A 48,906-nucleotide genomic window follows, 5' to 3' on the forward strand; every position below is an offset into this window, starting at 1 on the left:
GTGCGGCACCCGGGCCGCGGAGTGGGACGAGGAGCAGGGCGGTGACCGGTACGCGTACGTGACCACCACGGTGCGGTGCGTGGGCTGTGAGCTGATCGCCACGGAGCAGGACCAGGTGCCGGACGGCCCCGACGGCTACGGGGTGCGCATCGGTCTGGTGCCACGCGAACAGCACCACCACCAGAAGTAGCAGTACCCCTTGGCGGCGTTGGGGCGCCGCCAAGGGTGAAGGGCAGGGCGCGGGGAGTTAGGGCACCGCCCGGTGTCGAACTACACGCTCAGCGTGCAGATGCGCGCTGATGCGGCGCATCTGCTCTCGCAGGTGCGCCAGGCGTCCCGCGCGATGCGGGACCTGCGGCGCGACACCGACGCCCTGCGCAGCGGCCTGAACCGCATCGACGGCGGCAGCCGGGCCGCTGCCGCCGGCCTGCGGTCGGTGGGCCGCTCCTCCCACGAGGCCGGGGCCGGGCTGCGGCGGGTCGGCGCGGACGGGCACGCGTCGATGAGCCGCCTGCGGCACGGCGTGCTCTCCGCCCGGCAGGAGCTGCACCACCTGCGCGGCCTCGTCGTCGGCGGCGGCATCGTCGCCGGGCTGGCGGAGATCGCCAAGGAGGGCAACGAGTACCAGCGGTCCATCAACAAGTGGGGCGCAGTCACCGGCGCCTCCGGGACTGAGATGGTCCAGGCCGCGGCCAAGGCCCGCGAACTCGGTGCGGACCTGACGCTGCCGGGCACGTCGGCGTTCAAAGCCGCGGAGGCGATGCTGGAGCTGGCCAAGGCCGGTCAGACCTCCACCTCATCGATGGCCAACGCGCGCGCCGCGATGCAGCTCGCCGCGGCAGACAATCTGTCCGCGGCCGACGCCGCCCGCTACCTGGGTGACGTGATGGACCAGTTCGGTCTGTCATCGAACAACGCCGGACGGGCCGCCGACGTTCTCGCCGCGTCGGCGAACGCCGCCTCGGGCGGGCTGCAGGACATCTACTACGCGATGTCCTACACCGGCCCCGTCGCCGCGCAGCTGGGCATCTCAATCGAGGACTGCTCGGCGGCGGTGGCGATGCTGGCCCGCTCGGGCATCCTCGGCTCCAAAGCAGGAACGTCCCTGCGCGGAATGCTCACCAACCTCGCCAAGCCGACCGCGGCCGCGAAGCGGGGCCTGGCCGAGCTGAACATCGAAGCGTGGGACTCCCAGGGCAACTTCAAGGGCCTGCGCACGGTAATCGAGGGCCTGGAGAAGGCCCAGCACCGCATGTCTCAGAAGGACTTCCTCGCCGCGGCGTCCGCGGTGGTGGGCAAGCCGGCGCTGGCCGGTGCGGCAGCCCTCGCCCACCAGGGGGCTGCGTCCTTCGACCAGATGCACACGGCCATCGCCCGTACGGGTGCGGCCGGGGAGATCGCCGCGTCGCAGACCAAGGGCCTGTCGGGTGCGGTCAGCCAGCTCAAGACACAGTGGTCCAACACCGGCCAGGTCCTCTACACGGCGGCGGCGCCTGGACTGGAGAAGGTCACCCGGCTGCTGACGGCCGGGCTCGGCGCCGCCACCCCGCACATCGCATCCGGGCTCGACTACCTGCACGACCTGTACACCCTGGCCCGGTCCGGGCTGGCCAAGGCCGCCTCCGACGAGATCGACGACCTGACGGACTCGTTCTCCGGGCTCGGCAAGCCGCTCAAGGACCTCGCCCTCGACACGGTCGCCGCCGGCCTGAACATCCTGGTCAACGTCGGCCGTGCGGGCCTGCGGGTGCTGCACAACATCGGCGAGGCCGCCTCCCCCGTCGCCGAGGCCATCAGCGACGTGGCGAGCGAGGCGGGCGGCGGAGCCTCGGCGCTGGACATGGTCGTCACCGCCGCGAACCTGGCCAGCCGCGGCTTCGGGGGGCTGTCCGGCGTACTGGTGCCCATCGGACATGTCATCGCCGCGCTGGTGCACGGCTTCTCGGCGCTGCCGGGCCCGGTGCAGACCGCGATCGCCGCGATGCTGCTGGCCCGCCGGGTGACGCCGATGATGCAGAACCTGGCCCGCACCGTGACCGGCCCGGTGGTCGGGGCGTTCCGGTCGGCCGGGGCGCAGATGCGCGAGCAGCAGCAGCTCGCCGCCGCGGGCGGCCGGGAGATCGGCCGCATGGGTGCGGCGTTCGCCGTGCTGGAGAACCGGGTGCCGGTCGTGGGCCGGATGGCGTCGGCGTTCCGCTCCGCCAACGGACCTGCTTCCGGTCTGGCCCGGTCGATCGGGGCTGGACTCGGCGGGGCGGCGCGCGGCCTGATGGGGGCGCTGGGCGGGCCGTTCGGTGTGGCGATCGCCGGTGCCGGGGTGGGGCTGTCGATGCTGGCCGACCGGCAGCAGCAGGCCGCGCAGGAAGCCGCCGAGCACCAGCAGCGCATCAGCACGCTCACGCAGGCGCTGCGGGAGTCCAACGGGGCGATCACCGACAGCGTGCGGGCGACGGCCGCGCAGTCAGTCATGGACACCAAGGTGTTCGACGGCAAGAGCCGCCTGGTCGACGTGATGCGCGGCGCCGGGGTGAGCGTGCGACAGCTCACCGACGCCTACCTCGGGCAGAACGGCGGACTGGAGGCGCTGGAGCGCAGCCTGCGGCTGACCGCCAGCGCCAACAGCGACATGCAGTACACCGCCTCGGGTGCGTTTCGCACGTACTCGGAGAAGGGGCAGGCCGCCTACGACGCGGCCAAGGCGCTCGGTTCTGTCAAGGGCGAGATGAGCCAGGCCGCCAAGGATGCGCGGGACCTGGCGGATGCGACCGGGCGTAGCGGTTCGGGGGCGAGCGCGGCGCTGGGCCCGTTCGGGAAGTTCTCCGACGCGATGCGGCGTCTGTCCGACACCACGTCGGACGCCGACAGTCGGGCCCGCGCCCTGCACGACGCCCTCAACGTTCTGGCCGGCGGGTCGGTGAACCTGTCGGCCGCCCAGGCGCGGCTGAACAAGGCCGTCTCGGACGCGAAGGACTCGCTCAAGGGCGGCGTGGACGAGGCGGACGGCTACCGCGATGCGCTGCTGAACGTCGACGGGTCGCTGTCCACGGTCACTCGCAACGGCCAGAAGCTCTACGACACCCTCCAGGGCCTGTCCACCAATTCCGCCGACGCGGCCCAGGCCGCGTACGAGTTCGCGCAGTCGCAGGGCAAGAGCGTCCCGGAGTCGCTGAAGGCCGCGCAGGCGGAGATGGCCAAGGCCCGCGCCTCGGCGATCGCCACCGCCGAGGGCTACGGGCTGACCGCCGAGCAGGCCGCGAAGCTCGCGGACGCGGCGGGCCTGGTGCCCGCCAACGTGTCCATCCTGCTGCAGACCGCAGGCATGGAGCCGGTGATGGCGCAGCTCTTGGCCGTCCAGCAGACGCTGAAGGCCACCCCGGATCAGAAGACGATCACCGTCTCCAGCCTGGACAACGAGGCCCGGGAGAAGCTGACCAGCCTCGGCTTCAAGATCAAGGACCTCAAGGACCGCACGGTCCAGGTGACCGCGCCGACCGATACCGCGCGCAGCAGCCTGGATGCGCTGATCAGCAAGCTCGCCGCGACCCCCGGCGCGAAGCACGTCACCGTCTCCTCCTCGACGCAGGCGACGATCACGAGCCTGGATGCGGTCCGGCAGGCGGTCGCGGGTGTGCCGGGCGGCAAGACGGTCACGGTCGCCGCGCCGACCGGGGAGGCACGTGCGCAGCTCGAAGCCCTCGGCTTCAAGGTCACCGACGTGCCCGGCAGCAAGACCGTCACGATCACGGTGCCCACCGGCCCGGCCACCTCCAACGTGTCCGCGATCCAGCAGGCGATCAACAACCTCAGCGGGCGCACCATCACCAATTACGTCCAGACCCGCTACATCGGCCCGTCAGTCAACGGTGTGCCGCTGGTGAAGCAAGCCAGTGGCGGCCTCGTCACCTACGCCGACGGCGGTACACACGAGAACCACGTCGCGCAGATCGCCAAGGGCGGCGAATGGCGGATATGGGCGGAGGACGAGACTTTCGGAGAGGCGTACATCCCTTTTGCGTCCTCCAAGCGGGCCCGGTCGAAGACGATCTTGGAGCAGGTGGCCAACCGCTTCGGCGGCACCGTCACCTACCACGCGGCCGGCGGGCTGTCGGACTGGTCGTACCAGCCGGTGGGCAGCAGCGGCCTGACCGTCTCCGACGTGGTGTCGAAGTCGCAGCGCAAGGACAAGCACGGCGACGAGCACTTCGACCTCGCCCTGTTCGAGCGCAACCTGCACTCTTCCGTACGCACCGCGCAGACATGGCGCAGTGACCTGGCGACGGTGGCGCGGCGCGCGGGGTCGGAGGTGGCCAAGGCGCTGGAGGACATGGGCGAGGACGGTATCGCCCTGACCAAGAAGATGGCCCGCGGCTCCGACCGGTACATCAACGACATGGCGGCGCAGCTTCGGCAGCTCGCCGGGGCGGCGCGGTCGTCGCTGGCCGACTACACCGGCCAGCTCGCGGGCGCGGTCCAGGACGCCACCGCCTTTCAGAACAACCTGGCCCGCCTGGCAGGAAGCGGCTACGGCGACCTGGCCACCCGTCTGGCACAGCAGGGCGACGCCAATGCCGAAGCACTCGCCGCCCAGGCCGTCAAGGACAGCACCAAGGCCCGGCAGGCGAACCAGGCCGCCAAGGACGCGACGAAGGTCCTCGACGGCGACCAGCTCACCGACCTCGTGAAGATCATCAGCTCTCTGGCGAAGGGCCGCGGTCTTCACGCGGTCGCCGAGCTGGCGGGGCTGGAGGAGGACCGGCTGATCGAGGTCGCCAACCTCTCCACGAACCAGATCCGCGGCACCGGCAAGGCGGACCGCTTCCTCTCCGATTTGGTGAAGGCGAACGCTGGGCGGGCGTACGCGGACGGCGGCATGTGGGCGCCGGGCATCTACTCCTCGCCGTCGCCGAACGGGCTGATCAAGTTCGCGGAGCGGTCCACCGGCGGGGAGTCCTACATCCCGCACGCGGCTGCCAAACGCGGCCGGGCGACGGCGGTGCTGGCACGAACCGCTGACCGGTTCGGCTACGACCTGGCGCCGCGCCGCCTGGTGGACGCCGCCGCCGGCCGCGCCCGCGTCGTAATCGTGCACCAGGCACCGGCGATAGGCAGCCAGACCATCCACGTGCGCCAGAGCCCGGCGTCGGCGAACGACATCGCCGACGTGGTCGCGTACCAGATGCGCCGGGCCAAGCGCGGAGGTGCCCTGCGATGAGCACCCCGTTGAAGGACTGGCAGCTGGAGTTCGGCGGCGTCGTGATCGGTCACGGTACGCCCGTGCCGGTCGCGGAGATTGAAGGGCTCGGCCGTGCCGGAGTGCGCGGTGAACCGGTTCCCCGGCCCGGCGCTGACGGGGCCTGGCCGTCCCCGGACTTCTACGAGCCGCGCACGGTCCGCATCGACTGCGCGGTCAAGACGCCCGGCGATCCGGCCGCCGCACGGCAGATCGTCGCCGGCCTGCAGCGCGCGGCCGACGACCCGCGGCTTCGCCTCAGCGGCGGTGCGGTGATGCCGCTACGCATCAAGTGGCCCGGCTCTCCGGTCCGCGTGCTGTTCGGACGGCTGGCCAAGCTCGACCCGACCTGGGCGGACGCGGCCCATGGCTGGGTGCCGCTCGACGTGGAGTTCACGGCCACCGACCCGCGCTACTACGCCGACACCGAACAGCAGGCCGCGCTGCGGCTCGGATGGCTGTCCGGCGGTGGCTTCGCCGCCCCCGTACAGGCCCCCATCAAGGTCACCAGTGGTACGGCGTCCGGGCAAAACCGGCCTGGCTGGGTCACCAACGACGGCGACCTGGAGTCGCACCCGGTGCTCACGGTGCATGGGCCGTGCGCCAACCCCGCCATCACACATGTCGAAACCGGGCGGATGCTCCGGCTGCCGGTGGTGCTCGGCGCCGGCCAGTGGGTGCGGGTGGACACCCGGCCCGGCCAGGCCATGGCCGTGCGCGACGACGGCGGCACCGTCGCCATCCCTGACCGGCTGGACACCTTCAGCCTGCCGCCCGGTCGCTCCGAAATCCGCTGGACCGCCGCCGACCCGACCGCCACTGCCCGCCTGACCGTCGCCTGGCGCGACTCCTTCATAGCTCTCTGAACAAGGACACGTACGACCGATGACGCTCGCCCAGGCCCCGCTGCTCGTCGACGGCGCCACGCACTCCGCCCAGACCTTCCGCATGATGATCCGTGACCTGTCCCGGGGCGGAGAAGGCATCACCGAAGCCGCCGACCTGAAGGTCACCCCGCTACCGGTGCCGGGCGCCGGAGTGCAGATCGCAGACGGCTCGGCCGTCATCCGCGGCCAGGCCAACGCCTGGCAGGGCTCCTACACCGCCTACAACATCGGCACTGCCACCATCCCCATCGCCCCGACCGGTGCCACGCCGCGCTCGGACCTGATCGTGCTGCGCATCACCGACCCCGAGTACGAGGGCGGACTCGCCCCGGCGAAGGAGGCCATCAACGCCTTCGACGTGATCCCCAACGTCTCCCCCGCCGCCACGGCCCCGCCGCCCGGAGTGACCGGCATCGCGCTCGCCCGTCTCGACATACCGGCCTCCACCGGAACCATCACCGCCGGCATGATCCGGGACCTGCGCAACGTCGCCAACCCTCGGCGTGAACGGTCGCTGCGCACCTCCTACCCGCACACCATGACCAAGGCGTGGCAGGACGACAACGAGTGGCACACCTGGCCGCCCGAGGCCCAGTGGAAGATCGACGTACCGCCGTGGGCGACCAGGGTCATCATCGTGCTCACGCTCGCCGGGCTGCGCATGGACTTCGACAACGTCTACGGCGTCGTACGCCTCGTCCTCGGTGATCAGCCCAGTGAGGGCACCGTCGTCGACGACGACCAGGGCACGGGCGTGCGCCGCACGACCGCCGTCATCGCCGACACCCTGGCGGTCCCGGCCGAATACCGCGGAACCACGCAACAGCTCTATCTCGAAGCGCGCATGGCCATGAGCGTGAAGGGTGACCTGTCGGTCGATGAGGGCACGTCCATCGTCTGCGATGTGGAGTTCACCGAGGGCCCGGTGTGAGCTACCGCTACCTGACCCAGCACGCCCTGACCGGCCAGTGGCTCACCCAGCACCTCCCCCTGACCGACGTCGAGTTCGGTGAAGAACTCAACGGACCCGGTCACCTGCGGGGCTCCCTCAAGCCGCACCTGGCCACCCTGATTCCCGAGTTCGCCGACCCCGGCACAGTCGTGATCTACGCCGAGAGCGACGGCTTCCTGCGCTGGGGCGGGCTCGTGTGGCAGGCCGTGCCCGAGGGCGATGAACTGAAGATCGAAGCCGCCGGATGGACCTCGTACCTTCAGCACCGTCACGACCTCGACGGGGAACTCGGCGGCCGAGGCCCGTACGTCCACGGGGATCCGTGCCGCATCATCCGGGACGTCGTCGCCTACGCGCAGTCCGTTCCCGACGGGGACCTCGGCATCACCGTCGATCCGATCGACTCGAAGGGGACCGTGGGCACGCCGGCCGAGCCATGGCATTCCCGCTGGTGGGAGACCCCGGTTCTCGGCGACCAGATCGATGACCTGGTGAAGGCGCCGGACTCCCCCGACTATGCGTGCACTACCTGGTGGGGCGCCGACGGCCGGCCGGTGCGCCGGATCCGGCTCGGCTACCCCCGCCTCGGCGCCCGCCGTCGCGACCTGATGTTCGCCAGCGGGCTGAACATCATCGACCGCACGCCCATCACCTACAGCGCCGACGAATGCGCCCAGGTCGTCATAGCCACCGGCAGCGGCGAAGGCCGAGCTCAGCAGCGCGCCATTGACGCTGTCCGCAACGGCCGCCTGCGCCTTGAGCATGTCCTCGAACTGCCGGACGTGCGCGGCGCGGGCGTCCTCGCTCAACGCGCCAAAGCCGAACGTGCCTGGCGCCAGCGGATGGGCGATGTCGAACAGATCACCGTCCGCAACCACCCCGCTGCCTCCTTCGGGGCCTGGCAGGTGGGGGACGACGTGCAGGTCACCATCCGAGACCAGTGGGGCGACTGGTCCGGCTGGTGCCGCATCACCGGCTGGACCCTGCACCCCGACACCAGCGCCGGCGAAACCGCGATCCTCGACTTGCGCCGCGCCGACACCTTCCACTACGCCACCGCCGCCTGATCTCCCCCGTACAAGGAGAACCTGCTATGCCTGCCGACCTCGGCGCCCGCATCACCCAGCTGGAGCGAATGCTGCGCTCCGTCATCCGATCTCCGCGCCTGACCAACGCCTCAATCGAAGGCGGCGCCGTCCAGGTCTACGACGAACATGGCTCCCTGCGCGCCCTGGTGGGCCAGCAGCCCGACGGCACCAGTGGCGTCACCGTCGTCAACGGCCCCCCACCTCCTACCCCGGCCCCGCCGACCGTTGCCCCTGCGCTGGCCGCGCTGACCGTCACGTGGGACGGCGCGTTCACCGACGGGGTAGCCGCCCCACTGGACTTCGCCCGCGTCGAAGTGCACGTCGGCCCTGATGCTCGTTTCGAGCCGTCGCAAGGCACCCTGCGCGATACCATCGAAACCGCCCAGGGTGGCAGCGTCACCGTGCCCCTCCCCTACACCACGTGGTGGGTCAAGCTGCGGGCACGCACCTTGGCCGGGGTAGCCGGACCCACCTCGGTGGCTGTCGAGGGCACACCGCGGAAGGCCGCGGCTGTCGACATCCAGGCGGGAGCGGTCACTGCGGACACCCTCGCGGCCGACGCCATCACCGGCAAGCACATCGTTGGCGGAAAGATCGACGGAGCCCTGGTAACCGGCAGCACCGTCCGCACCGGCGACAGCGGCGACCGCATCGTCGTCACCCCCACCCCGCCTGCACCGCTGGAACAGGTCCCCTCCGTACTGCTGCACTCCGCTTCCGACCTCGAAAAGGCCCCCGGCACGCTGCGGGCCAGCACCAAGGCGGACGGCACGGCCTTCCCGACCGTGGAACTCACTGCCCCGGCAGTGCAAACCGACTGGTGGAACCTGCCTGACACCTCCGCCCTGCAGTTGCGCTCCCCGCAGCTCAACGAGCGCGACGGTGCATTCACGCTGACCACCTCGACGAGCCTGGACCGTAAGCAGGGCAAGGCCACCGTCTATGGCGCGGGGAGCATCGGCCCAACCGATAGGGCACTACTCCGAATTTCAGTCCTAGATGGCCCCGAGGCCCCCGGCAACGACAATGGCCTGCCCGCCCGCACTTTCGTCGAGTCCAGCGGCGCCCAGTTCACCATCCGCACGGCTTCCACCAGCGGAGACACTACCGTCACGATGGACCCGAACGGGATAGCCGTGGAGGGTTGGATCACTCGGCCGGCCACCGACTGGCGCCTCATCGACCTCTCGCCAGGCATCACGCCGGGTTCCGAAGCACCCGAAGTGCGGGTGTCCGCCACCGGAACCATCGAAATGGCCGGCTACGTCAACCTGGCCGACTCCACCGTGCGCAGCGGACAGCAGATCGGCACCCTCCCAAACGGCTACCGGCCCAAGACGACCAAGCGCCTCATCGTCGCTTCCACCGCCAACGGCACCATCGTCCGCATGGACGTCAACCCCGATGGCGCCATGAGGCTCTACCCCATCATCGGCAACCGAGCCACCTGGATCGGCTTCGACAGCGTCACCTGCCGCGCCAACTGAGAGGTGTTTTCCTGATTCTCTGCTCAGCTAGAGGCCGTTCACCGTAGGCTCGCCACTGTGTGACAGCACGCGCTGCCTCCGTTCACTCGCGCACCCGGGCATCGGGTCCGGGACGAACATCGGAGGTGGGCATGCGTCGCCGCTTAGGGAACCTGGTCAACCGGCTGGGCCGACGTGAACTGGCGCTGATCGTCATCGGAGCACTCGCCTCCGCTGTGGCGGCCAAGCTCGTCGACACCCTGCTGTAGCTGGCGAACCTGGTGTTTGGACCACACCAGGTTCGCCAGCCGCTCAGCGGGTCGGCCAGCGTTCCAACTCGGGAGGGCGCTCCGGCGCCCTCCCGAGCCTGCTCGCCATTGTGTGGATGTCAAGTCTGGCTTCGCACCGCACCTGGAGGTGCTCCGCCAAGGTCGAGCCTGTCACACCTCCCGTGTCGGCGAAGCGACATTGACAACATTCGGCATATGCCCGAAAGCCGTATGATCACGTTGCCCTGCTAATGCGCCGACTCTTGTCATATGCCACGGCTTCCAGGCGCACGCCGCCGCTGACCAGTGCACAGGCGCAAGTCAGGCGCAGGGCTACCGTGGGCCACGCGTGCCTGTGCCGCCGAGTGCCGATTTTCATCCGCCTTCGCTGCCTCTGCCCAGCCCCACCCAACGCTGCGCGACCTGCAGCGCCCCACCATCGCGAGATCGATGCGCGCGAGAATTCCCGAATCAGCACCCCCAGCGGGGAGTTCACCGTACGCTCACCATGTGCCAAGGCACGCCTCGTCCTCATCTTCACCTCTCCCCGGGCCAGCCGGGCCCAGGGGCGCGCGATGGGAGAAACGGGCATGTGGAGGTGCATCCAGAAGTGGCTGCGGAGGCTCGGCCGACGTGACCTCGCATTAATCGTGATCGCCGGGTTCGTGTCGGCGATTGCGGCGAGGCTCGTGGACGCCGTGTCGTAGAAGCCGACCCCGGTGTCCGATATACACCAGGGTCGGCGGCTCAACGGCCGCCCGCCCTGCCCCACACCAGCCAGGTATGGGGCAGGGCAACACTGTGTTCGGAATGAGGGCTGCGCCAGTTACAGCGCGATACGTCGTCCACCCATTGGCTCTCGGATGCTCCTGGGCTCGTGTGTGCCGCGCATTCGGTTCGCTGTGTCCGAACGAGCAGAGTTTGTTCTTGGCGGGTGTCTCCGAGGATGTCACATTCCAACTTGACAGGTGGGGAAACTGGTCAAGTTCACTAGCGTCAGGACGGACCGGCCGCCCTCACACCCACCGCCGCTCGTCACCGTACGATCGTGATCAGGCGTGGGGTTGCCGGGAGTGATTGCGGTGTCTGTGCCGCCGGGTGCCGAGCCCACGCTGTGGGAGCTGCACCGCGCCGTCTCACAGCTGCGTGAGGACCTGCGCGGCGACCTCGCCCAGCTCGCCGCCCGCCTCGATCACGTGGTCACTGAGGACGTGTACCGGGCGGATCAACGGGTGGTCGAACAGCGCATCGGCCAGGTCGAAGCCGGCCTGGCGGCCCTGCGGAGCGAGCACGAGCAGGTGGTCGAGCGCGGTGCGCAGCAGCGCCGGGAAGATCAGGCGCAGGCGGCTGCGACCCGTCGCCTGGTGATCAGTTCGTTCGTCTCGCCGCTGCTGGTGATGACGTTGCAGCTGTGGCTGGCTTCGCACGGGTCGGCGTCGTAGCCGGTCGAGGGGTGAGTTTTCGGGCGCGGGGAGATAGTGAGCGCCGAGTTGGCGACACCGATGAGCCCTGACCGTCTGGTGACTGCTCTGCGGGCAGAGGGTGTGAAGGTGGTGGAGCGTCCGGGCTGGCGGACGCACAACCGCAATGGGAAGGGGCCGTGGGGCCCGGTGAATGGTGTGGTGATCCACCACACCGTCACGTCCGGCACGAGCAACACGGTCAGCATCTGCGAGAACGGATACGCGGGACTCCCCGGGCCGCTGTGCCACGGAGTGATCGCGAAGGACGGCACCGTCTACCTGATCGGCAACGGCCGCGCCAACCACGCCGGCCGCGGGGACGGCGACGTGCTGCGAGCCGTGATCGCTGAGCGGCCGCTGCCCGCAGCCGACCAGGCTGACACCGACGGCAACACGCATTTCTACGGCTTCGAGTGCGAGAACCTGGGTGACGGCGCTGATCCGTGGCCGGACGTGCAGCTGGAGGCGATCGAGCGGGCGGCGACCGCGGTGTGCCGGGTGCACGGCTGGGGCGCCGGGTCGGTGATCGGTCACCGGGAGTGGCAGCCCGGCAAGGTCGACCCAAAGGGCTTTGGCATGGGCGACCTGCGCTCACGGATCGCCGTGCGCCTCAAGGGGCGACCGACCGGTGGCGGCTCCAGCACCGGCGGGGCGATAGCCTCGACGTACACGGTGCGGCCGGGCGAGACCCTGTCGGGCATCGGAGCCAAGCTGAAGATCAACTGGAAGGCCATCGCGCAGGCGAACGGCCTCACGGCCCCGTACGTGATCAAGCCCGGTCAGCAGCTTAAGCTCCCCGGCACCGGTGCGTCCTCCGGTGGAGGCGGCTCGTACAGCCCGCCGCCGTTCCCCGCCGGCCTCGCGCCGAACCACAGCTCACCGTCCGCACGCGGCCTCCAGCAGGGGCTGAAGGACACTGGCTGGCTCGACCCCTCGGTGCCGCTGTCCGACAACTACGGGCCGCAGACGCAGAAGGCCGTCGCCAGCTTCAACCGCAAGCACAACCTGTTCACCACCGGCCACCCCGAGGATCCGGCCATCGGCCGCCGGGGCTGGGACCTGCTCCACCGACTCGCCTACGGAAACTGAAACCTTTGCTCTCCTTCATCCACACCCACAGCACCCGGCTGTACGCCATTGCCGCAGCCGCGCTCGCCCTGATCGCCTACTACGTACCCAGTCTTCCAACCGAACTGATCCTCGCCCTGACTGCCGCCATCCTCGGTACGGGTGAGGCGGTCCAGCGAATAGAAAACGCCAAGACCACCAAGGCGCTCACCGTGTCAGCTACGAGCTGACGGACATCAGATAACTCACGTGAGGTCCCTGCCTGCCAGCAGGGGCCTCACCACATCTTGGCACTCCCTATCGGGTGAATCGCGGCCTAGGCCGGAACCGTCCTCGGGCAGCCCCTCTCCGGTATGTCGAGGGACTATCGCCAATGAGGGGAGGGCTGGTGTCGCATCCCGCGCACTGTGAGCCCGGAGTTGTACGAATCGAAGTCACTGCTCTCGATACATACGCCACTGATGTCGTGCGCCAGCAGTTGGCCAGCCGCTGGACGTGTGGTGGACCCGAGCGGTCCGACGATGGGAACGGGCCCGGTGTCCGGGTGCTGTTCTACGCCTACCTCGGAGCTGATGCGAGGTAGGCAGGACCGGTAAGCCGGTGACGTCGGACGGTCACCAGCCGTACTTACTACTGATGCGGCCGACAGCAATGTGGTGCAGGGCGGCCGCGTGGTAGGGCACGGTGTCGTCGGGCGCCGCGTTGAGGGAAAACCAGGAGATGCCGCCGCACTTGTCGGGTTCGGCGTTGTACGGTTCGCCGTCCCAGGAGTGGGCGCGGTAGAAGATGCCGAAGCGTGGGTCTTCTCCGGGGGCCCGGTGGTCGATGACGTGGGCGAGTTCGAGGTGGTCCGGGTCGACGCGTACGCCGATCTCTTCCCACCCTTCGCGGACGGTGCCGTGGTCGGTGGGTTCGTCTTCTTCCAGATGGCCGGAGGGGACCTGCCATAGCCCGGAGGCGTATCCGCCTTTGCGCAGGCTGAGCAGGACCCGGTTGCCGCGGATCAGCAGGAGGTGAACGTCGATGATCCGGCGGTGGCGCTGGACGGTGAGGGGTGCGGTCACGGTGAGGGCGTTTCTCGTGAGTCCGGTGAAGCCACCGATTATGCCGCGGCTGCGGGGGTTGGCCGAGCCTTTTGCGCCCTTCGGGGGAACGGCTCAGCCGGGTTCGGTGCGCAGGAAGGCTTCGGCCTGGTCTAGGCGGTGGCGGACGTCGCGCATCACTGTGCGGGACAGCCGCGTGAGGAGGCTGTGGTGCACGGTTCGGGTCTTCTTGTCCCAGTTCCAGGTGCCGACGATCCGGCCGGCGAGGGTGATGGCGGCGCGGACTTCGCCGATCTGGTTGAACACCTGGGCGTGGTGAGCGGCGTCTCGGTAGCGGTCGCGGGTGGCGAAGTAGCCCTTGAGGCTGGGGTCTTCGAAGGCGAGCAGGCGTACGTGGTCGGCCGGTAGGGGTGGCGCGGCACGGATGTGGTCGATGTCCTCGGCCAGGGCGAGGAGTTCGCCGGGCAGCCCTTCGACGCGCACGGGCGTGATGGCGGAGCGCAGGGTGGCCAGGGCTGGACTGATCTCGGCCTGGCTCAGTCCTGTCCACCACAGCAGGTCCGCGGTGGAGGCCGGAGCGTAGGCGTGAAGGTAGTGGCGGATGAGCCGAGCGGTCGCGGTGGTGGTGTCGGGGTGGGTGAGGCGGGTTGCCGGGTGGGCGTGCTCGACGAGAGCGAACCCGCGTTGTTCACGGTGCAGAGAAGGGGAGGTGTTACGGCAGGTGACGTGTCCGGACTCCCAGGCCCATTTGATGCCCAGCCGCACCGCTTCGACCGCCGGTGAGGGCTGAGCCTTGAGCATCCGGTCTTGCAGGTCACGGTAGGCGAGCGACCCGCCGGCCAGTGCGTCTTGGCACTGGATGCCAGTTCTTTCCAGGTCGTTGCGGCTCAGGCCGTGGCGGCGGGCGGTGGCCAGGGTGGCGCCCTGGCGAAGGCGCAGGGTGGCGGTGTGGGCGTCGGCTGCGTGTTCGTGGGGCCATAGGTGCAGGGTGCGGCGTACGCAGCGGACCTTGATCAAGGTGCCGTGGGGTGAGAGGGCGTGGCGCAGATCGTTTGCGCAGAACTCGGGCAGGCGGGTGTGGGCGGTGACGTAGGGCGTCAGCAGTCGGGCGGCGTGCAGGCCCGCCTGGGCGGTGGCGAGTGCGGCCAGGTCGGCGGGGCCGGGCTGGGGGCCCCAGCCGTGTCGGTTGGCGATCGCGGCTCGTTCGACGGCCGCCGGCAGCGTCAAGGTGGAGTGCACTGCGGATGCTCCTCTTGGGCTCGGCGGGGCGCCGGTGGCTACGGTGCCGTGGGGAGCATCCGAGCGTAGCGGGGAGCGATCAGGCGGGGGCGGCGGTTGTCGGGAGTTGGTGCCGGTCGGGCCACAGTTCACCGACCATGGCGGCAAGCTGCTCGTACCCGGCTTGTACCTCGGCGAACTGCTCTTCGGTTCCCCACCAGTGCGTGTCGTTGTGGTGGATGTGGTACTGGCCCCAGTCGCCGTTCCAGCCGGGTTGGCTGCTGGTGCCGTGCAGGTCGAATTCATCGGGGTGGTCGTAGACGTAGGTGCCCGGCAGTGGCACGAAGCGGAACAGGGAGACGCGGTCGATGTCCGGGGCGATCTCGGCTAACAGGTCCATCGTCTCGGCTGTGGTGTGCCGGTCCTCGCCGGGGAAGCCGTGGATGAGGAACAGCTTGACGTTGATCCCCGCGGCGCGGCTGCTGTGCACGGCGCGGTGGATGTGTTCGGCGGTGATCTTCTTGCGCATGGCCTTGAGGATCTTGGGGCTGCCGGACTCCATGCCGTACTTGATCTCCATGCAGCCGGAGGCGGCCATGTCGGCGAGCAGCGGCCCGTCGACGGTATCGACGCGGGACAGGGCCGACCACTTGAGGCCGAGGTCGGTGATGTGGGTGCAGATGTCGCGGACCTTGTTCTTGTTGACGATGAAGTTGTCGTCCACGATGGCGAAGCCTTCGATGCCGTACCGGTCGATCATGTCGACCAGTTCCTGGCGGGCGCTGGTACCCGAGCGGTACTGGATGCGGGTCTGGGCGGCGGCGCAGAAGCGGCAGGGGAAGGGGCAGCCGCGGCTGAACATGACGTGCGCCATGCGCAGGTCCGTGGTGCTGAGCCGGTCGCTCATGACGAGGTCGGCCTCGGGGAGCAGGTGCCGGGCCGGCAGCGGGAGCTGGTCGATGCTCTTAAGCAGCGTCCGCGGCCGGGTGCGGTGCGGCGCACCGTCACGCAGGTAGCAGATGCCGTCGACGTCCTCGAAGCGGCGGGTGGCGGCGCGGGTGAGCAGGTGGAGGAGGGTCTCTTCGCCTTCGCCGATGCCGACCACGTCCGGTTCGATGTCCAGCAGGGTCTGCTCGGGGTAGAAGTTCGGGTGCACGCCGCCGGCCAGGATCAGCGGGTCTTTGTCGTAGCGGCTGTCACGACGGCAATCGCGGATCACACCGTAGGTGGCCGAGGAGGGGATGGTGAAGGCGACCGCCTCGTAGCCGGTGAAGTCCCGTACGTGGTCGCCGTCGGCAACCTTGAACACCGTGACCTCGTGTCCGGACCGCTCGGTGACGGCGGCGAGGTAGAGCACGCCGAAGGGCGGGAATTCCCGCCGGTTCTCCTTGAAGCGCGCCAGATCGAGGACTTCCGGATAGACCAGTGCTACACGCATGTTCCCTCCGCTGTTGGCGGGCGGGTGAGTTCGGGCCCCGTCACCGGGTGACAGGGGCGGGGCCGAGCCGAGGACATGCTCGGTCGGGCTTCTCGAATCGCGCGTAATGCTGTCGTACGGGTGGTATGCGGCGGCTGGCCGCTCGCGAGCGGCGCCGGTGAACCGGAGGTTGGGGGCTGGTGCCCGTCTACTAGGTGTCGGTGCGGGCTTGCCATTCGTCCTGGAGGATCGCGTACGTGATGGAGTCACGCCACGCTCCCCGGACGTAGACGTGCCCGCGGATGCGCCCTTCTTCGACCATGCCGGCCGCGAGGAGGGTCTTGGCGGATGCCTCGTTGCGCGGGGCCCGTGCTGCCCACACGCGGTGCAGGCCGAGATCGGTGAAGGCCAGGTCGAGGGTCAGCCGTACGGTCTCCCGGCCGTAGCCGACGCCCCAGGCGTCGGGCCGCAGGGCGAAGCCCATGGTGGCGGCCTTCTGCTGGTGGGGGTCGGTGGCCAGGCGGGTGAGGCCGATGAGGTCGCCGTCGTTCCCCTGCGTGACGACGGCGAGGACGTATTCCTGGCGCGGGTTGGCCGTTGCGGCGGTGATGCCGCGGGCAACGATGCCGCCGACCTCGTTGCGAGTGCGCGGGGTGAAGCTGAGGTGTTCGGTGGCCGCCGGGCTCCCGTAGATGGCGTGCACGGCGTCCACGTCGTCGAGGGTCAGCTCGCGTAGTGCGAGGCGGGTGCTGTGGCGGTTGACCGGGTACATGACCGCGGATGTTACTCGCCGATCATCGGGGCAGTGCGAGGGGGCGTTGCCGTCCGTAGATTTCGATCTCTTCGCGCAGGTCGCGTGCGGTCATGGAGTCACGGCCGTACCCGGTGTTCAACTGGTTCGCGACGCGGTTGATGGAGTAGACGATGCCAGCGTTGCGCTGGCGCAGTGGCAGGTCGAGGACGGGGCGGACGGCTTCGACGGCGCCGTCCAGCTCGGAGGTGTACAGCCGGGCCAGGGCGAGATTGGTCTGGGCGCCGGCGGCGTCACCGAAGGCCCAGTGCGGGTCGGTGGGGTTGCTGTAGCCGTGCACTGTCTGCTCGGCCTGTGTGACCAGCCTGGCGTCCCCGTGGCCCAGGAGGGCCTTCGCCTCGACCTCGTAGTAGTCCTGCCGAATCTTGGGGAACTCCAAAAGTCCGCCCAGGGCGTCGAGCTCGTCTGGCTCGCAGATTTCGCGGAGTTCGGTGGCGCGCCGGTTGGCCTGGCGGACGGTTTCCTGGTCGCCGAGCAGTGCGGCTGCGCGGGCTTCCAAGCTGGCCGCCCATACGGTGACGCTGCCGCGCTGCCCCTGGGCGGTGGTTGCGGCTGACCGCGCGAAGTGCAGCGCCCGGCTCGGCTCGCCCGCCCAGTACGTGATCAGGGATTTCAGGCCCCCGACCCACGCTTCCATGGCGGTGTGGTCGGCCTTGGTGGCGCAGACGCTGGCGGCCCGGGCGTGCATCATGGCCGAAGTGGGGTCGCCCAGGTCGTGACATGCCTTGGCGTACATGCCGCTGGTCAGGGCCGACAGGAGGTACAAGTCCCGGGTCTGGGACGGCCGGGCGCGGCCGCCTTCCAGGAGGGTGAACGTTTGCTCCTGGGTCTCGGTGAGGTCGTCGAGGATTTCCGCGAGCGGTACGCGGGTGTACCGCGCGGCGAGGTCGCGTACGCGGTCTTGGACGTAGCCCATGGTCTCCTCTCCGAGCTGTTCGTGTTCGACTCCTATCGCGAATTGCATCGCGCGCCGTGCTGCCATGGCTGCTTGCCGCCCCATCTGTCGTAGGTGTGCGCCGTCCTCGGCGCTGGTGTTCGCCGGTGCCGGACCGTGCTGTTCGACGGGTGGTAACTGGTCGGGGGCTTGCGCCCACAGCTCGTCGATCGAGTAGTTGAACATGTGCACCAGGACCCGCCGGGCGTCGCCGCGTGGGATGTGTGTGCCGTAGTACCACCGCTCGAAGGTGGCGTTGGACAGCGTCAGGCCCATGAGGCCCGCGTTGTCTTCTGTGGCGGCGACTTCTTTCGCTGCCCGTTGGTATCGCGACCGGAACGCCGGGAACGCCTTCCACTCGCGTTGATCGATCAGCGCACGGAACAGCGTGTGCATCGTGTGCCTCATCCCCTCGGCTCAGCACTTGTCTTTCGACGGTAGGACTATCCCTTCCCAACTCCCGGCGAAAAGTGGGCGCTTTCGAACTATGAGGTGGAAATGAGGAAACCACGCTTCGCGGACTCGGCGTAGTGAGGGAGATGTGAGGTCAGCGTGCGGATGGATCTGCGTTTGACCAGCCGCCAGGCTCATAGCGTCTCGTCGAGACGGCTCCCGACGCGGGGTCTTTCCGGGTCTCCGCTCGTAGTCGTCTACCGCGTCGTCCTGTGCGGCAACTGCTGGCCTGGGGCGCTGGCGAGACGCCTGAGCAAGCACGCCCACCCCCGGGGTGATGCTTCCCCGGCCTTGCGCCACGTATTGGAGCGCACATGATGTCCCCCGCGAGCACAACAGCGCGGCCTGACGAAGGCACGCGCCCGACCAGAAAGGTGAAGGCGGCTCGCTCTAGAGTGACGGGCCATTCTCCTTGGGATGCTGACCAGTTGCGGCGAGCTGCCGCTTGCTTGAAGGTCAAGCGTGACGCCGATATCCGGGTCGCCGCTGCGCAGGCGGCCGATGCGGTGTTGATGAAGGATGCGCCGCTGTTGTCGGACGCCGAGGTTCGTCGGCGCATCGTCGGCCTGGAGCGGCACCTCCAGGCCGTGACCGGTCTGCTGAACAGCCGGGTCGGTGACGACCCGCCGCATGTCTTACGGCTGCTCCTCACCCGCGCCCAGCACGTTCAGCGGGAGACGCCGCCTGGGCCGATGGGCCCGACGGTTCATATGCTCCGCCTGGCCGAGGAGATTCAGCAGCAGGTGCGCTACCTGGAGGCGGGCCCCACCGCCCTGAACCGCGCCCCGTCGGCTGTCACCGCGCGCCCGCCTCAGCTCCGCCCTCGCCCTGTCAGGCCCCAACCGCGCACCCCGCCGGTGGGACATCGCCGCGCGGGATGTGCTCGGCGTGCTGCCTCGCTGATCCGGCGGCATCCGGGCGCGGCCGTACTGACCACCGTGGTGTGTCTGCCGACTCTCTACGGCATCAGCCAGTTGGTCACCGTCCTGCACGCCTGACGCTCGGCCGGCTCTCTCCGGCCCCGTGTGCCGCCTCTTCGCCGGGCCCCGCGGTCCTGCCGTCCCGGCGGAGAGGCCCGTCCCCCTTTCCGTCCGCTCACCTCGAAAGCAGACATGGCTCCCCATTTCCTTTCCCCGCCGTGGTCGGCACGCCGCACGGTGTCGGCCCCGCAGTACCTCGGGCGAGTGCGCGTAGACGGCACCCCCGTCGGCGCGATCACCGTGCCGCTGTCGACCAGTCCCCCGCTGCCGCTGCCGACCGCTCCCGCCCCTCGCCCTTCCTGGGCCGCCTCATGAGCGGCATCAAGGTGGACGTCCGGGACGAGACCCGGCTGGCTCCCCGGCTCGCCCGGCTGGCCCGGCAGGTGCTGACTGAGGCGTCGCCTCGGCTGGAGGAGATCACCGGCCTGGTGACGCCCACGGTCACCTACCGCCTGGTGACACCGCGAGTCTGGCGGGCGGAGGTGGTGGCCTACGTCGACCGGGGCGTGCAGCAGGCGTTCGTCGGCTCCGAGGTCTCCGCGCGGGAGCGGGCGGAAGCCGAGTACAAGGTGGCGTCCTGGCACAAGGCCATGACGCGGTCCTGGCCGCTGTTCGAAGCCATGACCCTGACCGACCCCAATGGCCAGCCGCAGACGCTGATCGCGCCGCGGGCACTGCACCACACCGGGGTCTGCCGCAGCCGCCTGGCACTGCGACGGCTGCTGGTGCACGAGTGCGTCCACCACGCTCAGATATTCGCCAGCCAGGGCGTGGTCGTACCGCCCCGCGTGTCGGTACGCCGCTACCCCTACGACGACCGGGCGGTCCCGGCCCTGTTCGAGGGACATGCGGAATGGGCCGAACGCCTGCACACTCTTGAGCTGTTCGGCGCTCTACCGCCTGCGGATGCCTTACACCGCTCCTGGCGCTACCGGCTGCACCAGCAGATCGCACGCCGAGGACAACAGGGCACAGCAGCCCCACCTGAACCGAGTGGCCCCGCTCTGGACCCGCGGGAGGATGGAGCACGCTTCGTCACCGCCGCAGTGGCCGGAGTCGGCGATGTGACGAAGTTCAACTTGATCTGGCACGACCGGAGTCTGGCGCCTACCGAGGAAGAGATCCGACAGCCCGAAGCGTGGCTGCTGCGGGTTGGCCTGTGACTGTCCACAGAGTCCCGGCGTACGCGGCGTTCACCACCACGAAGAGACCACACGGCCGATGAACACACCATCTCCAATCAACCCTGCGACCCTTTCGGTACCGGGCTCGTCCGAGGCTTCGGCTCCGGTGCTGCGGCGGCCGGACACCGTCCCCTACATCACCCGCTGGAGCGCCGAAACCGAGATCAGCACCCCGGTCATACCCGCCCGAGGCGGTGCGGGAATTGCCTTCCCGGACGAGATCCCCGGTGACCGCGATCGGCACGGTGTGCTGTGGATGCGCCGCAAGGTCAACTTCGGTACTGGCGCGCCCCAGTTTTCGCTGGTGCACTCGGTGCGCCAGCGGTACGCGATGCGACGGCTGCACTGCCAGGTGTGCCGCCAGCCGGCCGACCGTAACGAGCAGGGCATCTTGTGGCTTCTGGAAGACGGCCGCGCCGACCGGCCGGACTGGCCGGATGGCGAGCTGACCGTCCACCCGCCCGTCTGCAGCGTTGCGTGCATCGAGAAGGCCACCGGGCAATGCCGGTACCTGCGGGACAACTGGGTGACCGTGCGCGTGAACGAACCGGTCGTCGACGGCGTCTACGGGCAGCTCTATCGCCCCGGTCGGCCGCTGCCCACGCCGGTCCAGAAGGTGACCCGTCTCTACGAGGCGCCGGACGTGCTCTGGGTCCTCGCTTCTCAGCTCGTGGCCACGCTCAACGGCTGCACCGTCGTGCGGGCCTGGGCACCACAGCCCCGTCCCGCTGCTCCCCGCGAGGACCCTGAGGTCGTCCCTCCGCGTACCGCCTCCGCCCGTACCCGAAGGAGACAGAAGCGATGACTCCGCCCCCGGTCGATCCCGCGCACGTCACTGCCCGGGAGAAGCAGCTGCTCATCCTCGTCGCGCAGGGCAAGAAGAACCGGGAGATCGCCGCCGAGCTCCGCCTGGCCCCCACGAGCGTGCGCACCTACCTGGTCATGCTGCGCCACAAGCTCGGCGTCCGGGGACACCGGGCGACGCTGGCCCGCGTCGCCTTCCGCCTCCGGTACGTGGATCCCGGCACGGCCAAGAGCGATGCCCCCGCGCTGGCTAACGGAGAACGGGTCCTGTTGCGGGACGTGGCGGACGGCCTGACGTTGAACGGGATCGCTGCCAAGAACGGCAAGACCTACGACCAGGTCAAAGTCAGCATGGCCCAGTTGTTCAGCAGGCTGGGGGCTGATGACCGCATAGACGCGATGCGTGTCTGCGAGCAGTACGGCCTCCTCAACGAGGACGCGGACAACTCCGGCCCGCCCGGCAACGGCCGGCCCGACAAGGCCGCCTGAGACGACCGCTCGGTGCGCCGGAGCGAACCTCCCTGGCCCACCGAGCGGCATCCACTTCCCCGTACACCACCACACCGAGGAACACGTTGCCCGAGCAGAACACCAGTGACCAGGACAGCCAGAACGAGGATCAGGACCTCCCGAAGGGGCTGGGCAGCATCGGCTGCGGCACCACCGAGGGCCACTGCACGGACCCCAACCGGCACAGCTTCATGTAGCCCGACACGTCGCGAAAGGACCGCTCATGTGCCAGCACCAGCCGCCCTGTCCGACGGCCGACGCAGCCGACCGGGACGCCGCCCACCTGGTGGCTCACCACCCGGAACAGGGCTGGAGCCTGTTATGCAACGGCGTTCTGCACTTCGAAGACACCGGAGACCTGCTGCCCGACGGCCAGGTCATCCGTCCGTGCCGGCCCACCCGTCGTGATCGGCAGGCCGCGTGACGTGCCCTACCGCATCAAACCCCAGTCACGGTTGTTGAAGGGAACAGCCTGGGAGCCGTGTGAGGCTCCTGCTACAGCCCTACGAGCCCCGCAGACCATGTATGTCTCCCCTGCGATCAGGGGGGCCTTCGCCGCCATCCACCGCATAGATGCCTGGTTCGGCGCCCGTCTTCTGCGGGCACTCACCATGCACCTGATCGTGTCTGGCTCGTGGAGGCATTCGGCTGAGCGCGGGTTGTACTGCGTGCGAGAACAGAGCAAGAAGCATGGCCTGTGCCACCAGATGGTGGTGGGGCCGACTGGGCTGCACGCCTACGAATACCGCACCAGCCACATGGCGGCACGGTGTGGCCTTGCGGTGAACCCGCCACTCGAAGGAGCGCGGTTGTGGCTCCCGCCAGTACGCGGGGATCTGCCGCCTGCCGACAGTATCGTTCCGTGGCGCTATCTGCTGTCGTTCAGTTCATCGCTATCGGTGCGAATGAGCGAAGACGTGGTGTGGGCCTATGCCCGGCACGTCGACAGCGGGGCCTCTCCTATGGAGCTCGCCGATGCCTACGTGGCCACAGCGCGGCGCGCGATAGCTGTCGCTGAGCTGGCCCCCCGGCAGCCAGGGCGCTACGAGGTCAGCGGCGATGACGGTCTCATGTGGCAAGTGCTGGTCGACCAGCACATTCACGAGAAGCCTCTGGTCAGGGATGTCCGGCCTTCGGTAGGGCGGTTCGAGAGACCCGTTCGGCGCATGCGGAGCACGGGTGTCCCTTTTCGGGTGCCGACCGGTGGCCCCCCGCCTTTCCCGGCAGACCGCGAGGCGCACCGGACGTTCTGACGGGGGACGTAAGGCGCGAACCGCGAAGGCCCCGGTCGTGAGACTCGGGGCCTTCGCTGCACCTCTTGGAAGGGGCGTCTTCACACTAACAGTGGCTGCCGACAGTCCGGCCAAGAGTTCGACGACACGACGCTTACGCGTATTCTGCTATCCCTATTTCGGGATGGAAGGAGACCGCTGTGGCGAAGCCGCTGTTGTTTGGCCGTAAGGAGATCGCGCGGGTGTACAACATCGCACCGACAGCGGTCAGTGACCGTTGGGTGCCGGCTGGAATCTTGTCGTACGAGGACGCGGCGATCGTTTCCGGGAAGCCGTTTTGGCCGGGCGGCCTGGTCGTAGATGTCGCGCTGCCGCCCGGAGGTAGGGGGCGCCAGCTGGACGAGGGACTGTTGGAGAAGGTGGTGGAGGAGCAGCAGGCAACCTCGCGCCCCAAGAAGAAGGGTGAGCTGCCTCCGTTGGTGGGGACGCAGGAGTACGGAGAGCTGTTCGGGGTCGGCGAGGTGTCCGCCGCCCAGGCGGTGACTCGGAGCACGGGGATGCTGCCGCCGGCGGACTACACGCTGTCGGGCTCGCGCTTGTGGCTCCTGGACACGGTGCTTGACGCCGCCGAGGTGACGATGCAGAAGTCCCGGAAGTCGACGTGGCAGCTTCGGCTGGATGTCGCGGACGCGTTGCGGGAGGGCCGGTACGACGGGCCCGGGTCGTTCATCGCGAAGCGCGGCGTTGCCGCGCAGAAGCCATAGCGAGTGCGATACGGCTGGGCAGGTGGCGGTGGCGTCCGGGTGGGCGCCGCCGCCGTTTCCGTGATTGACCCCCACCCCATACATAGTAGAATGTAGTTATCGAAGGAGGGGGGCGTTTGATCAGACGCGCCCCATGTCGCAAAATAGGCCGCAGCATTTAAACGGAGGGGGGAAGGTATGGCTTCAGAACAGTTGGAACTACCCGTTGCGCCCTTGCGGCACCCCAAGGACCTCAGCAGTGCCAGCATCCAGGATCGCTTCGAGTCGTTCCACCAGCTCAACCCATGGATTCTTGACCAGCTGGAGGCGCTGACCTCCGACTGCGTCAACCAGGGGATCAAGCGCGTGGGCATCGGGATGCTGTTTGAGGTTCTGCGCTGGCAGTACGGCAGGGCGACTCTCGGCGAGCCATGGAAGCTGAACAACGACTACCGATCCAGGTACGTGCGCAAGCTCATCGACCTGCACCCCGAGTGGACACCCCTGTTCGAGCTCCGGGGCCTTCGCTCGGCCTAAAAATAGGCCGCCGCATTTGATGACCTCTTGGACTGGAGCTGTCGCATGACCACCCCTACCGTCCCGAAGCTGCGCACCCGCCAGCCAACGGGCGCCATCCCCTGGCCGAAGATCCTGATCGAAGGTGAAGAGAAGGGCGGCAAGAGCCACCTCGCCGCCTCCTTCACCGGATGCCATCGCACCGGTCAGGCGTACTGGCTGGAACTCGGCGAGGACACCGCCGACGAGTACGCCGCCGTTCCGGGGGCCGACTACCTGCTGATCGAGCACAACGGCACCTACCGCGACATCCTCGGCCAGATCGAAGCCGTGCACGCCGAAGCCAAGCGCGCCGCCGCCGCAGGAGAGCCGCCCGTCGTGCTGGTGATCGACTCGGTGTCCCTGCTGTGGCGGATGCTCGTGAACTGGACGCAGGACCGCGGCCGGCGCAGCAAGACCGGGCAGAAGAAGCTGCGCTACGACCCGGACGCGGAGATCAAGCCGGGCATGAACCTGTGGAACGACGCCACCGAACGGTGGAACCGGGTGATGTACCTGGTGCGAACCATGCCCGGCATCGTGCTCCTCCTGGCGCGCGGCAAGGAAGTGCAGGCCATCGACGGTGCGGGAGAGCCCATTCCGAACACGAAGACGTGGCGCGTCGAGGGGCAGAAGTCGCTGGCGTTCGACGCCACCGTGTGGGTGCGGCTCCTGCGCGGGGATGATCACGCCTACGTGGTAGGTGCCCGTTCCTTGAAATTCCACGTCCCCCGCGAGGGCAGGCCCAAGGCGATACCGAACTTCTCGATCGAGTCGCTGGTGTTCGACCTTATGGGCTGCGGCCCCCACTCGGCGCCGCGCCAGGCCCCGCAGTTGACCGGAGACCTGGCACAGCCGTGGATCGCGAAGGTTCAGGAGACGGCTGAGAAGAACGGCATTCCGGGGCTCCAGGAGCTGTGGAAGAAGGTCGGGGCAGACAAGTCCCTCAGCCGGGACGAGATCAACGTGGTGCGTCACGCGATCACCCAGCAGGTAGCGGCGTTGAAGAACCCGCCGAAGATCGAGGACCCGACCAGCGATGCGGCCAAACTGCGCGCAGCGGCCCTCACGGAGCAGGACGAGCAAGGCGAGCCGGAGCCGGATCCATTCGATGAGGACCCGTACGCCCCCGCCGCCTGATCACCCCTGCCTCATTCACGCCGGGCCCGTCATTACGGGCGGGCCCGGCGTGCCCTCTTGGAGAAACGCGTGACTGCAACACTGACCGAGCCCGCCCCGGTGTCGATCTGGGATGCCGCTACCGCCGTCGACGCCCGGCGCCCCCGGTCACAGCAACGACAACTCGGCGCGTCCGACACCGTGTGCCAGCGCCGCGCCGGATACGTCGTGCACCAGGTGCCGCCCACGGACACGCCGGACAAGAAGGCCGCGATCCTCGGCACCTATATCCACGCCGGACTGCTGGAGTCCGCCCGTACCGAATACGGCTGGCTGGTGGAACGCACGGTCGCCGACGACCGGATCCGCGGGCACATCGACGTCGTACAGCTGGATGCCGCGACGGCCGCTCGTCTGCCGCAGCGGCACCGGCCCGTCCAGCCGGCCGAGGTTCTGACGGTCGAGGACGTGAAGACGAAGTCGAGCCGCGTGTGGGACCGCGTCATCCGGTACGGGCCGACGGCTGCCGAGGTGCGGCAGGTCCTGCTGTACGCCGACCTGCTGCGCACGGTCGGGTTCGCGGATGTGCCTGGGCAGCGGTACCTGCACCGGATAGGGCCTGTGGACGTGCAGCGGATCCGCTTTCGCTTCGTGTGCCGGGATACCGGCGAAGAGCACATCGACGAGTTCGACTTTGACCCGTGGCTGGCGGACGAGGCCCGGTGGTGGGTGGACCGGGTGTTGGAAGCGGACACCCCCGAGGAGTTGTCCCGTGATCACGATGGTCCGGGCTTGCCCACGAAGACGCTGTGCGACTACTGCCCGTGGGCGTCGGCGTGCTGGCCCGGGGCGGCTCCGGGCAGCCCAGTGCAAACGATCCTGGTGCACGACGACGAAGACCGCACTGCTGCTCTGGCGGAGTACGCGCGCCACCGTGAGCGGGAGAGCGCGTCGAGGAAGCGTAAGCAAGTGCTTCGGGCGATGCTCGACGACTCACCCGAGGGCTGCTATGGGGACAACACGCTGAGCTGGGGTGGCGGTAACCCGAAGGAGGAACCTGACGTTCAGGCGTTGGTCGACACGTTCGAGAACGCCGGGCTGACGGTTCCCATGGTCCCGGATGTGAACGGCATGGTGGCTATAGCCCGTCGCGCCGGCGTGGCGGTGCCGATGCGTAACGCGGCGGGGCAGAAGACGCCCCGCACCATCAACGTCACGCGTTCCCGCAAGCGCCCCTGACGCCCCCTTGAGCGGCCCCGCGCGCACGGCGCGGGGTTCCGCTCCCTTTTTGATCTTTTCGAGCCCTGTGCTGCCTTGGAGGCATGTTCCGTGACCATTCTGCGCCGCCACCTGACTTCCGGGTTCACGGTGATGCCCAACTCGGCCGTGAACGATGAGCGGTTGAGTTTTCGGGCGCGGGGCATCCTGACGTGGCTCATCTCGAAGCCGGACAACTGGGAAGTACGGATCACGGCGATCGCGGCCGCAGGGAAAGAGGGCCGGGAGGCTGTGGCGGAGGCGGTGCGGGAGCTGAAGAGGCTCGGCTACTACCGCGTGGTGACCGACCGGGGTCCGGGTGGACGACTCTCGCGCTTCACCGAGGTGTACGACACGGCGCAGGGCTGGGTAGCCGAGGAGTATGAGCGGCTGGAGGCTCGCCGGTTGTCCAGAAAGCTGTCCAAGAAGCTGGGCTCTGACGCTGCGGAGAGTTCTTCGGGGACCGAAGACGGGTTTCCGGGGGTCGGTTCACCGGGGGTCGGTTCACCGGAGTCGGGTGGACCGGGGATTCTAGGTAGTAACCACAACCAACACCTTCAGAAAGAGATCCCCCCTACCCCCGTGGCTGTCGCCGCAGGGGAGCCATTGCCCGCTGACGGCGAAGAGCCAGCGTCTGCGGGGAAGGGGGCGCCGCGTCGGGCGTGTGCTGCTCATCCGGATGTTCCAGGGCGTTCGTGTCGAGGCTGCGGGACAAGTCCGCGTGCGCAGCGTGAGGCGGAGAAACGGGCAGAGAGGGAGCGGGTCAAACGGGCTGAGCGAGCGGTGAACGAGAGCACGTTGGCGGAGCTTCGGCGCCGGCCGGGTGGTGATGGCTTGTCGGAGGTGGCTCGGCGTCGGATCGAAGAGATGCGCGGGGTGCGACAGCAGGTGATGCACCCGAGCTCTGGAGTGGGGGCGATATCGACCAAGAAATAGGCCGTCGTTTATGATTCCGGCTGGACTGCTAGCCACCTGCTTAATCATCCCAGAGAGCCGAGTGACCCCCCGCAGGCCACCCGAGCAACGACTAGCCCCTGCGGTAGACCCAGCGCACCACAGGAGGCAACGACTCACACATTCGACCGCGGCTTAATAGGCCGCTGCATTACTTGAGGGAAGGTATGACGAACGCCTCCGTTCCCGCACCGGACGCCCCACGAGAGTGGGCCGGACTGAAGGCAGGGGACTCCACAGCGGAGCTGACGGACGAAGACCGACGGATGGCCGTACACGGATTCTTCACCCCGGCCGAGCTGTTGGAGTTCGCCCATCTCGCCGACGCCAGCGCGCGCGTCGCGTGGGCGGCGCACCACTTCGGGCGGCCCACAGCTCCCCGCCGAATGCAGCGCGTGAAGGGCGAGCCTGACGCTGGGGCCTCAACCTGCTGGGGCCCCAGCACGGGTGGGTTCACGTACGAGGTGCAGGCGCCTTCGGGCACTCGCACTGGCCGCCTGTCGTGGTCGGAAGTGCACATTCAGGTCACCGAGCGGCTGACGCCCGTGCGCTACGGAGCCCTGCGCCAAGCAGTCGAGGTCGAGCAGGCACACGCGGCCGCATATACGACATGCCCCCTTCCATACCGGACGGCCGAAGTGTGGAACGACCTTTTCTACCGCTCGTGGTCGCGTCGTTCGGCCGCTCTGTCTCTGCGTTCGACGGCCGCATTGAACGCCATCGTGCCCGCCGCCGTGGCTCACCCGCCCCTCTTCTGACGTCGCGAGGAACATTCCGTGATCACCCCTACCAAGCCGTCTACCTGGATCGATGCCGTGCCGTGCGCCGCCAAGGACGGCTACGTGCCCGATGCTTCACAGGTCGACTCACCCAGCGACCTCATCGCCGCAAGCACTCCACTGATGCAGGACTGCGCGGACTCCTGCCCGTTCATCTTCCGGTGCTACGAGCGGGTGCGCCCGGAAGCCGGCCGGTTCGACGGCGTGTGCGCGGCTCGGGTGTGGATCAACGGGAGGGGGGTCGCGAAGGCCGAGGGCGCTCCGGCGCTGGGCAAACTGCCTTCACGGGCGGGGAGTTGCGGCACTAGCGGAGGGGTGGCCGGTCACGGGCGAGTGGGGGAGCCCTTGTGTGGGGAGTGCCGGGAGGTGGCGCTGCGCGCCCAGGTGCGCTCCGCCGGCCCGGCGAGCATTCGCAAGCGTTCGCGAGGCAAGAGTTCCGCCGCGGCAGCCTGATCGAAGCGCGCGGCGGATGGCGCGCACACCCGGGCGGACCACATTGCCAGGCTCCTGACCTGCTCGTTCGCAATTGACACCCCCACTAGCCATAGTAGAATTTAGTCAACACGGAGGGAAACCCGTGCTGAGTGAAAGGACTCTCGTGAACGCATCCACGCCCGACCCGCTGACCGTCTTGAAGACCGCCACCGACTACGGCGTCACCGAGCACCAGGCGGAAGCCGCGCTCCTGCTCGCGGCGAACTACCTGGTGGACACCTGGCAGTTGCACGCGGATGCGAGCGGTCAGGACCGTACCGACGGCTCAGCCATGGAGCGGTGGGCGCAGCAGTTCACTTCCTGCCACCGCCGAGCCGTACTTGAGGAGTCCATCGCCGTCGTCCTCGCCGCCGACACCGAACCTTCCCCGGCACTCCGGTGCCCGTTCACCTCCCCCCGGCGGCCGCGCGTCATGCGCACCAGCCGTCCCCGCGTACACATCCGCTGACCCTTACTGACGCGTTACGGCCCGCTCGACCAGGGCGGGCCGCGTCGCCGGAGCTCTGCCGATCCGCAGCGACGGTAAAGGCGCATAGCCGTTCTTCGGTTGGGCCTCTTGCTGACACCCCACCGCCGGCCGCGCCCGCGGTCAGCGGCACTCCCCCTGGAAGGACTTCACACCCCTGATGCTGCCTAGACGCCTGCCGCTACTGGCGGTCGCCGATGTGATCAGCAGTCTCGACCTGAACTCGCAGCAGATCCGCCGCGCCACCAACGCCATGGAGCACATTGTGCAGCGAGCCTTCGCGCGGCGTACCGGAGCCAAGCGCCACCTGAACTACGAAGAATTCGCCGACACGGTGCCCGAATGCCACTGGACCCTGATGTTCGAAGTCTGTGCGCTCATCCACCTCGAACGCTTCGCGGAGGCTTACGCACTGACCAGCACAGCGCGAGCCCTTTACTCCTCTCCGGATCCGGCTAGCACCCCGCAAACAGAGCACGCAACCACTGCGTCGAGAAGGAGCTATTCGTGACCGACAACGCTGCCCTGCACCGCACGCTGATAACTACGTCCCGCTTTCTGGCCGACTTTTCTCACCCCCAACCACATCTCGCGCTCGCCAACCACCGTGCGCTGCTGCACTTGTGGAGCCAGCTATCCCCCGCCCGCCGATGCCGGTTGCTGCTGATCGCCTCATGGGCCGCAGGCGGCACCCAGGCCGTACGGGGGACGTTCCACGAAGACCGCTTCGCCCACGAACTGATCGACGCCACGCGCAAGTGGACGGCCGACGAGCCGGACGGCTCCCTGGACCAGTTCTGCGACGGCCTGCACCCCGCCTTCTACGCATGCGCCTGGCTGGCCAGCGAAGCGAACACCGAGCTTGCCCTACTGGTCTTCCTATCCCTGGCCGTACTGCTGCCCGCGAGCGGCTCCGGGAGGCAGATGTGAAACCTGGCGATCCCGTCTGGTTGCGTTACGCCGATGGCCGCTACATCCTCGACGCCGAGGGCCTGCCAGTGACCTTCAAGATCTCGGCCGTTGACTCACTCACCGCCGGCACCTGGTACCGGCTGACCACCGACCACCCAACCGCTAACCAGATCTTCAGCGGCTGGTACACCCGCCACCGCATCACTCCCGGTTCGAGTCGCGGCGCAGTGGGCGCTAAGGCCACCCGCAAGGTCCGCAAGCGGTGGTCGAGGACCGACTTCCAGCGCGGCGATTTCGTGAAGTATCGCGGCACTTGGTACGAGGTACTGCGGCTCAACAACACGTCGGTGACGATCCCCCACCTTCATCTCCGTACCAGCGGGGGTGTCGTGCGCGCCGAGGATGTCCGGCCCGGCTGGACGTGGACGGCACCGTACGACGGACTCGCCGGCCGCATGTCCGCGGAGGAGATGCGGCAGCATCAGGAGGCACCAGCCCCCTGATGCCACAACTCTGCGTAGTTGACCCACCCCTCAAGCATAGTAGAATTTAGCTAACGGTTGGAGGGAAACCTCCGATCCTGGCCCGCCCCGCACCCGCGGGGCGGGCCGCCGCATTTTCACCACCCCGACAGATTCGGACCCTCATGACGCAGCAGCTCGACCTCTTCGCCGACCTCCAGCCGGCCCCCGCGCCGCCACAACCCAAGGCCCCCGTGACCTTCGCCGCGAAGCCAAGCCACAGCACCACTCCGCCCTCACCCGCACCGCGGCCAGCCAAGGAGCAGCCCAGCACCCCGGCACGCCCGCGCACCATCAGCCACCGCCCAGCGAGCGACCCCCATGCCCAGGCCATGCAGATCGGCGAAGCCGTCGCCGGAGCTTGGCATCGCCAGCACGGCGGCAACCACATGCACGTACCGATCGGCATCGTGGCCGCCCTCAGCCTGATCGGCCAAAAGGACCCGAACGGGCCCGACCTCGCAACGCAGATCCTCAGCCTGAACGACATAGACCTGATCGGCTTGTACCGCGAGATCTGGTCCACTCACTGGATCCAGCGCCCCGACCTCATCGACCGGGCCCGCGTCCTCCACGAGTGGCTGAACGACACGGTCATCGACAAGCACCGCATATCAGCCGTCCGCGCCGCCACCGAAGCGGCCCTGAAGAACGGCCTGCTCAGCCTGACCGGGTACACCGACCCCTACCTGCGCTCCATGACCGACGTGCTCTCGCCCGTGATGATGCTGCTGCGTAGCCGCGGCGCCCAACAGGGACTCGGCGAGTTCCACACCCCTGCTTCCGTCGCGGAAGCCATGGCTGAATTCATGGGCTTCAACACCCTGGACATCCTGATGGCCGACACCGAGACCGGCCGCCCGCGGCCCGGCCAGCACATCCACGACCCGGCTGGCGGCAGCGGCGGCCTGCTGCGCGCCGCAGCGCAGAACCTGCGCGAGAAAGACCTGGACCCCGCCGACTTCCAGTGGTCGATGTGCGATATCGACGAGATCGCTGCGGCCTGCGCCGCCGTTAACGCGATCATCTGGGGCCTCGGCCCCCGCGTCACCGTGGCTTGCGCCGACTCCCTGGTCAACCCCAGGGCCATTGAAGAAGCCGCCGAGCACACCCGCGCCGTGACCGGGCATCGCAACTCCGTCCTGGGTAAGGCGAAGGTCATTGCCGCCGTCCGGCAGGCTCAGCGACTCCTCGACCAGGTCCCGGAGTGCGCGGCGTGAACGTGATCAGCTATGGCGGCGGAGCGCAGAGCAGCGCGCTCATGGTCTTGGCTGCCCGCCGCGAGATCCCGTACCGCACCCTGCTGTTCGCGAACGTGGGTGATGACAGTGAAGATCCGGCGACACTGGAGTACGTACGGCATGTGGCGAGACCGTACGCGGCAGCCAACGGTCTGAACTTGCACGTCTTGAACCGCACTCAGCGCGCCGGCGGGACGGAGACACTGTGGGGTCGGATGATGCGAAAGGGTTCTCGCGCCCTGCCTATCCCCATACGCATGTCCAACGGCGCTCCTAGCGCGCGGGGTTGTACTCGGGATTTCAAGATCCGGGTCACTGGCAGGTGGCTCAAGGCGAATGGTGCGACACCCGGCAACCTGGCGACGGTCGCCGTCGGCATCTCGCTCGATGAGATCACCCGGGCGATCAACCGGCGGGGCGAGCCGTACGAGCGGCTGGTCTACCCGCTGCTCGACCTCAAGCTCCGTCGGGTCGACTGCCAGCGTTTCATCGCGGATGCGGGTCTGCCGATGCCGCCGAAGAGCGCCTGCTGGTTCTGTCCGCTGAAGTCGCTGGGGGGGCTGGAAGGAGATGCGTCGGGACCGTCCGGGGCTGTTCCTGCGTGCCTGCTGCCTTGAGGAGTCGCTGAACGAGACGCGGCAGTGGGGCGGCAAGGGCGACGCGGTGTTTCTGACCCGTACCGGCCTGCCTCTGCTCGAAGCGGTCGAGGCAGCGCAGGAGGAGCTTCCCTTTGATGTGGGTTGCGGATCCGGCTGACGCATGACCTGACACGGCTCTGACCTGCACTTTCGCAGTTGACCCACCCCCTAAACATAGTAGAATTTAGTCAGTGGGTTGAGGGAAACCCACAACCCCACACCTCCTGGAGACACGCACCGTGACCACCACAACCGCCCAGAACCCCACCACCGACGCCGACCAGGACACCGCCGCCGACACCATCGAGGCTGCTCCCTTCGACATCTCCCTCATCGACCTCTACCTCCTGGCCGACCTGATCGTCGAAAAGCTCGGCGACGGCTGGCACAAGGCCGACGATTCCATCGACCCGGAAACCATCCACTTCGCCCACCAGGACGGCCGCACCTTCGGCATCCGCCGCCTGTGGAACGGCTCCGCCGCCCAGACCTTCGCGCGCGGCCCCGAGAAGACCGGCCCGCACTACAACGCTGCCTGCCACTTCACCACCACCGAAGCGCCCCTCGACACCCTCCTCGACACACTCCACCTGCGCCTCTTCCCCGTCTTCCAAGGCCACCGAGCGAAGCTCCGCTACGACGGCACCCGCATCCCTGCCACCACCGTCGACGAGCCCGCGCCGCAGCAGCCCGCCCAGCCGGAGGCACCCGCCGCGCCAACCAGCGCGCCGGCCGCTGCGAAGACCACCGTGAAGAAGTCGCCCGCGAAGAAGACCGCGCCGTCCAAGCCCGCCGCCAAGAAGCCCGCCCCGAAGCGCCCGGCGAAGAAGACACCCACGGCCGCGCGCCCCAAGACCGCAGCGGCGCAGCTCAAGCGCCGGACCAAGCCGAAGGCCGTACCGGCCGCCGCCTGACCGACGCGCAGGGGCGGGCGCCACCGCCCGCCCCTCTTCTCATCACGGAGCTCCCATGACAACCGCCACCACCCTCACCGCACCGGGCGGAACCGACACCGTCACCGCGCAGCCAGCCTTCGAAGGACGCTTCGCCTGGGTCGACCCCTACGACCTCGTCGTTGACCCGTACAACCACCGCCAACACCGAACGAACGACGAGCCGGATGGTACCGAGCCCGATGCCGACCTGATCGCCTCCGTGGAAGAGGTCGGCGTGCAGAGCCTGATCCTCCTGCGTCCGCAGACCGGGGACAACGAAGGCAAGCTCGGCATCATCTTCGGGCAGCGTCGCTGCAAGGCAGCGATCATCGCCGCCAACAAGGCCAAGGACGAAGGCCGCGCCTACACGCTCGTCCCCGCCTTGATTCGCGACGACCTACGCGGCGTCGATGACGAGGCACTGTCCCTGTCGGTCATCGAGAACAAACACCGCCGGGACGCGCACGCCCGCGACTACGTCGAGGCCGCCCGACAACTGTCCCTGATGCCGCTCCCCCAAGCGGCCAAGGAACGTCACGCACGCGCGCTCGGCCTGTCCGCCGCCGAGCTCACCGCTGCCGACAAGGCATCGAAGCTGGACGACAAGAGTCTCAGCGCCGCAGTCGCTGACGACTTCGACCTGGTCGAGCTAGCCGACTACCAGGAAGTCGCCCACATCCACAACGCCCGCAGCCGCCTCGAAGCGGCGAAACACCGGGACCGCAACGACGGTGCGGGCACGCGCGGCCACTGGGCCCATGCACTTCAGTGCCTCAAGGACGAGGCAGTCGAGAAGGCCAAGCGCGTCCAGCTCAAGCAGGACCTCGCCGCCGCCGGCGTCACGCTAGTGGACTGGGATTGGAGGTGGCACGAGACATCCACGCGTCCCCTCAAGGACCTGGTCAGCCCCCTCGGGAACGCCATCACCACCGACCAGCACGCCCGGTGCCCCGGACACGCAGCTACCCTCAATCCATTCAAGCCGACCGTGGTCTGGCTGTGTACCAACTGGCGTGCCTACCAGCACAAGTTGAGCCCCGAAGCGTCCGGATCGGCAGCGCCGGACGCCGCGGAAATGGCAGAGAAGCGACGCAGGACCATTCGCTACAACGCGGCCTGGCGCCAAGCCCGGCCTGTACGGCAGGAGTTCATCGCGAACCTCTGCGCCCGTCCCGGTGAGGCCACCGACGAGATATGGAGGCTGATCCTTATCACCATCACCGGCACCTCTGAGACATACTCCCGCTACATCTCACGCCATCGCACCGACCTCATCTCGGGCTTCTTGAAGGTCAAGGACCCCAACCACGACAGTGAGCCGTGGCGGCGAGTCGAAGACCCCTTCGGGCCGTTCATCGCCCGTACCGGAGCAAGCGGACGCTGGCGGCTCCTCTTCGCCCAGGTCGCCGCGACGTACGAGCATCAGGCCATGTCCGATCAGGCGTGGCGAGACCCGATCAGCAAGGACACCACTGACTGGCTGGCCTTCCTGCAACGGCAGAGGTACGCACTCAGCGACATCGAGGCCGAAGTCCTCGATACCGCTCGCGACCGGTCATCCAGGCCCGCTGCCTGACCAGCTCCTGCGCATCACCACGCCCCCGCCCCACTGTCGCCCCGCCCCCACCCTCATCCATAGTAGAAAACTTCCAAGATGAGGGTGGGGTAGCGCCGGGCCAGCCCGAAAGACCCATGCCTCAGCACCAGCGCACCCTCCACGTCGGCGGCGCCACCGTCACCGTGCGAACCAGCAACCGCACCACTCTCGGCCTCGACGTCACCAAGGCAGGCGACATCATCGTCCGCGGCCCCCACCGCACCACCAACGCCGAAGCAGCCGCCCTTGTCGAGCGTCGCCGCCGATGGATCTACCGACAGCTCAATCACCTCGCCGAGACCGCCCCTCACACCCCCGTACGGCATCTCGTCGACGGTGAGCAGTTCACCCTTCTCGGGCGCCCGCACCGATTCCGCATCGTCCCCGACGGCGCACTGGCCACCCCCGCCACACGGCAAGAAGACCCTGAATCGGGCACTGCCATCCTCATGCGCCGCAGCACCTGCCTAAACCTGGACAAAGCACGTCGAGAACTGATCAACCTACACGCTAAAACTGCTCAGGAATGGCTGAAAACCTATGGCCCGCATATCACCCGATACACCAACACACCAGACATGATGCTCACCGCCTCCACCCGCCTCCGCACCACATGGGTCCGTCACCACCCCGGCCGCGGCCTCACCCTCCACTGGGCCACCGCCCAACTGCCTGCCCCCCTCCTTCGCGAACTCCTCCACCGCTCCCTCGACCTCCACACCGTGGCCGACACCCACCAGCTCGACCGCGCACTGCGCAACCTCTGGCTGGGCGACCTCACCCGCCACCCCCTCCCCATCACCCAGCCGGCACCGAACGGCGCATGCTCCGCCTGTTCCACAGCCCCCGGCGCCCTGCACGCCGACCACTGCGACATCGCACGCTGCGCCCTCACCGGCCGCCAGCGCGGCACCTGCCACCCTGCGGACGTCTGCAACACCAATCTGGACCGGCCAGTACCCCGGCGTAGCCGAGTGCGCTGAATACGGCTTCTACTACCGGCACGGCCCCAACGGCTACGAGCCCTGCAACGCCGACGCCCCCGACGCCCATCACGACCTCAACCGCCTCTACGCCGAATGCCACTGGGACATCGCCGCTCAGCGCATGGTCCTCCCGGCGTGATCTGACACCACGAGAACCCTCATCTGTTCGCCCCTGGCCTTGAGGACGCGCGGCCTTCCTCAGCCGCGCGCGCGAGCCCTCAAGAGCCACTGATTCCGTGCGGCTGTCAGCGCCCGGAAGGCCGCTTGGGCCGCCTTGGAACCTCGGTAGAACTCCGAAAGAGCAGGTCCACTGCTCGCCCGCATCCGGGCTACGCGCTGTCCACGGTCTGTCCACGGACGGGCCCCAAAAGAACACAAACGCCCCTCCGGAAGGTCTTCCGGAGGGGCGTTCTCAGTGCGTTCTACCTGGTCACAACTAGAGCCCCCTGTCGGATTCGAACCGACGACCTACGCTTTACAAGAGCGTTGCTCTGACCAGCTGAGCTAAGGAGGCGCGCCTGGTGCAGTGTACCCAGGCACGCAGCCTACCCGGCGCCGATATTTCGTGACCCGCGGGCTACTGACACCGGGCGTCGGCCCCGGTACCGTCACGGTCAGTCCACAGCAGTGGACTACACCACTCCTTTTACTCGGATCGTCCGGCACGTTCCTGCCGGTGAAGGGACACACCATGGCTACGGTCACGTACGACCAGGCAACCCGCATCTACCCGGGTTCCGAGAAGCCCGCCGTCGACAAACTGGACATCGAGATCGAGGACGGCGAGTTCCTCGTCCTGGTCGGCCCCTCCGGGTGCGGGAAGTCCACGTCGCTGCGGATGCTGGCGGGGCTGGAGGACGTCAACGGCGGCACGATCCGGATCGGGGACCGGGACGTCACCCACCTGCCGCCCAAGGACCGGGACATCGCCATGGTGTTCCAGAACTACGCGCTGTACCCGCACATGACCGTCGCCGACAACATGGGCTTCGCGCTCAAGATCGCGGGCGTGAACAAGGCGGAGATCCGGCAGAAGGTCGAGGACGCGGCGAAGATCCTGGACCTGACCGAGTACCTGGGACGCAAGCCGAAGGCGCTCTCCGGTGGTCAGCGGCAGCGTGTCGCGATGGGCCGGGCGATCGTCCGGGAGCCGCAGGTGTTCCTCATGGACGAGCCGCTGTCCAACCTGGACGCCAAGCTGCGCGTACAGACCCGTACGCAGATCGCCGGCCTGCAGCGCCGCCTCGGGATCACGACGGTCTACGTCACCCACGACCAGGTCGAGGCCATGACGATGGGCGACCGGGTCGCCGTCCTCAAGGACGGACTGCTCCAGCAGGTCGACTCGCCGCGCAACATGTACGACCGGCCCAGCAACCTCTTCGTCGCGGGCTTCATCGGGTCGCCGGCGATGAACCTGGTCGAGGTGCCGATCACGGACGGCGGCGTGAAGTTCGGCAACAGTGTCGTGCCGGTCAGCCGGGAGGCGCTGGCCGCCGCTGCCGACAAGGGCGACCGTACGGTCACCGTCGGCGTCCGCCCCGAGCACTTCGACATCGTCGAGCAGAACGGCGGCGCCGCCAAGTCGCTCTCCAAGGAGGCCGCGGACGCCCCGGCGGGCCTGGCCGTCACCGTCAACGTCGTCGAGGAACTGGGCGCCGACGGGTACGTGTACGGGTCCGCGGTCGTCGGTGACGAGCACAAGGACCTGGTCGTACGCGTCGACGGCCGCCAGGTGCCGGAGAAGGGCACCGAGCTGCACGTCGTACCGCGGCCGGGTGAGACGCACGTCTTCTCCACGTCCACGGGTGAGCGACTGAGCGACTGAGCGACTGAGCGACTGAGCGACTGAGCGACTGAGCGACTGAGCAGGATCTCTGGTTTGCGGCGGTGTCGGCCCTTCGGGGCGGGCACCGCCGCGTCGTGTGCGGGCGTCGGCACCGCCGCCTCCGTACGCACCCCAACGTACGCACCTTGTCGACAAATACCCCGGCAGAGCCGCCATTTCGAGCCTGTACGTCAACATCACGCACGCACATCGAGGGAAAACATCCCTCGATTCGGTGACTAAATGTCGCCAAATCATCACTACTCGCTACCATCGCCCCGTGAACTCCGCAGCCCGCCGTATCGGCCGAACCCTCGCCCTTGTCCTTCCCGTCGTGCTCGTCCTGTCCGGGACACTCGCGGTCACCCGCGTCCCGTGGGCGTCCCCGGTGACGGACTCGCAGATGCTGACCGCGTCCTCCGAGAACGCCTCCACCAAGGCCGGTTCCCGGGCGCCGCAGGACGTGCTCCGCGACCGGCTCCTGGTGGAACTCCAGGAGAAGAACCCCGGCGTCGCCCTGACCCACCTCCAGGAGGCGACCACCAAGCGCCCCTCGCTGGCCAAGCACTGTGTGGCCATCGCGCGTGCCCTCGGCCGTGCCGCGGTCGCCAAGTACGGCGGTGCCGCGCACCGTGCGCAAGCCTGGTCCCGGCCCGTCTGCGATACGTCGTTCGCCACCGGCGTCGCCTCCGTCCAGTGAGTCCGGCTCGCACCGCATAGGGTGCGAACCATGACAGCCCCGTACCCGCACCCCACGCAGGCCGTGGTCCTGGCCGGAGGCCAGGGTTCGCGACTCCGCCCGTACACCGACGACCGTCCCAAGCCGATGGTCGAGATCCCCGGCACCGGGACCCCGATCATCGGCCACCAGCTCGCCTGGCTGGCCGCCGAGGGCGTCACGGACGCGGTCGTCTCCTGCGGCCATCTCGCCGAGGTGCTCCAGGACTGGCTGTCCCAGGCAGAACTTCCCCTGCGTGTCACGACCGTTGTCGAGACCGAACCCCTCGGTCGCGGTGGCGGTCTCAAGTACGCCGCCGCCTCGCTGCCCCGGCCGGACGAGCCCTGGTACGCGACCAACGGCGACATCTGGACCCGCTTCTCGCTGCGCGAGATGGCGGACTTCCACCATGAGCGCGGCGCGGACGCCACGCTCGCGCTGGCCCGGCCGCGCATCCCCTGGGGCGCCGTGGAGACCGACGAGTTCGGGCACGTCCTCGACTTCATCGAGTCGCCGCCCTCCCCTTATCTGATCAACGCCGGTGTGTACGTCTTCTCGGCCGCCTTCACCGGGCTGCTGCCCGTACGCGGTGACCACGAGCGCACCACGTTCCCCCGCCTGGCCCGGGAGCGCCGGCTGGCGGGCTTCCCGCTGCCGAACGGCGCCTACTGGCGGGCCATCGACACCGCCAAGGACCTCACCGAGGCCGCCAAGGAGCTGGGCGCGCGGAACGTTTGAGGTTGAGTTGCCCGGCATCGGCCAGGTTGAGTTGCCCGGCATCGGCTGGGTTGGGTTGTCCGGTCCCGCTTCAGATGAATGAACCGCCCCCACGGCTTGGCTGTGGGGGCGGTTCATTCATCTGAGGCCGGTGGTCCAAGTGGTCCAGTAGAGGCCAGTAGAGCTGGGGAGGGGCCAGGAGGGCCGGGGAGGGGCCCCTGGGCGCCCGAGGAGCCCCGAGCCCCACCCCTCCACCCCTCTACCCCAACAACCCGCCCAACGTCCCCCCGCGCCGCTTGCCGCTGCTGGAGCTGCTCGAACCGCTCTCGCTCGCGCCGCCGTTGGTGCCGCCGGCCGTACCGCCGACGGACGGCGCCTGGGGGGTCGTCGCCGGGGCGCGCGTCGGTGCGGACTGCCGTGACGGTGTGCCGCTGGAGCCGCGGCCGGACTCCTGCGCCGAGCCGCTCACGCTGCCGGTCGCCCGGGCCGTGCCGGGGGCCGGGGCCGAGGGGGACTTCGACTTCGGGGAGCCTGCCTTGCGCGAGGCGCCGGCCGACGGCTTTCCGGGGTGCTTCGGTGTCTTGCCGGTGTGCCCGGGTCCGTGCTGCGCCTTCGCGCCGCCGGGCTGGGACTGCTGCGGCAGCGGCGAGCCGGGCAGGTTGTTGGTCGCGGGCTGGCCGGGCTCCGGTACGGACGGTACCGAGGCGGACCGTACGGCCCCGCCCAGCAGTGAACCGACCAGCAGTGTCAGACCGGCGACCACGGCGGTCAGGACGGCGCCGCGGCGCAGTACCCGGCGGCGCAGGTCCCACAGCTCGACGCGCGGGCCGAGCCGCCGCCACGCCTCCCCGGTGAGCCGGGCGTCCATCGAGTAGACCGGCGCGCCCGCGATGACCAGCGGGCTCCAGGCGGCGAGGTAGATGATGTCCGGCGCGTCGTAGACCGGTACGGTGCGCCAGCTGACCGTCATCAGGAGGGCCGCGGAGAGCAGCGCTCCGAACGACGCGGCGACCCGCTGCCACAGCCCGCACATGGTCAGCACGCCGACCACGACCTGGAGGAAGGCGACGGTCAGGCCGGCCCCCACAGGGTGCGAGAGCGCGAAGTCGCGCAGTGGCGCGACGAGCGACCAAGGGTGCAGCGACTGGAGCCACTTGACCATCGAGCCGCGCTCGCCGCCGTCGAAGTAGACGGGGTCGCAGAGCTTGCCCATACCCGCGTACACGCTGATCAGGCCGAGGAAGACGCGCAGCGGCAGCAGCACGACGCCGAGGTTCATCCGGCGTCCGGGGTAGTAGGCGTGCCGGATCGTCTCGCCGTTGCGCGGCTTGGATCCGTCGCCGTACCGCTCGTACGCCGCCATCTCCTCGTCCGAGTACAGCGGCTCGTCGTCGTCATGGTCGTAGGCGCCGGTGGTCGGCCGCACCCCCTTGAGCAGGGTGGTTTCGGCGTCCACGGGGGCGTCCACGCGGGCGTCCACGGGGCCGCGCTGGCCGACCACGGTCGAGGCCGGACCGCCGGACCCGGTGGCCGTACGGGGGCCCGCGCCGATACCGGTACCGGCACCCGCGCCGATCTGCTCCTCGTCGAGCCGGACCCTGGGCAGGACCTGCGTCGTGGTGCCGATGTCGTCGCTCCGGTCGGTGGTGACCGTGGTCCGGCCCGACTTGCGTACGGCATGGAGAAGTTGGCTGGTGGCGGCGGTGGTGCCGCCCGGTTCGGTGCGGCCGCTCCACACCACGGGTGCGCGGCGTCTGCCGCCCGCCGGCTCCCGGACCACGGGGATGCGCGCGGTGTCGGCCATGGCGCTGCTGCTCGCGGCGGGCGCGGCGAGCTGCACGCGGAAGCTGGCGTGATTGACAATGACCTGCGCGGGATCGCACGGCACCTTGACCGAGCTCAGCACCGGCTCGTCATCGAAGCCCGGCGAGCGTCCCCCCGTAGGCGTGCGGGGTGTTCTGGTGTCCACGCTCATCTAACCGAGTGACCCGCGTTTAAGACACTGCCTTGACCGGCCGGATCTGTCCGAGACCCGTCAAGGGAACGCGCGATCACCGCCGGGCCCACGGGTGACCTCCGCAGGGGCGCCCCGGCTCCGCGACCGCACGGTTTCGTACGCGCCTCGCCGAACAGCCTTCCGGATGACTGTTCGAACTTCCGTACGAATAAGTCACAGGAGGGGTGTGCGGGGGCGCGCGGCCCGGCCCCCCGTCCGCGCGCCCTCACGACTTCACGACTTCACGACTTCACGACCTCACACGGGTCAGCCGCGCCGGCGCGCCGCCTCCCACAGCACCACGCCCGCCGCGACACCGGCGTTCAGCGACTCGGCGCCGCCCGGCATCGGGATCCGCACGCGTACGTCACAGGTCTCGCCGACCAGCCGCGACAGGCCCTTGCCCTCGCTGCCGACGACGATGACGACCGGGCCGTCCAGCACCTCCAGGTCCTGGAGCTCCATCTCGCCGTCCGCCGCCAGGCCCACGACGGTCATGCCCGCCTTCTGGTAGCCCTCCAGGGCGCGCGTCAGGTTTGTGGCACGGGCGACCGGCGTACGGGCCGCCGTACCGGCCGAGGTCTTCCACGCGCCGGCCGTCATGCCGGCGGCGCGCCGCTCGGGCACGACCACGCCGTGACCGCCGAACGCGGCGACGGAGCGCACCACGGCGCCGAGGTTGCGCGGGTCGGTGACGCCGTCGAGGGCGACGATCAGCGGGTCCGCGCCGTCGTCGAAGGCGGCGGCGGCGAGGTCCTCGGGGTGCGCGTACTCGTACGGCGGCACCTGGAGCACCAGGCCCTGGTGGTTGAGCCCGTTGGTCATACGGTCGAGCTCGGGGCGCGGCGCCTCCATCAGGTTGATGTTGCCGCGGTCGGCGGCGAGCTGGAGCGCCTCGCGCACCCGCTCGTCGTTCTCGATGAACTGCTGCACGTACAGCGTCGTCGCGGGCACGCCGTCGCGCAGCGCCTCGAAGACCGGGTTACGGCCGACGACCAGCTCCGAGGTGCCCTTGGCGCCGCCGCGCCGCGGGGCCGGGCGCCGGTTGGCGGCCTGCTTGGCCTGGGCGTTGGCGATGCGGTTCTTCACATGCCCCTTGCGCGCGGACGCGGGCGGGGTCGGGCCCTTGCCTTCCAGGCCCCGGCGTCGCTGGCCACCGCTGCCGACCTGCATACCCTTCTTGTTGGACGTGCGGCGGTTCCTGCGCTGGCTGTTGCCGGCCATGGGTCACCTGTCTCTTCACTGCTCTCGACGTCTCGCGACGTGGAGTGGATACGTACGTACGAATGTAAGTGCTCGGTGCGCGCTCGGTGCGCGCCTCGTGCGTGTGATGCGTCTCTGCAAGAAGTGTCGCCCGGAGGCGGCCGGTACTGCCAACCGGCACCCGCCGGTACGGACACCGGGGCGGGCACCGGCCGGGTCGGCGGTTCGGGATCCGGTCCGGCCGGGCCGGCGAACCGACAGGCCCATGGCCCGGCTCAGGACCGCCTCCGGACAACGACCGTCTCAGGGCAACGACCGGCTGCTCAAGGCAGAGCCCGGCTCACGGCAGAACCCCGCTCACGACAACGACCACCGCGGACCCGAAGGAGTGTCCTCGATCGCCAGCCCGGACTGCTGGAGCTGGTCGCGGATGGCGTCCGCGGTCGCGTAGTCCTTGCGGGTACGGGCCGCCTGGCGCTGCTCCAGGACCAGCCGGACCAGCGAGTCGACGACGCCGTGCAGGTCCTCGCCGCGGTCCGTGCCGCCGCCCGACCACTGGTCGTCCAGCGGGTCCAGGCCCAGCACGCCGAGCATGGCGCGGACCTCCGCCAGGCGGGCGACGGCGGATTCCTTGTCGTCGGCCGTCAGCGCGGAGTTTCCCTGGCGGACGGTGGTGTGCACGATGGCCAGCGCCTGCGGTACGCCGAGGTCGTCGTCCATCGCCTCGGCGAAGGCCGGCGGCACCTCGGCGGCGGGCTCCACGGTCCCGGCCTTCTCCACCACACGCTGGACGAAGCCCTCGATCCGCGCGAACGCGGACTCGGCCTCGCGCAGTGCTTCCTCGCTGTACTCGATCATCGAGCGGTAGTGCGGGGTGCCCAGGTAGTAGCGCAGCACGATCGGGCGCCAGCGCTTGACCATCTCCGAGACCAGCACCGAGTTGCCCAGCGACTTGGACATCTTCTCGCCGCTCATGGTGACCCAGGCGTTGTGGCACCAGTACCCGGCGAAGTCGTCACCGTACGCCTTGGCCTGCGCGATCTCGTTCTCGTGGTGCGGGAAGACCAGGTCGACGCCGCCGCCGTGCACGTCGAAGGCGGCGCCCAGGTACTTGTGCGCCATCGCCGAGCACTCCAGGTGCCAGCCGGGGCGGCCGCGGCCCCACGGGGTCTCCCAGCTCGGCTCGCCCGGCTTCGCCGCCTTCCACATGGCGAAGTCACGCGGGTCGCGCTTGCCGGTCTCCCCCTCGCCGGAGGGCTGGAGAAGGTTGTCCAGCTCCTGGTTGGACAGCTCCAGGTAGCCCGGGAAGGAGCGCACGTCGAAGTAGACGTTGCCGTCCGCGGCGTAGGCGTGACCGTGATCGATCAGGCCCCGCATCATTTCGATCATCTCGGGGACGTGACCGGTCGCACGCGGCTCGTAGGTGGGGCGCAGGCAGCCGAGGGTGTCGTAGGCCGTGTTGAAGGCGACCTCGTTTTCGTATCCGATGGCCCACCACGGGCGGCCCTGATCGACGGCCTTTGCGATGATCTTGTCGTCGATGTCCGTCACGTTCCGGATGAACGTCACGTCGTAGCCGCGGTGCAGGAACCAGCGGCGCATGATGTCGAAGTTCAGTCCCGACCGGATGTGCCCGATGTGCGGGGCGGCCTGTACGGTCGCGCCGCACAGGTAGATCGAGACACAGCCCGGCGTGAGCGGGGTGAAATCGCGAGTCTGCCGGGCGCTGGTGTCGTACAGCCGAATAGTCACGCAACAAGGGTAGTCCGAACCGGACAGTGCCCCGCGACCCCCGGGGCCACGGACACAGAAGCGTGATATTTCCCCCCGGGTGGCCGGAACGGGCAGGAGCGGCGCGACGGAGCGACGGGCCGGCCCCGCCGCCCCGGCTTCAGAGCCTGCCGACCACCTTGCGCGCGGTGATCCGTACGACGACACGCTCCCCGTTGTCCGGCACGGGGTTGAACTCCGCGTACGGCTTGCCCGTGTACGTGAACGACAGCTCGTCGATCAGCTCCCGGCCGCCTTCGCTGCTCAGGACGGCCGAGCCGCGTATCTCCGCGTAGGTGTACGGCGCGTCGGCCGGCTGCACGAGCAGCGTGACGCGGGGGTCCCGCTGGAGGTTCCGCGCCTTGCGGCAGCCCGCGGTGGTGGAGAACAGCACGTCGTTGCCGTCCCGCTTCGCCCAGACCGGAGTCAGCTGCGGGCTGCCGTCCTCCCTAAAGCGCAGGAAGCACCAACGCCGTCGCCACCGCCGCCAGGCCTTCCGCCCGGCCCGTCAGGCCCAGGCCGTCCGACGTCGTGCCGGACACCGAAACCGGCGCGCCGGCCGCCTCCGAAAGGACCTTCTGCGCCTCCGCGCGCCGCTTGCCGACCTTCGGGCGTACGCCGATGACCTGCACCGCGATGTTGCCGATCAGGAAGCCCTCGGCCCGTACGATGCGGGCGGCCTCGGACAGCAGCGTCACCCCGGACGCGCCGGAGTACTCCGGGCGGCTGGTGCCGAAGTGCGCGCCCAGGTCGCCGACGCCGGCGGCCGAGAAGAGCGCGTCGCAGGCCGCGTGCGCGACGACGTCGCCGTCACTGTGGCCGGCGAGGCCGTACCCGTCGCTCGCCGCGTCGTCCCAGAGCAGGCCGGCCACCCACAGTTCACGGCCCTTCTCGAAGGCGTGCACGTCGGTGCCGATGCCCACCAGCGGCATCAGCTGCGGCTGCGGCTCATACATACCCATCGGTGGCCCTCCTGCGGGCGAGTACGGCTTCGGCGAGGACCAGATCCAGCGGCCGGGTCACCTTGAACGCCTCTTCGTGTCCGGGCACCACCACGACGGGCGTGCCGAGCTGCTCGACCATGCCGGCGTCGTCGGTCGCGCCCGCACCCTGAAGGGTGACCGTCTCGTGTGCCTTGACCAGGGTCGCCCGGTCGAAGCCCTGCGGAGTCTGTACGGCGCGCAGCCGGGCGCGCTCCGGCGTGCCCACCACGGGCTCCGGCTCACCGGCCTGCTCGCCGGTGCGCGGTTCGACCTGTTTGACGGTGTCCGCGAGCGGCAGCGCCGGCACCACGGCCGGGGCGCCGTCCCGCACGGCGGCGACCACCGAGTCCACCGTGTCGGCGGGCACCAGGGGCCGGGCGGCGTCGTGCACCAGCACCACGTCGATGGCCCCGGGCAGGGCTTCCAGGCCACGCCGGACGGACTCCTGGCGGGTTTCGCCGCCGGGTACGACCACCAGCTCGGTGCGTTCGGACAGCGGGTACTGGTCCAGCAGGTTACGGACCTCGGTGGCGCCGTCCGGCGGGGCGACGACCACGACGACGGAGACGGCGCGGGAGGCGGCCATCGCCCGTACGGCGTGGACGAGCATGGGAGTGCCGCCCAGAGCGCGGAGCGCCTTGGGGGCGCCCGGGCCCAGCCGTACGCCGCGTCCGGCAGCCGGGATCACGGCCGCGGTACGGAGCCGGGGCGTACCGGAGGGGGTGGCGGGATCAATGGCCGGGTCGATGGCGGGATCGATGGCGGAATCTGGGGATACGTCAGACATCGGTTGCTCCGAAGCCCGGGGAGACCCCGGAATTAGCGCAGACAGGTTTGTTTCCTGAGCCGACATGGGTATGGCCGCAGTGTGCCGGGCGCGACGCCCCGATCCGGACCCTTCCGTGACGCCGGTCGGGACAGCTGCCCGAGCCCGGCACGCCATACGCCGGCGGGACGGCGGATCTTTTCGGGGACGAGCACGGGGGCGGTCACCACGGAGAACGATCACTGAGTTCGGTAAGTGGTGCACGGCCGGTGCACGGCCTCGGCAGTGGTGCACGGCTTCCGCAAGCGTGCCGGCCCGGGGACCTCAAGCGTGCCGGCCCGGGGGCGTTGCGTGCGGATGCGCGCATACGGATGTGGGTGCAGCCGACGCAGATATGCCGCAGCGCCCGGCAACTGACCGCTCCTGGCCGGAGTCGGCCGCCACTCGGGCGCCGCGGCATTCGTACGTCGTCAGGACGCGAGGACCTCGTCGAGCAGAGCCTCGGCCTTGTCCTCGTTGGTGTTCTCCGCGAGGGCGAGTTCGCTCACCAGGATCTGGCGCGCCTTGGCGAGCATCCGCTTCTCGCCGGCGGAAAGACCGCGTTCCCGCTCACGGCGCCACAAGTCTCGCACCACTTCGGCGACCTTGATCACGTCACCCGAAGCGAGCTTCTCCAGATTTGCCTTGTAACGACGGGACCAGTTCGTCGGTTCTTCGGCATACGGTGCGCGAAGCACCTCGAAGACCCGGTCCAGCCCGTCCTGGCCGACCACATCGCGTACGCCGACGAACTCCGCATTGTCCGCTGGCACACGAACAGTCAAGTCGCCCTGGGCGACCTTCAGCACCAAGTAGGTCTTGTCCACGCCTTTGATCTGGCGAGTTTCGATGGCCTCGATCAGCGCGGCCCCGTGATGGGGATAGACCACGGTGTCGCCAACCTTGAACGTCATGTGACAGGTACCCCTTCCGTGGCTATCCATGCTAACACGGGAACGGGCTGTTCTGAATGGCGTTTTCGCAGGTCAGGGCATATCTCGGGGCTTGACAACAGCGGCCGGAACGTGCTTCGACGGCCCTCCGGGTGCAGGAATTCGCAGGTCGGAGGCGCTTCGCGGGCAGCCTGAAACACGTACGTCACACCCCCGGAAGCGCCCGGAGCGGTGGCCGTACGTCCCGTTTTGCCGGAATCCGGATGTCGCAGTTCCGCTACTCCGTTCGGTTCTGGAGAGCAGGTGTCCGCCGTTTCGCGAATTGATCACCGGACGATCACCGCGCGAACACCGACGAGCGCCGCGCACCGGCCGCCGTACGTGATCAATTCCGGGAAGCGGACGCATTCCCTGCGAATGCCGATTTACCTCAGAGGAAACCGCCCAGGCTTCACCCGAACGGCCGCTTGCCGGATATTCGGGTTTCTTCCCGACGCCGGCCGCTGCGCCGATCGTGATCTTCCGTGAAGCGGGTCCGGAAGGCTTTCGCGATGGCGTCCGGTGTCCGGCATTCGGACGTACGACGGCGGACGGCGTGCGGCGATCGGACGCACGGCGGCGGCCGGCTCCGGCGCGTCAGGGCGGGCCGCGGCAGGATGTGACGAGGGTGTGATCGTCCTGGGGGCGGGTCGGGTGCGGCGCCTCGGGGGCGGCTCGGTAACCTAGCGGCGCTGACACACCCTTAGGGCGGCTTTACGCGGATGCCGGCACGGCACCCGCGCACGGCCGTCCAGCCGCCCATTCGCGACCGGGCTCGAAGTTCGGCCGCCGTAGTTCGTCCAAGGAGATGCCGCCGCCGTGAGCCGCAGCCTTCGACGCGGCGTCCTCGCCGCCACCGTTCTCACGCTCTCGATCGCCACGCTCTCCGCGTGCGGAGCCGGGAACGACGCCCAGACGCTCCAGGTCAAGCCCGACAACGCCGCCACCAGCGTCGGCGACCTCAAGATCCAGAACGCCGCCTTCGTCACCCAGCCCGACCCGGACGCCGAGGGTCCGGCCGCGGTGACCGCGACGATCTTCAACAACGGCAGCGAGGACCAGACGCTGCAGTCCATCAAGGTCAACGGCACGAACAAGGAAGCGAAGCTGGCGCCCGCCAAGGGCTCCGGATCGATCGTGGTCCCGGCCGGCGGCTCCGTCGTGATCGGCGGCAAGAACAACCCGACGGCCGTACTGGACAGCGGCCGCGGCTCCGTGAAGAACGGCGACGCGCAGTCCGTGACCTTCGACTTCAGCTCCGCCGGCAAGGTCACCCTGCGGGCGTTCGTCGTCCCGGCCAAGAGCTACTTCAAGGAGTACGGCCCGAACGTGGTGCCATCGCCGTCCGCTTCGGGCCGCCCCTCCGGCAGCCCCTCCGCACCGGCCGGCGGCCCGTCGTCGACGGCCTCGCCGAACGGTTCGGCAGGGGCCGAAGCCGGTGCCAACGCCGGGACCAACGGTGGCGGCAACGCCTCGCCGAACAGCGGCACGCCGCAGTCGCCCGAGGCGGGCCGCTGACCCTGGCAGCAGCCTCTGGCGGGCCGTAGCGGGCCGCAGCCAGGCCCGCGGAGGCTCACGCCACAGCACCACCGCGCCACGCAGCACTGCACCACCGCACCACCGCCGTACCCGCGGACACCCGCCCGTAACGCAGTATGACCACGAGCGGGGGGGGGGGGGGGGGGGGGGGGGGGGGGGGGGGGGGGGGGGGGGGGGGGGGGGGGGGAGGGGGGGGGAGGGGAGGGAG

General features: G+C 69.0%; 46 protein-coding genes, 1 tRNA gene and 2 pseudogenes (1 of these 49 cut by a window edge). 36 read left to right on the forward strand and 13 right to left on the reverse strand.

The features are described from left to right. From ACZ53K_RS09270 to ACZ53K_RS09320, 11 genes and pseudogenes are all read left to right on the forward strand, one after another. Positions 1 to 190, forward strand: the final stretch of a protein-coding gene (locus ACZ53K_RS09270) for a hypothetical protein (protein WP_468833271.1). The gene continues 209 nt to the left of window position 1, outside the view; 190 of the gene's 399 nt are visible here — the last part of the coding sequence; its start codon lies beyond the left edge, outside the window; its stop codon occupies positions 188 to 190. A gap of 72 nt (positions 191 to 262) precedes the next feature. After that, on the forward strand, positions 263 to 5,212 hold the full coding sequence (locus ACZ53K_RS09275; RefSeq protein WP_468833274.1) for a phage tail tape measure protein: 4,950 nt from the start codon (positions 263 to 265) through the stop codon (positions 5,210 to 5,212). Continuing rightward, on the forward strand, positions 5,209 to 6,096 hold the full coding sequence (locus ACZ53K_RS09280) for a hypothetical protein (RefSeq protein WP_468833276.1): 888 nt from the start codon (positions 5,209 to 5,211) through the stop codon (positions 6,094 to 6,096). Before ACZ53K_RS09275 ends, ACZ53K_RS09280 begins: the two co-directional genes overlap by 4 nt. Before the next feature lie 19 nt (positions 6,097 to 6,115). Further along, the gene (locus ACZ53K_RS09285; protein ID WP_468833278.1) at positions 6,116 to 7,048 is read left to right on the forward strand and encodes a hypothetical protein; all 933 of its coding nucleotides are present in this window, start codon (positions 6,116 to 6,118) and stop codon (positions 7,046 to 7,048) included. After that, on the forward strand, positions 7,045 to 8,136 hold the full coding sequence (locus tag ACZ53K_RS09290; RefSeq protein ID WP_468833279.1) for a hypothetical protein: 1,092 nt from the start codon (positions 7,045 to 7,047) through the stop codon (positions 8,134 to 8,136). Before ACZ53K_RS09285 ends, ACZ53K_RS09290 begins: the two co-directional genes overlap by 4 nt. Before the next feature lie 26 nt (positions 8,137 to 8,162). Then, complete coding sequence (locus tag ACZ53K_RS09295) at positions 8,163 to 9,644, forward strand: hypothetical protein (RefSeq protein ID WP_468833281.1); 1,482 nt, start codon at positions 8,163 to 8,165, stop codon at positions 9,642 to 9,644. 1,330 nt (positions 9,645 to 10,974) lie between these two features. Continuing rightward, positions 10,975 to 11,334, forward strand: a complete 360-nt coding sequence (locus ACZ53K_RS09300; protein ID WP_468833282.1) for a hypothetical protein — start codon at positions 10,975 to 10,977, stop codon at positions 11,332 to 11,334. Positions 11,335 to 11,382: 48 nt separating this feature from the next. Then, positions 11,383 to 12,060 (forward strand): annotated as a pseudogene (locus ACZ53K_RS09305) (N-acetylmuramoyl-L-alanine amidase); the annotation flags it as partial. Between the two features lie 60 nt (positions 12,061 to 12,120). Next, positions 12,121 to 12,444, forward strand: coding sequence for a peptidoglycan-binding domain-containing protein (locus tag ACZ53K_RS09310; RefSeq protein ID WP_468833402.1), 324 nt, complete (start codon positions 12,121 to 12,123; stop codon positions 12,442 to 12,444). A gap of 5 nt (positions 12,445 to 12,449) precedes the next feature. After that, entirely contained in the window at positions 12,450 to 12,653 is a 204-nt protein-coding gene (locus ACZ53K_RS09315) for a hypothetical protein (RefSeq protein WP_468833284.1), read from the forward strand. Positions 12,654 to 12,796: 143 nt separating this feature from the next. Further along, a complete protein-coding gene (locus ACZ53K_RS09320) occupies positions 12,797 to 13,006 on the forward strand; it encodes a DUF6207 family protein (RefSeq protein ID WP_468833285.1) in 210 nt (69 codons plus the stop codon). Between the two features lie 31 nt (positions 13,007 to 13,037). Here the strand turns inward: ACZ53K_RS09320 and ACZ53K_RS09325 are convergent, their stop codons facing one another. The 5 genes from ACZ53K_RS09325 to ACZ53K_RS09345 form a co-directional block, all read right to left on the reverse strand. Next, positions 13,038 to 13,487: an NUDIX hydrolase gene (locus ACZ53K_RS09325; protein ID WP_468833287.1), complete on the reverse strand. Its 450-nt coding sequence runs from the start codon at positions 13,485 to 13,487 to the stop codon at positions 13,038 to 13,040. Between the two features lie 93 nt (positions 13,488 to 13,580). Further along, a complete protein-coding gene (locus ACZ53K_RS09330; RefSeq protein WP_468833290.1) occupies positions 13,581 to 14,705 on the reverse strand; it encodes a DNA glycosylase AlkZ-like family protein in 1,125 nt (374 codons plus the stop codon). 79 nt (positions 14,706 to 14,784) lie between these two features. Further along, the gene (locus ACZ53K_RS09335; RefSeq protein ID WP_468833292.1) at positions 14,785 to 16,122 is read right to left on the reverse strand and encodes a B12-binding domain-containing radical SAM protein; all 1,338 of its coding nucleotides are present in this window, start codon (positions 16,120 to 16,122) and stop codon (positions 14,785 to 14,787) included. Positions 16,123 to 16,312: 190 nt separating this feature from the next. Beyond that, entirely contained in the window at positions 16,313 to 16,873 is a 561-nt protein-coding gene (locus ACZ53K_RS09340) for a GNAT family N-acetyltransferase (RefSeq protein WP_468833294.1), read from the reverse strand. A 22-nt stretch (positions 16,874 to 16,895) separates the two neighbouring features. Beyond that, positions 16,896 to 18,242: a hypothetical protein gene (locus tag ACZ53K_RS09345; RefSeq protein ID WP_468833297.1), complete on the reverse strand. Its 1,347-nt coding sequence runs from the start codon at positions 18,240 to 18,242 to the stop codon at positions 16,896 to 16,898. 506 nt (positions 18,243 to 18,748) lie between these two features. Between ACZ53K_RS09345 and ACZ53K_RS09350 the strand changes: the two genes are divergently transcribed. From ACZ53K_RS09350 to ACZ53K_RS09450, 21 genes are all read left to right on the forward strand, one after another. Then, positions 18,749 to 19,297, forward strand: a complete 549-nt coding sequence (locus ACZ53K_RS09350; protein WP_468833299.1) for a hypothetical protein — start codon at positions 18,749 to 18,751, stop codon at positions 19,295 to 19,297. Positions 19,298 to 19,590: 293 nt separating this feature from the next. Beyond that, the gene (locus ACZ53K_RS09355; RefSeq protein ID WP_468833301.1) at positions 19,591 to 20,442 is read left to right on the forward strand and encodes a hypothetical protein; all 852 of its coding nucleotides are present in this window, start codon (positions 19,591 to 19,593) and stop codon (positions 20,440 to 20,442) included. Positions 20,443 to 20,500: 58 nt separating this feature from the next. Further along, positions 20,501 to 21,268 carry a hypothetical protein gene (locus tag ACZ53K_RS09360; protein WP_468833304.1) on the forward strand — a complete coding sequence of 256 codons (768 nt, stop codon included), beginning with the start codon at positions 20,501 to 20,503 and terminating at the stop codon, positions 21,266 to 21,268. Further along, complete coding sequence (locus ACZ53K_RS09365) at positions 21,265 to 21,756, forward strand: helix-turn-helix transcriptional regulator (RefSeq protein ID WP_468833306.1); 492 nt, start codon at positions 21,265 to 21,267, stop codon at positions 21,754 to 21,756. Before ACZ53K_RS09360 ends, ACZ53K_RS09365 begins: the two co-directional genes overlap by 4 nt. An 86-nt stretch (positions 21,757 to 21,842) precedes the next feature. After that, positions 21,843 to 21,974 (forward strand): hypothetical protein, encoded by a 132-nt coding sequence (locus ACZ53K_RS09370; protein ID WP_468833308.1) that lies wholly within the window; start codon positions 21,843 to 21,845, stop codon positions 21,972 to 21,974. Between the two features lie 26 nt (positions 21,975 to 22,000). Further along, positions 22,001 to 22,201, forward strand: coding sequence for a DUF5999 family protein (locus ACZ53K_RS09375; RefSeq protein ID WP_468833311.1), 201 nt, complete (start codon positions 22,001 to 22,003; stop codon positions 22,199 to 22,201). Between the two features lie 1,008 nt (positions 22,202 to 23,209). Then, complete coding sequence (locus ACZ53K_RS09380) at positions 23,210 to 23,773, forward strand: hypothetical protein (protein ID WP_468833313.1); 564 nt, start codon at positions 23,210 to 23,212, stop codon at positions 23,771 to 23,773. Between the two features lie 192 nt (positions 23,774 to 23,965). After that, the gene (locus ACZ53K_RS09385; protein WP_468833315.1) at positions 23,966 to 24,289 is read left to right on the forward strand and encodes a hypothetical protein; all 324 of its coding nucleotides are present in this window, start codon (positions 23,966 to 23,968) and stop codon (positions 24,287 to 24,289) included. Positions 24,290 to 24,334: 45 nt separating this feature from the next. After that, complete coding sequence (locus tag ACZ53K_RS09390; protein WP_468833317.1) at positions 24,335 to 25,447, forward strand: AAA family ATPase; 1,113 nt, start codon at positions 24,335 to 24,337, stop codon at positions 25,445 to 25,447. A 57-nt stretch (positions 25,448 to 25,504) separates the two neighbouring features. Next, the gene (locus ACZ53K_RS09395) at positions 25,505 to 26,665 is read left to right on the forward strand and encodes a PD-(D/E)XK nuclease family protein (RefSeq protein ID WP_468833320.1); all 1,161 of its coding nucleotides are present in this window, start codon (positions 25,505 to 25,507) and stop codon (positions 26,663 to 26,665) included. A 1,139-nt stretch (positions 26,666 to 27,804) separates the two neighbouring features. Further along, positions 27,805 to 28,395, forward strand: a complete 591-nt coding sequence (locus ACZ53K_RS09400) for a hypothetical protein (RefSeq protein WP_468833322.1) — start codon at positions 27,805 to 27,807, stop codon at positions 28,393 to 28,395. Positions 28,396 to 28,413: 18 nt separating this feature from the next. Further along, the gene (locus tag ACZ53K_RS09405; RefSeq protein WP_468833324.1) at positions 28,414 to 28,869 is read left to right on the forward strand and encodes a hypothetical protein; all 456 of its coding nucleotides are present in this window, start codon (positions 28,414 to 28,416) and stop codon (positions 28,867 to 28,869) included. A 145-nt stretch (positions 28,870 to 29,014) separates the two neighbouring features. After that, on the forward strand, positions 29,015 to 29,359 hold the full coding sequence (locus ACZ53K_RS09410; protein ID WP_468833327.1) for a hypothetical protein: 345 nt from the start codon (positions 29,015 to 29,017) through the stop codon (positions 29,357 to 29,359). A gap of 178 nt (positions 29,360 to 29,537) precedes the next feature. Beyond that, on the forward strand, positions 29,538 to 29,888 hold the full coding sequence (locus ACZ53K_RS09415) for a hypothetical protein (protein WP_468833329.1): 351 nt from the start codon (positions 29,538 to 29,540) through the stop codon (positions 29,886 to 29,888). Then, on the forward strand, positions 29,885 to 30,307 hold the full coding sequence (locus ACZ53K_RS09420) for a hypothetical protein (RefSeq protein ID WP_468833332.1): 423 nt from the start codon (positions 29,885 to 29,887) through the stop codon (positions 30,305 to 30,307). The genes ACZ53K_RS09415 and ACZ53K_RS09420 overlap by 4 nt, the downstream gene beginning before the upstream one ends. Further along, on the forward strand, positions 30,304 to 30,792 hold the full coding sequence (locus tag ACZ53K_RS09425) for a hypothetical protein (protein WP_468833334.1): 489 nt from the start codon (positions 30,304 to 30,306) through the stop codon (positions 30,790 to 30,792). The genes ACZ53K_RS09420 and ACZ53K_RS09425 overlap by 4 nt, the downstream gene beginning before the upstream one ends. Before the next feature lie 143 nt (positions 30,793 to 30,935). Further along, positions 30,936 to 32,030 carry an N-6 DNA methylase gene (locus tag ACZ53K_RS09430; protein ID WP_468833336.1) on the forward strand — a complete coding sequence of 365 codons (1,095 nt, stop codon included), beginning with the start codon at positions 30,936 to 30,938 and terminating at the stop codon, positions 32,028 to 32,030. Beyond that, on the forward strand, positions 32,027 to 32,668 hold the full coding sequence (locus ACZ53K_RS09435; protein ID WP_468833338.1) for an adenine nucleotide alpha hydrolase family protein: 642 nt from the start codon (positions 32,027 to 32,029) through the stop codon (positions 32,666 to 32,668). The genes ACZ53K_RS09430 and ACZ53K_RS09435 overlap by 4 nt, the downstream gene beginning before the upstream one ends. A 260-nt stretch (positions 32,669 to 32,928) precedes the next feature. After that, positions 32,929 to 33,603 (forward strand): hypothetical protein, encoded by a 675-nt coding sequence (locus tag ACZ53K_RS09440; RefSeq protein ID WP_468833341.1) that lies wholly within the window; start codon positions 32,929 to 32,931, stop codon positions 33,601 to 33,603. 55 nt (positions 33,604 to 33,658) lie between these two features. Beyond that, positions 33,659 to 35,200, forward strand: a complete 1,542-nt coding sequence (locus ACZ53K_RS09445; RefSeq protein WP_468833342.1) for a ParB/RepB/Spo0J family partition protein — start codon at positions 33,659 to 33,661, stop codon at positions 35,198 to 35,200. 116 nt (positions 35,201 to 35,316) lie between these two features. Further along, a complete protein-coding gene (locus ACZ53K_RS09450) occupies positions 35,317 to 36,204 on the forward strand; it encodes a YgjP-like metallopeptidase domain-containing protein (protein WP_468833345.1) in 888 nt (295 codons plus the stop codon). 443 nt (positions 36,205 to 36,647) lie between these two features. Here the strand turns inward: ACZ53K_RS09450 and ACZ53K_RS09455 are convergent. Beyond that, positions 36,648 to 36,721: transfer RNA gene (locus ACZ53K_RS09455), tRNA-Thr, on the reverse strand. A 177-nt stretch (positions 36,722 to 36,898) separates the two neighbouring features. On the opposite strand from ACZ53K_RS09455, the gene ACZ53K_RS09460 reads away from it, so the two are divergent. From ACZ53K_RS09460 to ACZ53K_RS09470, 3 genes are all read left to right on the forward strand, one after another. Then, a complete protein-coding gene (locus ACZ53K_RS09460) occupies positions 36,899 to 38,035 on the forward strand; it encodes an ABC transporter ATP-binding protein (protein ID WP_468833347.1) in 1,137 nt (378 codons plus the stop codon). 280 nt (positions 38,036 to 38,315) lie between these two features. After that, a complete protein-coding gene (locus ACZ53K_RS09465; protein ID WP_468833349.1) occupies positions 38,316 to 38,735 on the forward strand; it encodes a hypothetical protein in 420 nt (139 codons plus the stop codon). 30 nt (positions 38,736 to 38,765) lie between these two features. Continuing rightward, positions 38,766 to 39,491: a nucleotidyltransferase family protein gene (locus tag ACZ53K_RS09470; RefSeq protein ID WP_468833351.1), complete on the forward strand. Its 726-nt coding sequence runs from the start codon at positions 38,766 to 38,768 to the stop codon at positions 39,489 to 39,491. A gap of 238 nt (positions 39,492 to 39,729) precedes the next feature. Here ACZ53K_RS09470 and ACZ53K_RS09475 read toward each other — a convergent pair whose 3' ends face one another. From ACZ53K_RS09475 to ACZ53K_RS09505, 7 genes and pseudogenes are all read right to left on the reverse strand, one after another. Further along, positions 39,730 to 41,445 (reverse strand): DoxX family protein, encoded by a 1,716-nt coding sequence (locus ACZ53K_RS09475; RefSeq protein ID WP_468833353.1) that lies wholly within the window; start codon positions 41,443 to 41,445, stop codon positions 39,730 to 39,732. A 288-nt stretch (positions 41,446 to 41,733) separates the two neighbouring features. After that, positions 41,734 to 42,690 (reverse strand): 23S rRNA (guanosine(2251)-2'-O)-methyltransferase RlmB, encoded by a 957-nt coding sequence (gene rlmB / locus ACZ53K_RS09480; protein WP_468833355.1) that lies wholly within the window; start codon positions 42,688 to 42,690, stop codon positions 41,734 to 41,736. Positions 42,691 to 43,026: 336 nt separating this feature from the next. After that, complete coding sequence (gene cysS, locus ACZ53K_RS09485) at positions 43,027 to 44,421, reverse strand: cysteine--tRNA ligase (RefSeq protein WP_468833357.1); 1,395 nt, start codon at positions 44,419 to 44,421, stop codon at positions 43,027 to 43,029. Between the two features lie 139 nt (positions 44,422 to 44,560). Then, positions 44,561 to 44,884 (reverse strand): annotated as a pseudogene (locus ACZ53K_RS09490) (PPOX class F420-dependent oxidoreductase); the annotation flags it as partial. A gap of 4 nt (positions 44,885 to 44,888) precedes the next feature. Then, positions 44,889 to 45,395, reverse strand: coding sequence for a 2-C-methyl-D-erythritol 2,4-cyclodiphosphate synthase (gene ispF / locus ACZ53K_RS09495; protein ID WP_468833404.1), 507 nt, complete (start codon positions 45,393 to 45,395; stop codon positions 44,889 to 44,891). Further along, positions 45,388 to 46,209 carry a 2-C-methyl-D-erythritol 4-phosphate cytidylyltransferase gene (ispD, locus tag ACZ53K_RS09500; protein ID WP_468833360.1) on the reverse strand — a complete coding sequence of 274 codons (822 nt, stop codon included), beginning with the start codon at positions 46,207 to 46,209 and terminating at the stop codon, positions 45,388 to 45,390. The genes ispF and ispD overlap by 8 nt, the downstream gene beginning before the upstream one ends. Positions 46,210 to 46,658: 449 nt before the next feature. Continuing rightward, positions 46,659 to 47,141 carry a CarD family transcriptional regulator gene (locus tag ACZ53K_RS09505; RefSeq protein ID WP_003953493.1) on the reverse strand — a complete coding sequence of 161 codons (483 nt, stop codon included), beginning with the start codon at positions 47,139 to 47,141 and terminating at the stop codon, positions 46,659 to 46,661. 837 nt (positions 47,142 to 47,978) lie between these two features. Between ACZ53K_RS09505 and ACZ53K_RS09510 the strand changes: the two genes are divergently transcribed. Next, positions 47,979 to 48,677, forward strand: a complete 699-nt coding sequence (locus ACZ53K_RS09510; protein ID WP_468833362.1) for a copper chaperone PCu(A)C domain-containing protein — start codon at positions 47,979 to 47,981, stop codon at positions 48,675 to 48,677. The last annotated feature ends 229 nt before the right edge of the window (positions 48,678 to 48,906 follow it).

This window comes from Streptomyces sp. NPDC033221, assembly GCF_055577005.1.

Bases quoted from the DNA above. Each gene is read 5' to 3' on its own strand.
- ACZ53K_RS09475 (WP_468833353.1), bottom strand. From the start codon at position 41,445: ATGAGCGTGGACACCAGAACACCCCGCACGCCTACGGGGGGACGCTCG.
- ACZ53K_RS09450 (WP_468833345.1), top strand. From the start codon at position 35,317: ATGCCTCAGCACCAGCGCACCCTCCACGTCGGCGGCGCCACCGTCACC.
- ACZ53K_RS09295 (WP_468833281.1), top strand. From the start codon at position 8,163: ATGCCTGCCGACCTCGGCGCCCGCATCACCCAGCTGGAGCGAATGCTG.
- ACZ53K_RS09460 (WP_468833347.1), top strand. From the start codon at position 36,899: ATGGCTACGGTCACGTACGACCAGGCAACCCGCATCTACCCGGGTTCC.
- ACZ53K_RS09505 (WP_003953493.1), bottom strand. From the start codon at position 47,141: ATGACGTTCAAGGTTGGCGACACCGTGGTCTATCCCCATCACGGGGCC.
- ACZ53K_RS09365 (WP_468833306.1), top strand. From the start codon at position 21,265: ATGACTCCGCCCCCGGTCGATCCCGCGCACGTCACTGCCCGGGAGAAG.
- ACZ53K_RS09280 (WP_468833276.1), top strand. From the start codon at position 5,209: ATGAGCACCCCGTTGAAGGACTGGCAGCTGGAGTTCGGCGGCGTCGTG.
- ispD (WP_468833360.1), bottom strand. From the start codon at position 46,209: ATGTCTGACGTATCCCCAGATTCCGCCATCGATCCCGCCATCGACCCG.
- ACZ53K_RS09340 (WP_468833294.1), bottom strand. From the start codon at position 16,873: ATGTACCCGGTCAACCGCCACAGCACCCGCCTCGCACTACGCGAGCTG.
- ACZ53K_RS09375 (WP_468833311.1), top strand. From the start codon at position 22,001: ATGTGCCAGCACCAGCCGCCCTGTCCGACGGCCGACGCAGCCGACCGG.
- ACZ53K_RS09430 (WP_468833336.1), top strand. From the start codon at position 30,936: ATGACGCAGCAGCTCGACCTCTTCGCCGACCTCCAGCCGGCCCCCGCG.
- rlmB (WP_468833355.1), bottom strand. From the start codon at position 42,690: ATGGCCGGCAACAGCCAGCGCAGGAACCGCCGCACGTCCAACAAGAAG.
- ACZ53K_RS09335 (WP_468833292.1), bottom strand. From the start codon at position 16,122: ATGCGTGTAGCACTGGTCTATCCGGAAGTCCTCGATCTGGCGCGCTTC.
- ACZ53K_RS09345 (WP_468833297.1), bottom strand. From the start codon at position 18,242: ATGCACACGCTGTTCCGTGCGCTGATCGATCAACGCGAGTGGAAGGCG.
- ispF (WP_468833404.1), bottom strand. From the start codon at position 45,395: ATGTATGAGCCGCAGCCGCAGCTGATGCCGCTGGTGGGCATCGGCACC.
- ACZ53K_RS09360 (WP_468833304.1), top strand. From the start codon at position 20,501: ATGAACACACCATCTCCAATCAACCCTGCGACCCTTTCGGTACCGGGC.
- ACZ53K_RS09355 (WP_468833301.1), top strand. From the start codon at position 19,591: ATGAGCGGCATCAAGGTGGACGTCCGGGACGAGACCCGGCTGGCTCCC.
- ACZ53K_RS09320 (WP_468833285.1), top strand. From the start codon at position 12,797: ATGAGGGGAGGGCTGGTGTCGCATCCCGCGCACTGTGAGCCCGGAGTT.
- ACZ53K_RS09470 (WP_468833351.1), top strand. From the start codon at position 38,766: ATGACAGCCCCGTACCCGCACCCCACGCAGGCCGTGGTCCTGGCCGGA.
- ACZ53K_RS09445 (WP_468833342.1), top strand. From the start codon at position 33,659: ATGACAACCGCCACCACCCTCACCGCACCGGGCGGAACCGACACCGTC.
- ACZ53K_RS09415 (WP_468833329.1), top strand. From the start codon at position 29,538: ATGCTGCCTAGACGCCTGCCGCTACTGGCGGTCGCCGATGTGATCAGC.
- ACZ53K_RS09285 (WP_468833278.1), top strand. From the start codon at position 6,116: ATGACGCTCGCCCAGGCCCCGCTGCTCGTCGACGGCGCCACGCACTCC.
- ACZ53K_RS09390 (WP_468833317.1), top strand. From the start codon at position 24,335: ATGACCACCCCTACCGTCCCGAAGCTGCGCACCCGCCAGCCAACGGGC.
- ACZ53K_RS09400 (WP_468833322.1), top strand. From the start codon at position 27,805: ATGACGAACGCCTCCGTTCCCGCACCGGACGCCCCACGAGAGTGGGCC.